Source organism: uncultured Mailhella sp. (genome assembly GCF_944324995.1).
GTDB lineage: Bacteria > Desulfobacterota > Desulfovibrionia > Desulfovibrionales > Desulfovibrionaceae > Mailhella.
The window spans coordinates 401,081-458,567 of record NZ_CALUYL010000001.1; the positions used below are offsets into that span (position 1 = coordinate 401,081).

A 57,487-nucleotide genomic window follows, 5' to 3' on the forward strand; every position below is an offset into this window, starting at 1 on the left:
CTCGCGCTACCCCGAATGCGACTACGCTGCGCCCTTCTCCACCGGCGTGGCATGCCCCAAATGCGGCAAGGGCATGCTGGTGGAAAAGAGCTCCCGCAAGGGCAAGCTGTTCTATTCCTGCGACCAGTACCCCAACTGCGACTACGCCGTGTGGGACTGGCCCGTGGCCGAACCCTGCCCCGAGTGCCATTCTCCCATTCTGGTCATCAAGACCACCCGCGCCCGCGGCCGTCATCTGGCCTGCCCCAATCCCAAGTGCCGGTACACCAGAGAGCTCGACGAGAATCAGAACTGATTCCGCCTTCCCGCAAATCTCCGGGGGAAGCGCCCTTCAAAGGCGCTTCCCCTTTCTTTTTTTTCAGAGAGGCGAAACAGGCCTCCGCCTTTTCCAGAAGCGAGAAGCAAAAACGCCGAGGCGTCTCTCCGACGCACCGTCCCTTTTTTGTTCCGGGAGCTCCGCACGGGCAAAAAACGTTGCGACGCACCATTTTTCCTCCTTTCGGCCGATATTTTTTTGTTCTCAACCGGTATGTTAGGCCGGAACAAACGGCACAAAAAAGAACTCATTCAGAGCATTTTCAGCATCACGACTATTTCAATAGTCCGAAATAATATCGAAAAATATTTCGGCACAAAACTTGCATACGTTCATGCGATACTCTTGGACAATGTTCCGTAATTTTTTACTCTAGGAGCACGCATGAACCTTTTCTTCAAACGGGCGGCAGTGTTCGGAGCCGCGGCGCTCTGCGCCGTGCTCTGCGCCCCCCGCAACGGAGCCGCAGCCATGGAAAGCTCTTCCTACTGTGCCACCATTTCCCAGAGCACCAATCCTCTGGCCACGCGCGGCATGGTGACTTCCCCCAACTATCTGGCCACGCAGGCCGGTCTCGACGTGCTGCGCCGCGGCGGCAACGCCGTGGACGCCGCCGTGGCCACGGCCGTCACGCTGGCGGTGGTCTATCCGCAGATGTGTACCCCCGGAGGCGACAACTTCTGGCTCATCTACAACGCCAAAACCGGCGAACTGCGCGGCCTGAACGCCAGCGGGCGCGCAGGGGCAAAGGCCACCATCGACTTCTACGCTTCAAAAGGACTCAAAAGCATTCCCTCCCGCGGCTACCTCGCGGCCAACACCGTGCCCGGCGCGGTTTCCGGCTGGGACGAGGCCTATCGCTACAGCCAGTCCGCCCTCAAGACGACCATGCCCTGGAAGGAGCTCTTCGCCTCGGCCATCGCCTACGCCAGAGACGGCTTTCCGGTGAGCACCTCCCTTTCCTACTGGAGCGCCGTCAACGCCGATCCCGACGACAAGGTGTTCCGCGATCTCCAGCGCTTCCCCGAATTTGCCCGCGTGTTCATGAAGGACGGCAAGCCCCTCGTCACGGGCGACATGTTCCGTCAGCCCGATCTCGCCGCCACGCTGACCGCCATTGCGGAAAAGGGCGCTTCCGAATTCTACAGGGGCGACATCGCCAAGCGCATCGTGGCCGATCTGGAAAAGAACGGCGGCATGCTCTCGCTCAAGGACTTTGCCGATCACAAGGCGGACTGGGTGGAGCCCATCCGAGTGAACTACCGCGGCCTTGCCGCCTGCAACCTTCCGCCGAACACCCAGGGCATGGCGTCCCTGGAAATTCTGAACATCCTGAACAACTTCGACGTGAAGGCCATGGGCGAAGGCAGCGCCGACTACTACCACGCCATCATCGAAGCCACCAAGGAAGCCTTCGCCGACCGCGACGCCTACCTTTCCGATCCGGCCTTCGTGTCCATTCCGCTGGATCGCCTTCTCTCCGAAGATCACGGCAAAAAGCAGGCCGCGCGCATCGACATGAAGAAGGCCGCCGGTCCCAAGGCGCCCCTCGATCCCAAGGGCGACACCATCTGGCTCGGCGTGGTGGACAAGGACGGCAACGCCGTTTCCCTCATCCAGAGCATCTATCACGACTTCGGCTCCGGCATCGTGGCGGAAGGCACGGGCGTGCTGCTCCAGAACCGCGGCAGCTTCTTCTCCCTTGATCCGAAGCACGTGAACCATCTGGAACCCGGAAAGCGCACCATGCACACGCTGAACCCCGCCATGCTGCTCAAGGACGGCAAGCCCTACCTCGTGTACGGCACCATGGGCGGCGAAGGTCAGCCGCAGACGCAGGCCGCCATCGTGACCCGCGTGGTGGACTTCGGCATGTCGCCGCAGGAAGCCATCACCGCCCCCCGCTGGCTCTACGGCCGCACCTGGGGCGCGGCGTCCAACGACGTGAAGCTTGAAGGACGCATTCCCGCTTCCGTGGTCGAGGAGCTCAAAAAGCGCGGCCATCCCATCAAGGTGGTCGAAGACTTCACCGACACCATGGGACACGCGGGCGCCATTCTCGTGCGGGACAACGGCGTGCTCCAGGGCGCCACCGATCCGCGCGGCGACGGCCTCGCCGCCGGCTTCTGATCCGGCTCTCAGCAAAACAGCGCGGCCGAAGCGCCCCAAACGCCCCGGCCGCGCGCCCTTCCGATATTCCGAACATCTCTTCTTCCGACAGACAGACGACAAAAAGCCGTGAACATGCTCCCTGAGCACGCTCACGGCTTTTTCAAACGAGTCGGGGCCCGGCTACAGATCCACGGTGCCTTCCGGGCGCTCGGGCGCACGCTTCGGCTTCAGCCCTTCCACGGCGTCGCCGAGCTCGCGCATGGCCTTGCCCATCTGACGCCCGAGGCTCTCGCCGAGCGCCGCCGCTCCGTCGCGGGCGTCGTCCCAGGCGCGGGACACGCGATCCCGCGTGCGATCCGCTTCCAGCATCTCAAGCGTGCGGGGGCCTATGCCGCTCAGCTTTCTGCCGAGCTCTTCCAGACGACCTCTGGTCACGCGCCCGTCCACAAAGGCCTCGCGCAGCAGCGGCAGCACCTTTTCCCGATAGTCCGAAGCCGAAAAAAGCTCCCGAAGCTCCACAAGACCGCCGTATTCCGCAGGACTGATTTCCGCTTCCTTCCAGGCCTTGTGGTCCATGTACTGACTGGCGAACAGAAACACGCACGCCGCCGCCAGCACGACGATGATCAGATTTCTTATCATGGCATACCTCCTCGGCAGACCGTTGAACGCCTCTTTGCGCTGAGCGCCGCCCCTTTGACTACGCCCCGCGATACTTCAGCATGCCGCCGTAATACACGCCGTCCTCCCGCACGTGAAACACCGTGGGATACACTTCCACGCCGGCGCGGACGGCTTCGGAGAGCGCCGCGGCATAGTCGGGATCCACGTAGTCGGCCGCGTCGAAACAGCGCCCGTCCGGCCGCTGAATCACGTACAGCATGGCGGCCCTTCCGCCCTCCGCCGCCAGACGCATGAGCGTGTGCAGATGCTTGGTTCCCCGGGCCGTCACCGCGTCGGGAAACGCGGCCACCTCGTCTTCCACCAGCGTCACGTTCTTGCACTCCACCCACAGCGGCGGAAGATCGGGCCCCGTGAGCAGACCGTCGAGCCGGCTCTCTCCGTTCACGGCCTCGCGCCGCAGGTTCGTGTATCCTTCGGCCCACGAAAGCAGCCCGGCGTGAAACATCGCTTCCAGCAGCCTGTTGGGCACGGAGGTGTTCACCCCCGCCCAGAAAAAACCGTCGCCGCAGGGCTGCCCCAGCGCCTCCACGGTCCATTTCAGCCTGCGCGCCGGATTCGTCGCCGGAGACAGCAGCACCGGCATGCCCGGACGCAGCAGACCGAGCATGGTGCCGGTATTGTTGGTGTGCGCCACAACTTCCTGACCGTCGAGCCTTGCAAGAACAAAAAAACGCTTTTCCCTGCGGACGAAACGACCGATGCGGCACCCTTCGGGATATGTCAGAAGACGCGTTTCCATGTCGCTTGTTTCCTTTTTTTCTTGCGCGCGGCCCCTGCCGCAACGCAGCGTCCGCAGTTTTGAAGAGCCCCGCGACGGCAAAGCATCAAAATCTCCGCAACGGACTGCGGCAATGCCTTTCCCGGGCAAACATCAATTTACATGCCCCCGTGAAGTTGATAGACTTTACCGTGACCGTCAGGCCTTTTATCGCTCATATCAAACAGGAAGCGCAACCATGAACTTTGCCGACAGAATGAAAAAGATCAAGCCCTCCGCCACCCTTGCCATCAATGCCAAGGCCCTCGAACTGAAGGCCCGCGGCATCGCCGTCACCAGTCTGGCCGTGGGCGAACCCGATGCTCCCACCCCGCATCACATCTGCGAGGCAGCCAAAAAGGCCATCGACGAAAACTTCACCAAATATACCCCCGTCAACGGCATCATGGAAGTCCGCAACGCGGTCTGCCATTATTTTCAGCGTCAGTACAACGTCTCGGCCAGGCCTGAAAACGTCATTCTCACCACCGGCGGCAAGCAGTCTCTGGCCAACACGCTCCTCGCCATGCTCAACGACGGCGACGACGTGCTCCTGCCCTGCCCCTACTGGACCAGCTACCCCGACCTCATCCGTCTTGCGGGCGGCAATCCCGTGCTCGTGAAGGCCGACTCCTCCCGCGGCTTCCGCATCGATCCTTCCGATCTCGAAAAGGCCCTCACCCCCAGAACCCGCATGATGATCCTGAACTCGCCCTCCAATCCCACGGGCGTGGCCTACACCCAGGAAGAACTCGACGCGCTCGTCAAGTGGTGCTTCGATCACGACGTTTTCGTGCTGGCCGATGAAATGTATGAACAGCTCGTGTACGACGGCAAACCCGTGAGCGCCTCGCACTGGTGGGAAAAGTTCCCTGAAAAGATCGCCATCCTGAACGGCCTGTCCAAGGCGTTTTCCATGCCCGGCTGGCGCGTGGGCTACACGCTCGCCCATGAGGATCTCATCAAGCAGTGCTCCAAGCTGCAGGGCCAGATGACCTCGCACATGTGCTCCATCGCCCAGAAGGCCGCCGTGGCCGCTCTGGACGGCCCCTACGACTGCGTGGAGGAAATGCGGCAATCCTTCCTGCGCCGCCGCGATCTCGCCATGGCCGAAATTTCCACCTGGCCCGGCGTGGTGTGCCACCGCCCCGGAGGCGCGTTCTACCTGTTCCCCGACGTGAGCGCCCTGTTCACGCCCCAGATGCCGAACGGCGAAGCCGTGTGCTCCATGCTGCTGGAAAAGGCCCGCGTGGCCTGCGTTCCCGGCGAAGCCTTCGGCGATCCGCACTGCATCCGCCTTTCCTACGCCGTTTCCGACGATATCCTCATGGATGCGCTGCGTCGCATAAAGGATGCCCTCTACAACTAAACCTCTTTACCGGATGGTGCGTTTATGACTCAGGCGAAACTTGATTGGGCCCATGCATGGCTCGGCGGCGTTGCCGACCGGCCTTCCGACGACTCCCGCTTCATCGAAAAGCTGAAGCAGGAGCTGCCGGTGCTTCCCTTCCTGGCGCTTCCCTTTGCGGAAGATCTCATTCATCAGCTTGAAATTCACGAAGAATTTCTGAAAAGTTTCAAGCACATGCTGCTGCTCGGCATCGGCGGTTCGGCGCTCGGCCCCCGTGCGCTTCAGCGCGCCTTCGCCCCCGGTCAGGACCGTCCCAACTACGACGGCCCCTGCCTGTGGATCGCCGACAACGTGCATCCCGAATGGCTCCAGGAACATCTGGACAAGCTGGTGCCCGAAGACACGCTGGTGGTCGTGGTCAGCAAGTCCGGCGGCACCATCGAGACCATCGCCCAGTACCTCCTCGTGCTGCCCTGGCTGCAGAGCAAGCTTCCCGGCACCTGGCAGGAACACCTGTTCGTGGTGACCGACGCCAATAAGGGCTTCCTGCGTGACGAGGTGGACAAGTACGCCCTGCGCTCCCTGCCCGTGCCGGACAATCTCGGCGGCCGCTATTCCGTGCTCTCCGCCGTGGGCATGGTGCCGGCGGTGTTCCTCGGCATGGACTGGAGGGGCCTCATTCAGGGCGCCATTTCCGTGGGACGTCCGCTGGCGGAAAATCCCGACTCGCTGCTCGACCATCCCTCCTGGAAGCTCGCGCGCTGGGCCTGGCAGATGTCCGAAGCGGGCAAGAGTCAGGTGATCTACTTCTGCTACATTCCCGCCTGGTCCACGTTCGGCCCCTGGTTCTGTCAGCTCTGGGCGGAAAGCCTCGGCAAGGACGGCAAGGGCACCATGCCCATTCCCGCCACCGGCGTCACCGATCAGCATTCCTTGCTTCAGATGTTCCTCGACGGCCCCAAGGACAAGATCTGCCTCTTCGTGAGCACACCCGCCAACAAGAGCCTGCTGCCCATGCCCACCAAGCTGCCCGAACAGTGGCAGTACCTGAAGGGTCACAGCTTCGGCGACATTCTCGACGCCGAAACCCTGGCCACCCGCGCCACCCTGGCGCAGAAGGACGTGCCCGTGGTGCATCTCGACATGCCCGATGAAAGCGCCTTCTCCGCCGGCAAGATGATGATGCTCCTTGAAGCCGCCACCATCTTCACCGGCTGGCTCATGGGCATCAATCCCGTGGATCAGCCCGCCGTGGAAAACGGCAAGAAGCTCGCGCGCGCCCGCCTCGGCATGCCCGGCTCCGAAGAAGACGCGGCCAGACTGGCCCTGTTCACCGCCATTCCCTCGGAAACCATGAACTTCTAATATCGGCAGCCGCGTCTGCAAAAGAGGCGAAATGCGCTTCTTTGCAGGCGCGGCGCATGTTTTTCACGCCCGCCGCCCCTCTCGGCGCGGTGCGGCAAACATCGTCTCCGGCCGAACGCCCGTCGCCGCGCGGCCTCCCCATTTTCCACGCCTCTTGCCCGAAGGAACGCCTATGGATGACGCAAGTCAGAACAGCGCAGAAAACAAGCTGCCGTTCAATCTGGCCAAGTTCTTCTCCTACATCTCGCTGGTGCTGATTCTCATCTCCAGCGTCATCCTCACGCTTTTCATCGGCAGCACCATGAACCGCTCCATGCTGGAAAGTCAGGAGGAATACGCGCTGCTGCTCGCAGACAACATCAACCGCCAGATTTTCCGCAAGTTCACCCTGCCCGTCACCTACGCCTCGGGCCGCGTGGCGCTGTCCAATCCCGCGCAGTACAAGCTGCTCGACGAAGTCATTCAGTCGCAGCTGCACGGCCTGCAGCTCGAAAGCGTGCGCCTGTTCGACGATCACTACACCATCCTTTATTCCACCGATCCCAGAGAAGTGCGCCGCACCGACATGTACACCGCCGGCATACCGCTGGTGTTTGAAGGCAAGCCCCATCACTTCGACGTGCTCTCCTCCATGCCCTACGCGCAGGCGCTCGTCACGCCGAACCTGCCCAAGGGCACCTTTCTGCTGCGCACCGTGTTCCCCCTCACCGTGGACACCGACTTCCAGGGCCTGCGGCTGCACGGTCAGCCCGTGCCCGTGCTCGGCGTGCTGGAAATCGTGCAGGACATGACCCCCCAGTACCGGGGCACCATCCGCTCGCAGTGGCTCATCATCACGGGCTTTCTCATTTCCACGCTGATCCTGTTCTTCCTGCTGCACTTCGTGGCGCGCAAGGCCGAATTCACCCTGAGCCGCCGCATGGCCAGAAACCGTCAGCTCGAAGCCCAGCTGCATCAGGCGGAAAAACTCGCCAGCATGGGCCGCATGGTGGCCTCCATCGCCCATGAAATCCGCAATCCGCTGGGCATCATCCGTTCCAGCTCCGAATTTCTCATCCGCCGCCACAAGACGGAAGACGCCACCACCCAGGCCATGCTTTCCGCCATTTACGACGAATCGTGCCGCCTCGGCACCACGGTGAACGATTTTCTCGACTACGCCAGACCGCGTCAGCCCCGTCAGGACGTGGTGAACATTCAGGACGTCATCAACAAGGCCATGGCCTTTCTCGGCGGCGAATTTCAGCGTCAGGGCATAGAGGTGCATGCCGCTCTTTCGCCCGACGTCACCGTGCTCGGCGACGCCGACCTGCTCTACCGCGCCTTCTACAACATTCTGGCCAACGCGCAGCAGGCCATGCAGGGACCGGGAGAAATATTCATCGAAAGCTCCCTGCCCGCCGACGGCAAAATCACGCTCACGTTCCGCGACACGGGGCCGGGCTTCAGCGAAGACGCCCTGAACAAGGCCATGGATCCGTTCTTCACCACCAAGGACAACGGCACCGGCCTCGGCCTGCCCATCGTGCAGGCCATCATTGACTCCCACGGCGGAACCATGAAACTCTCCAACGCTCAGCAGGGAGGCGCGCTCATCACCATCAGCTTCCCCGCGCGCAATTCGTCTGAAGAAAAAGGAATCAGTCATGAGTGATATATCCCACATTCTCGTCATCGACGATGAAAAGAACTATCTCATCGTCATGGAGGCGCTGCTCAAGGACGCAGGCTACGAAGTGACCGCCCTGAACGATCCTGAAATGGCCCTCCACTTTCTCGACGAATCGGAAGTCGACGTCGTCATCACCGACATGAAGATGCCGAAGCTCTCCGGCAAGGAAGTGCTTCAGCGCATCAAAAAGTCGTGGCCGGATCTGCCGGTGCTCATCATGACGGCCTTCGGCAGCATTGAAAGCGCGGTGGAAGCCATGCGCTACGGCGCGTTCGACTACATCACCAAGCCCTTCGCCAACGACGAGCTGCTGCTTTCCGTCCACAACGCCGTGGAGCTTTCCAAGGCGCACCGGCAGTACAAGCTGCTCCAGGAATCGCTGGAAGAGCGCTACCGCACGCATCACATCATCGGCAAATCCAAGGCCATCCGGAACACGCTCTCCATTGTGGACCGCGTGGCCGTGAGCCGCTCCACGGTGCTCATCACCGGCGAATCGGGCACGGGCAAGGAACTCGTGGCCCGGGCCATTCATTTCAGCTCGCCGCGCAAGGAAGGCCCCTTTGTTTCGGTCAACTGCATGGCCTTCAACTCCGGCGTGCTGGAAAGCGAACTCTTCGGCCACGAAAAAGGCTCCTTCACCGGGGCCGTGGCCACGCGCCGCGGCCGCTTCGAGCAGGCCGATCACGGCACGCTCTTTCTCGACGAAGTGGGCGAGCTCAGCATGGATCTGCAGGTCAAGCTGCTGCGCGTGCTGCAGGAGCGCGTGTTCGAGCGCGTAGGCGGCACGGAGCCCATCAGCGTGGACATCCGCGTGGTGGCCGCCACCAACCGCGATCTGGCCAAAATGGTGGAGGAAGGCACGTTCCGCGAGGATCTGTTCTACCGGCTCAACGTGGTGCAGATTCACATTCCGCCGCTGCGCGAGCGCCGGGAGGACATTCCGCTGCTCATCGCCCACTTCACGGAAAAGATTGCCGAAGACAACGGCATTCCCACCAAGAGCTTCAGTCCCGAAGCGCAGAACTATCTCACCGGCTACGACTGGCCCGGCAACATCCGGCAGCTTCAAAACGTGCTGGAAGGCTGCATGGTCATGGTGCCCGGCCCGGTCATCGGCGTGGACGACCTGCCGCCGGAAATCCGCGGCGAGGAATCGCAGTTCAAGAGCGCCGTGGACCTGCTGCCCGTGGAGCTCAACCTGGCCGACACGCTGGACAAGATTGAGGCGGCGCTCATCAAGCGCGCGCTCGTGCGCGCCGACTTCGTGCAGGCCCATGCCGCCGAACTGCTCGGCATTTCCCGCAGCCTCATGCAGTACAAGCTGAAAAAATACAACATCACGGGGCACTGATTCCGGGGCGAAGCCGCCGTCCGGCACAGGCAGGACGGTACGCCCTTCGCCCGACTTTTCAGGGTGAACGTTCAAGGCGGACATCGCAGGATGTCCGCCTTTTTTCGAGCTGCATCGGGCCGCATCGGGCCGCGCTTGTTCGGGCGCACCCGCAGCCAAAGGCCGCCGTCGGGCGGATGCCGTGAGAATCTGCCGAGCCGCTCCGCCCGTACTTTCTGATTCATACCGCGAACGCCGGGCAGCCCCGAAATTTTGACCGCGAAAGCCTGCCGCAGCGTCCGCATGGCGTCAGTTTCTGACCTGCCTCCCTGAGCCGCGTCCGGGCAGCAGGCGTCTGCATGACTTCGGCCTCCGTTGCGGCAAACATCCCCAGTGTCCGAGCGAGTCCGCAGGCTTCCGGTCTCCAGAGCTGTGGCGCTGCTCCCTCCACTTTCCGGTCGCATCGCCTCCAGGGCACGGAACTTTTCGCGGCAAACAAGAAATAGCGACGAACAAGAAAATAAATGATTTCAACTCTAAAGCGCCTCCCTTTCAGCTCCCCACCCCGCAGGAAGGCCCGCCCTTGCGATGTTTCACGTGAAACATCGCCGCACCTGTGTTTCACGTGAAACACTCCTTGCTTTTCCCCATGCCTGCGTTTATGTAAAAAAGAAATCGGGAAAGGAGCTTGAATTTTGGCCAGAATCATTGCTGTCGCCAACCAGAAAGGCGGCGTGGGCAAAACCACCACGTCTGTCAACCTTTCCGCCTCTCTGGCTATCATGGAAAATCGTGTCCTGCTGGTGGATTGCGATCCGCAGGCGAACTCCACCAGCTCGCTTGGCTTCGACCAGCAGAATCTTCCGCGCAACCTCTACACGGCCCTCTGCGGCACCTCCACGCTGGAAGAAACCCTGCTCCCCACGGCCACGCCCTATCTCTCCCTGCTGCCTTCGTCCACCGACCTCGTCGGCATTGAAATAGAACTCGTCGATAAAATGGCCCGGGAATTCTATCTCGCCGATCTGCTCGGGCAGGTAGCCGACAACTACGACTACATCATCATCGACTGCCCGCCCTCCCTCGGGCTCATCACCATCAACACCCTGTGCGCCGCGCACGAAATTCTCATTCCCCTGCAATGCGAATTCTTCGCGCTGGAAGGCATCGTCAAGCTGCTGCACACCTACGAACAGGTGCGCAAACGCCTCAACAAGGAACTCAAGATCCTCGGCGTGCTGCTCACCATGTACGATTCCCGCAACAAGCTCGCCCGGCAGGTCAAGGCGGAAGCCGAACGCTGCTTCCCCAAGCACATGTTCAAAACCGTCATTCCCCGCAACGTGCGCCTGTCCGAAGCCCCCAGTCACGGCAAGTCCATTCTGCACTACGACATCAAATCCAAGGGCGCGGAAGCCTATCTCGAACTAGCGCGCGAGGTCGTGCATAAAACGGCGCTGCCCTGACGCAGGCGCGCCCTCGCCGCGACCTGCAAGCAACGCGCGGCACGGCGAATCAGCAACGCCTGTCCCTCGCCACTCTGCCCGGAAGTTTTCGCCTTCCGCCGTCACTCTGAACGCAAAACATTTTCCCGCCGCAGCCCTCTTTGCCTCTGAACAGGCTGCGATGAACGGAGACGCCATGAACATACCCGAACGCGGACTCGGTCGCGGACTCAGCTCCCTGCTCAGCTCCGCCATGGAAAACAGCAGCGAAGAGCCCAGAAAGCTGGCGCTCACGCAGCTTGTGCCCGGCAAAAATCAGCCCCGCAAGCACTTCGACAACAACGCCCTCGGCGAACTGGCGGCGTCCATCAGAAATCAGGGCGTCATTCAGCCGCTTCTGGTGCGCCTGCTTCCCGGCATGCCGCAGCGCTACGAAATCGTGGCCGGTGAACGCCGCTGGCGCGCAGCCCGTATGGCCGGTCTCACGGAAGTGCCCGTCATCGTCACGGAGTACACCGACAAGGAAGCCATGACCGTGGCCCTCGTGGAAAACCTGCAGCGGGAAGACCTCAACCCCATGGAAGAAGCCGAAGCCCTGCAGGCGCTGCGCGAAGCGCACGGCCTGAGTCAGGAAGAACTGGCCGAACAGCTCGGCAAAAGCCGCTCGGCCGTGGCCAACGCTCTGCGCCTGCTCCAGCTCTCCCCCGCCATGCAGGACTCCCTCGCCAAGGGAGACATCAGCGCCGGACACGCCCGCGCCCTGCTCTCCGTCGGCGATGCCACACTGCGCGACGCCCTGCACGCCGCCGTGCTCCAGCATCACCTGTCCGTGCGCGAAACGGAATCCGCCGCCGACGTCTGCAAACGCACCGGCGCGCTGCCGGAAAAGCTCGCGCCCGGAAACCAGGCGCAGACGCCCCGCGCCGCCCGCGCCCCGAAACCGCAGATCATCAAAAATCTGCAAAGCCTCCTGCGGCAAAGCAGCGGCACCAAAGCCACCATCAGCGGCAACGAACAGCAGGGACGCATCCAGATTCCCTACGCCAGCCCCGAAGAACTGACCCGCATTCTCAGCCTGCTCGGCCTGAATGAAGAGAAATAAAAAAGGGCAACAGGAAAGAGCGAGACTCCGCCCCGCGCACCGCATGGGATTTTCCCATGCCCTCTTGTTTGAGGGCGCGCCTTTTCGGCGCGCCCTCGATATTTAAAAAGGCCGCGGAACACACCGCGGCCTGAAAAATGACAAGGGGAAAGAACGGCGCGCAAGCGCGTCCGCTCAGCTGACTTTTCGGAGTATGGCCAGGAACAGGGCGTCCTGCCCCGGAAACAGAGGAAGAAAGCTCCGCTGCTCCACAAGGCGGCAGTCCCCGCTGCGAAGTTCCACGAAACGGGCGATCTGCGCTTCGTTTTCCTCGCGGTTCAAGGCGCAGGTCACGTAAAACAGCGCGCCGCCGGGAAGAAGATGTTCCCAGGCATGGCGGAGAATGTCGGCCTGCGTGCGCACGGCTTCGGCAAGGCGCTCCGGGGAAAGACGCAGGCGCAGCTCGGCGTTTCTGGCTATCGTTCCCGTGCCGCTGCATGGAACATCCAATAATATCAACGGGAAAAATTCATTTATCTGCTGTGCGGCCGCGCATTGAAGCTGCGGCCACGGCAGCCCGAGGCGAAGCAGCGCGGCCTTGAGCTCCTCAAGGCGGAACGACGCCGGTTCGCCGGCGAGCGCCACATGCACGCCCTTTTCCAGCAGGGCCGTGGTTTTTCCGCCGCGCCCGCAGCAGGCGTCCCAGAGCGGCGCTTCTGCCAGTTTTTCGTCGGCAAGAATCCAGTCGGCCAGGTATTCGGCCACGAGCTGGGAGGACGCGCCCTGCCGCGTCAGATTGCCCTGCTTTTCAAAGGTCTCCAGAAGAGCCTGCTGCTTGGCCGCGTCCGGCCGGTTTCTGTCCAGCCCCTCGGCGGAAAAGCCGCCCTGCCCCACAGGCGCATAGCCTTTTTCCAGCCAGTGCTGCACCAGCATTTCGCCCCACGCCCGGGACAGGTTCGCCCGCCAGCACGGCGAAGGATGCGCAAGCGTGTTTTCTGCAAGGCGGCACGCTTCCTTCTCTCCGTACTGCGACGCCCACATGTCGACAAGCCACCGCGGCAGCGACGCCGCCGTTGCCGCGCCTTCCGCATCCAGCTCCTCGCGGGAAAGCGCCTCTTCCCTCCCGCGGATCGCCCCTCGAAGCTCCTCCGACGCGCGATCCACGGCGCGCAGCACGCCGTTGACCAGACCGCCCAGCCCCTGCCCGAAACGACGCCGTGCCAGATTGACCAGCTCGTTCACCGTGGCCCGGGCCGGAATGCCGTCCATGAAAAGAATCTCGTACGCGCCGAGCCGAAGCAGCATGCGCACCTGAAACGAAAGCGCGTCCGGCTTTTTCAAAAATCCGGCCAGCGCCGCATCCAGCGCGGCATAACGACGCAGCACGCCATAGACCAGCTCGGAAAGCAGCGCGGCGTCACGCCCGTCGAGCGAGGCGGAGGCTCCGTACCGGGAAAGCATGACGGGCAGCGGCGTTCCGTCCTCGGGATGACGGAAGAGCTGATGCAGAAGTTCCAGCGCGCCCTTCCGGGCTGCGGAAACCGACGGATTTTGAGACGTTTTTTTTGTTTTTTCGATCATGGGCTTGTCGTGCGGCGTTTTCGCGCCGGAAAAAGGCTCCTGGCGCGTTTTTCGATTTTTTGCCGTGATGAAACGCAGAAAAGGCGGCCCGGCTCTCCGTTTTGTCAAAACGCGGTAAGCGGCATCGACGCCGCCCACAAAAGAGTGGGCAAGAGAGCCCCGCTCTTCGGCCGCGTCGGCGTTTTGCCTGAGCGGAGGGACAAGAACGGAGCCTATTCCTTGCCGCCCAGCATGCCGTACGGTTCGGCAAGGCCGCGCAGACGCCCGTTGCGGAAATCTGCGGCGCTCATGGTGGACTTGCCCGCCGGACGCAGGCGCGTGATGCGGTAGGAACCGGAGCCGCAGGCGACGAGAAGCGCGTCGCCGTCCATGCCCATGAGCGTGCCGGGCGCGGCGTTCTGCGAGCTTTCCACTGGTTCGCCCGGCTCGATGCGGAGCATCACCGGCTCGCGGCCTTCCATGCGGAGCACGGTTTTGGCTCCGGGTGCGGGCGTGAGGCCGCGGATGATGTTGTGAATGCTCTTCGCGTCCTTCGACCAGTCGATATATTCCTCAGCCGCGGAAATCTTGGCCGCATGGGTCACGAGTTCCTCATTCTGCGGAACAAAGGCCGCTCTGCCCTCGGCGATCATGCCGAGCGCGCCGACCATGAGCTTTGCCCCGTGTTCGGCCAGCGTGTCGAACAGCGTGCCCGCCGTGTCGTCCGGCTCGATGCTCACCGCCTGCTGCAGAAGCATGGGGCCGGAATCGAGCCCGGCTTCCATTTTCATGATGGTCACGCCGGAAATGGCGTCGCCGTTCATGACGGCGCGCTGAATGGGCGCGGCCCCGCGGTACTGAGGAAGCAGGGAGCCGTGCACGTTGTACGGCCCGAGCATAGGAATATCGAGCACGCGCTGCGGCAAAAGCAGGCCGTAGGCCGCCACCACGAGCACGTCGGGCCTGAGATCGGCAAGGGCCTGCACGTCGGCGTCGTCGCGGAAATTGCGCGGCTGATACACGGGCAGGCCGAGCTGAAGCGCCAGTTCCTTGGCGGCGGAGGCCTTCAGCTTCTTGCCCCGCCCGGCGGGACGATCCGGCTGAGTATAGACGGCCACCACTTCGCCGCCTTCCCACGCGGCCACGGCCTTGAGAATCACCGCCGCAAAATCCGGCGTGCCCATGAATACGATGCGCAGTTTCGACATGTCAGCTCCATGACGGACAACAAAGGGGCTCGCGCGCCTTCGTGCATTTAAAAATGTTGTCGCTGCGCGGGCAGTTCGGCAAGAGCCCGACGTCAGCGTGGTCACACTGTACGGTCTATCAGTTTTTCCGTCCAGCCGGGACGGGCCCGAAAAAGAAAAAGGCCCGGACTTTCGTCCGGGCCCGGATGCTGAACAGACGGCGGGCGCAGGCCCGGCGCGGCTATCTTCTGCCCTTCCGTATTTTCTTGTCGTACAGAGAGCGCTTGAGATAGCTCAGGTAATCGATGAACAGCTTGCCGTCGAGATGATCGGTTTCATGCTGCATGCAGGCGCCGTAATAGCCTTCGCCTTCGATGTGAACGGGCTTGCCGTCCAGATCAAGGGCGTCGAGGGCCACGCGGCGGGGACGCTTCACCTTGGCGCGCAGATCGGGCACGGAAAGGCAGCCTTCGTTTTCCTCGTGACCTTTGGGATCAAGCACCGTGACCACGGGATTGACGAACACCCGGAAATCCTGGGGCAGGTCGGGATCGTTCTTTTCCTGCGACACGTCGATGACCACCACGCGCTTGAGCACGCCGATCTGCGGCGCGGCAATGCCCACGCCGCCCACGGTGGTGAGGGTGTCGAGCAGATCCTGCGCGAGGGCGCGGATGTCGTCGTTGATCTCGGCCACAGGTTCGCTGACCTTGGCGAGCGTGGGATCGGGATACTGAAGAACAGGACGAAGCATGATTTACTCCGCGGAATTGCTGGGAGCGGGAGCCGCCTTTTCACGCAGTCGAATGCCCAGTTCACGCAACTGCTTGTTGTCCACGGGGGACGGAGCTTCGGTAAGCAGGCAGGCGGCCTTCTGATTCTTGGGGAACGCGATGACGTCGCGGATGCTCGAAGCGCCCGTAAGCAGCATGGCCACGCGGTCGAGACCGAAGGCGATGCCGCCGTGGGGCGGAGTGCCGTAGTCCAGAGCCTGAATGAAGTAGCCGAACTGAGCCTTGGCGGATTCTTCGGTGAAGCCGAGGCCCTCGAACATGCGGGTCTGATCGGCGGGGTTGTGAATACGGATGGAGCCGCCGCCGATTTCGTTGCCGTTCAGCACCATGTCGTAGGCGCGGGCCTTGGCGCGGGCGGGATCGGTAAGCATGATGTCGTAGCTTTCGTCCTGCGCGGCGGTGAAGGGATGATGGCAGGCCACCCAGCGATGTTCTTCCTCGCTGTATTCAAAGAGCGGGAAGTCGGTCACCCAGAGCAGGTTCCAGGTGTTTTCGGGAATGAGGCCGAGCTTGTTGCCGAGCTTCACGCGCAGACTGCCGAGGGCGTTGTTCACGAGACCGGGTTCACCGGCCTGGAAGAACACGATGTCGCCCACTTCGAGGCCGCACACTTCCGCAATGCCCGCCCTTTCCTTGTCGGAAAGGAACTTGGCGATGGGCGACTGCCATTCGTTTTCATGAATCTTGATCCAGGCCAGGCCCTGAGCGCCGAAGCCCTTCACGAAATCGGTGAGTTCGTCGATTTCCTTGCGGGTCATGGTGGCGCCGCCGGGCACGCGCAGGGCCTTCACCAGCTTGGCGCCGGCAAAGAGCTTGAAGGCGGAACCGTGAACGATGTCGGTCACGTCCTTGAGCTTGAGATCAAAGCGGGTGTCGGGCTTGTCGGAGCCGTAGTCGCGCATGGCTTCATCGTAGGGCATGCGCTTGAGGGGCAGCTCGATGTCCACGCCGATGGCTTCCTTGAACACGCGGGCGATGAGGCCTTCGGCCATGGCCATGACCTGATCTTCGTTCACGAAGCTCATTTCGATGTCCACCTGAGTGAACTCGGGCTGACGGTCGGCGCGCAGGTCTTCGTCGCGGAAGCAGCGGGCCACCTGATAATAGCGGTCCACGCCGCTCATCATGAGCATCTGCTTGAACTGCTGAGGCGACTGGGGCAGCGCGTAGAATTCGCCCGGAGAAAGACGGCTGGGCACGAGGAAGTCGCGCGCGCCTTCGGGGGTGGACTTGGTGAGGTACGGCGTTTCGACTTCAAGGAAGTCGAGGTCGTTCAGATAGTTGCGGCAGGCCTTCACGATGTTGTGACGCACGCGAAGGTTGTGCGCCATGACGGGACGGCGCAGGTCGAGGTAGCGGTACTGCAGGCGCACGGACTCGGAGCAGTCGGTGCGGTCCTCCACCTGGAAGGGCGGGGTCTTGGCCGTGTTGAGCAGCTTCCATTCCAGCACCACCACTTCGATTTCGCCGGTGTGCAGGTTGGGGTTGGTCATGCCTTCGGGGCGGGGACGCACGCGGCCCTTGATGGCGATGACGTATTCGCTGCGCAGAATGTGGGCGTCGCGATGCGCTTCAGGCGCGACTTCGGGGCTGAACACCACCTGCGTGAGGCCGTCGCGATCGCGCAGGTCCACGAAGATGAGGCCGCCGTGGTCGCGGCGATACTGCACCCAGCCCATGAGGCACACGGTCTTACCGTTGTCGGCAATGGTCAGGTCGTTGCAGTGATGGGTGCGCTGCCAGTCACCCAGCGGTTTGATGTATCGGGCGTGTTCCTTCTGAACATCCACGACGTTTTTTTCGTTGTCTTCAAACTGGCTCATGACCATTCCTCTTTATTGTTCGGCGTTCAGGCTGGCGGCCGCGTCGGCGCAGGAGACCTCGTGCTGCTCGCCAGATTCCATGTTTTTAATGATGACGCTGCCGGAAGCCAGCTCGTTGGTTCCCATGATGAGCGTGAAGCGCGCGCCGGACTTGCCTGCCTGACGCATGGTGGCCTTCATGCTGCGGCTCTCGTAGCCCATGGTGCCGGAAAAGCCTTCGCGGCGCAGGTTCTGGGCCAGGGCGAACGCGGCGTCGCGGCAGGAATCGTCGAGCACGGCCATGTAGAAGTCGGGACGCACTTCGGGCATTTCGCGGCCTTCGAGCAGAAGCGCGAGGCGCTCCATGCCGCAGGCAAAGCCTATGCCGGGCACGGCCGGTCCGCCGAGCTGTTCCACAAGACCGTCGTAGCGGCCGCCGCCGGCCACGGAGCCCTGAGAGCCGATTTCGTTGGAAACCACTTCCCAGGTGGTGCGGGTATAGTAGTCAAGGCCGCGCACCAGACGGTGATTGATCTGATAGGGCACCTTTTCCGCGTCGAGATGGCGCAGCACGGCCTCGAAGTGGGCGCGGCAGTCGGGGCATTCGTTTTCCAGAATCACGGGCGCGTCGGCCGTGAGTTCCTTGCACTCGGGAACCTTGCAGTCCAGCACGCGCAGGGGATTGGTTTCCATGCGGCGGCGGCAGTCTTCGCAGAGCTTCGACTGATCGAGAGAGGCCAGCCAGTCGTGAAGCTTCTGACGATACTTCGGACGGCAGCTCGAGCAGCCCAGAGAGTTGATCTGCAACGTAAGGTTCTTCAGACCGAGTCTGCCGAGAAACTCCATCATCATGCAGATGATTTCCGCATCGGCCTCGGGTTCCTTCGGGCCGAGGCACTCGCAGTTGATCTGATGGAACTGACGCATGCGGCCCTTCTGGGGGCGTTCATGCCGAAACATGGGGCCGATGGTGAAAAATCTGCTCACGGCCTCGCGGGCGTAGATGCCGCTTTCAATGTAGGCGCGCATGACGCCGGCCGTGGCTTCGGGACGCAGGGACATGGAACGGCCCTTGCTGTCGGGAATGCAGTACATCTCCTTCTGCACCACGTCGGTTTCCGTGCCGATGCCGCGGCAGAAAAGGTCGGTGTATTCCATGAGCGGAGTGCGAAGTTCGCCAAAACCGTAGCGGGGAAACACCTCGCGGGCAGTGGCTTCCATCATCTCAAAAAGACGGCTCTGCGCCGGAAACTGGTCGGCAAAGCCCTTGATAGCCTGAATCTGTGCCATGAACGGACTCCAGCAAAGTAGAAATAACGCATGAGGATAGGACCATTTCTCCCCATTGTCAAAGAATTCCCCTCGCTCCGCGCCCGCGCCCCGCAAGGCCCAAAAGAAAAATCACGGAACAGCCGCCGCGCCGCCTCCGCGCTTTCGAGAGCGCGCCCTGACGTTTTGCGCAGCCTCGCCCCACCTCTTTCAGGCCGCAGTCCAAGGACCAATTCGTGGCGACTCCGGGCCGATTTCGGTTCGACTCCGGGCCGCACACTCCGGGCAAGCGTCCGGGCCGCATTCCGAGCCTGCTTTTTCCTCGAAGCGCAGCGCGCATTCCGGGGATCTTTCCGGGCCGTTTTCCGCGCGCTTCCGAACGCCCCCCGCCCCCTCGGATGCGCCTCGAAGCCGCACTCCGAACGAGTCCTCCGAACGAACGTTCCGCCCCCGGCATCCGCCCTCCGTTCCGTTGCATGCGGCCGGAAAACATGACAGAATAACAGGCTTGTGAACACATGGTTCACCTCTCCATATCCCTTTCTGCGAGACTGCCCCATGGAAGACATGATTCTTCGCGAAATCGTCGTTCTTTTTATTCTTTCCATCATCGTCGTTCTTGTCTGTCTGCGCTTCCGCCTGCCGTCCATCGTGGGCTTTCTGCTCACCGGCGTGCTGTGCGGTCCTTCCGCCCTCGGACTCATTCCCAGCCCCGAAGCCGTGGACACCATGGCCGACGTGGGCGTGGCCTTCCTCATGTTCTCCATCGGCATGGAGCTCTCCGGCAAGGAACTCGTGCGGCTCAAGAAGCCGCTCTTTCTGGGCGGCTCCTCCCAGGTGCTGCTCACCATGGCCTTCGTGTTCCTGCTCACCTTCTGGTGGAGCGGGCCGCGGCTCGGCATCGTGTACGGCTGCATGGTCACGCTCTCGTCCACGGCCATCGTGCTGAGCATTCTCCAGCAGAAGGCCCTCACCGAATCCCCGCAGGGGCAGGTCTGCCTCGCCGTGCTCATTTTTCAGGATCTCGCCATCGTGCCCATGGTGCTCATCTTCCCGCTGCTGGCGGGCGGCCTCGAACTCGACACCAACTCCATGATCTTCGCCGTGGGCAAGGGCGTGCTCGTCATCGGCGGCATTCTCCTGTTCGGCAAATACCTGCTCCACCGGCTCATGTTCAGCGTGGTGAGCACCCGCAGCCGCGAGCTCATGCTCATGACCACCCTCGGCCTGTGCCTCGCCGTGGCGCTCATCACCTCGTGGCTCGGCCTCTCGCTCGCCCTCGGCGCGTTCCTCGCCGGTCTCATGATGGCCGAGTCGGAATACAGCCTCAACACGCTGGAAAGCATCATGCCCTTCAAGGAAGTGTTCTCCAGCATCTTCTTCATTTCCGTGGGCATGCTGCTCGACGTCAAGTTCTTCCTCACGCATCTGCCCGTCATCTCGCTGTGCGCCGCGGCCATCATTCTGGCGAAAATCCTCATGGTCGTGCCCGCGGTGCGCGTGCTCAGGTACTCCATGCGCACGGCCCTGCTTACGGCCTTCAGTCTCGCCCAGGTGGGCGAATTCTCCTTCGTGCTCGCCAAGTCCGCCCTCGGCCTCGACCTCATCAGCAACGACGCCTATCAGATCTTTCTCGCCTCCAGCATTCTGACCATGGTGCTCACCCCCCTGCTCATCGGCGCGGCTCCCAGGGTCACCGGCAGAATCCTGAAACGGCCCAACATGCAGACCGCCGAAGCCGCCACCGACGACTCCGACGAACACGATGCCGAAGACAACGCCCACGGCATCATCCGCGACGGCCGGCAGCTCAAGGATCATCTCATCATCATCGGCTTCGGCATCGGCGGGCAGATCATGGCCCACGGCGCAAAAAGCTGCGGCATTCCCTACATCATTTCGGAAATGAATCCCGACACCGTGGAAAAATACCGCGCCACAGAACCCATCCGGCACGGCGACGCCTCCTTCCCGCTGGTGCTGGAACATCTCGGCGCGTCCACGGCCAGGGCGCTCGCCATTCTCACGTCCGATCCGGCGGGCAGCCGCGCCATCATCGCCAACGCCCGCGCCATGAATCCCTCGCTGCACATCATCGTGCGCACGCGCTTCCTCGGCAATCTGGACTCCTACAAGGAAGTGGGCGCCAACGAAGTAATTCCCGAAGAGTTTGAAACCTCGCTGGAAGTGTTCGCCCGCGTGCTCAATCACTACCTCGTGCCGCGCCAGACCATCGATCAGTACGTGTCCGCCATCCGCCGCGAAAACTACGGCATGCAGCGCAGGCTCGGCATGGGCGGCTCCATCATGGACAGCCTGCCCGATCTGCAGCTTGTGGCCTACGCCGTGGAAGAGGGCTCCCCCCTCGCAGGCAAGACCATCGCTCAGGCGGCGCTGCGCAAGGAACACGGCGTGACGGCCGCAGGCGTGCGGCGCGGCGATACGATCAACAACAATCCCAACGCCCAGACGCAGCTTCTCGCCGGCGACATCGTGTACCTGCTCGCCACGCAGGAAGCGCTCGCCAGGGCGGCGGTACTCTTCCACACCGAAGGGAGAGCCGCCTGACATGAACGAATCTCTTCCGCAGCAGACGGGCTTCGCCGCTCTGGACGACGACGGACGCCGCGAATACTGGGCGGCGCTGGCCCTGCGCCACACCGCCGGTCTCGGCGTGCGCGGGGCGTGTCTGCTGCTCAAGCATTTCGGCTCCGCCTACGAGGCCGTCACCAACGTGCCCGCATGGCCGGAAGCGGGCGTGCCCGCCCAGAAGGCCGAAGGCTACCTGAACAACGCCTGGAGAGCCGCGGCCCGTCCGGAATGGGACGCCGCCCACACGCTTCGCGCCTCCATCATTCTGTGGACGGACAAGCGCTATCCGCCGCTGCTGCGAGAACTGCCCGACGCGCCCGCGCTGCTCTACGCCGCAGGCGACGCCTCGCTTCTGCGCGCGCCGTGCGTGGCCGTCGTGGGTTCCCGCGACGCTTCTTCCGCAGCCATCGACTTTACGGCGGCCGTTGCCGAAGAGCTTTCCGCCGCGGGCGTGACCGTGGTTTCCGGCCTGGCCTACGGCGTGGACGGCTACGCCCATCACGCGGCCCTCGGCGGCCCGGGCCGCACCATCGCCGTACTGCCCGGAGGCGTGGATCTGCCCTTCCCCTCCGGCCACCGCGACCTCTACCTCGACGTGGTCGAACACGGCCTTGCGGCAAGCGAAATGCCGCCGGGCTGGGTGCCCGGCCCCGGCGCGTTTCCCGTGCGCAACCGCCTCATCAGCGGCCTCTGCCTCGGCGTGCTGGTGGCGGAGGCCAGCCGCGCGCGCAGCGGCAGTCTCATCACGGCGCGCCTGGCCGCAGAACAGGGCAGAAACGTCTATGCGCCTTCGCCGAACGCCCTGCGCGCCCCCTGCCGCGAAGGCACGAAAAAACTGCTTCTGGATGGCGCGCGGCCCGTATCCGGCGCGGCGGACATTCTGGCCGATCTGCTGCCGCATCTTCAGGATTCGCTGAAGCATTCTCCGGCAGCGCCGACGCGCGGCAGGCCCGCAGAAGAAACGCAGCCTGCCCCGGCAAAGCACGACGCGCTGGAAGAAATTGAAGAAATTGAAGAGGCTTCGCCCGCGCAGCCGGAGAGCCTCCGCGCCCCCGCAACCGACACTTCCGCCCGCCCGAAAGAAGAGCCGCGCCCGCAGGCCGCCGCTTTGCCCGCAGCCTCCCCAGAGAGCGAGCCTCCGACGCCCTCGAACGACGATCGCGCCTCTTCCCGCGCCGAAACGGCCGCTCCCGAGCGAAAAGAACAGCGCCCGGCCCGCAAAGCGCCCGCGAAAAAGCCCGCCCGAGCCGCTGCGCCCCTCACCGAAGAAGAGGAAACCATTCTCGCCCTTCTGCAGGACGGCCCCCTTTCCCAGGATGAGCTTCTCTACGCCGCGCAGGCGCAAAGCGGCTCCTGGAACAGCGCTTCCGTGAGCGCCGTGCTCATGATTCTGGAGGTGAAAAAGCTCGCGAGGCGTCTTTCCGATTCCCGCTACGAGGCCAGAGCATGAGCCGCCTTGCCGAAATCACCGCCGCCCTTCCCGTGCCCGCCGCCACCTTTCTCGCCTGGATGGAGTTTCAGAAAGGCGCGTCCGAAGCCACGGTGGCGGCCTACGCCGTGGACATTCTGGAATTTGAAACCTACCTGCGCGGCATGGGCGCTTCGCTGGAGCGGCCTTCCGAAATCACGCGGCAGATGGTGCAGGGCTTTTCCGCCTCGCTGTTCCGGCAGGGCATGGCGCGCTCGTCCATGGCGCGCAAGCTCTCCGCTCTGCGTTCGCTGTTCCGGCATCTTCTGCGCCTGCACAAGATTGAGGCCGATCCCTGCGCCGGGGTGCGCAATCCCAAGCAGGATCAGCGGCATCCCGCCATGCTCAACGTGGATCAGGTGTTCAGCCTGCTGGACGAAAAGCCCGCCGAAGCCGTGGCCGCCCGCCCGGGCGACATGTCCGCCGACGATGTGTTTCTCCTGCGCGACAAGGCGCTTCTTGAGCTGCTCTACGGCTCGGGCCTTCGCATTTCCGAGGCGCTCGGCCTCAACGTGAACGACATACGCCCCGAAAGCGGGCACGTGCAGGTCATGGGCAAGGGCAGCAAGGAACGCATCGTGCCGCTCAGCGACGCCAGCAAAGACGCGCTTTCCCGCTGGCTTTCCGTGCGCGACCGCGTGCCTCCCGCGCACGGCGAACGGGCCGCCTTTCTGGGGCGGCGCGGCAAAAGGCTGGATCGCCGTCAGGCCGCGCGCATTCTGGAGGGACGGGCCGCGGAAGCGGGCATTCCGCAGCATCTCTCCCCTCACGATCTGCGACACTCCTTTGCCACGCACCTGCTGGAAGGCGGGGCGGACCTGCGCGCCGTGCAGGAACTGCTCGGGCACAGCCGCATTTCCACCACGCAGCGCTACACGCACCTCAACATGGAGGCCCTCACGCGCATCTACGACGCCGCGCATCCGCTCTCCCGAAAGAGCGACAAGAAATCCTGACCCGCTCCCGCCCCGGAAACCGGACCTTTTACCCATTGCGAACGCCGCAAAGAAAGGATAAACTCTCTTGTCTTTTCTTTTTCCGGGTGGTTCACGCATGTCTGAACATCTCCTTCTTGCCGACATAGGCAATACCTGCATCAAGATAGTCTTCGCCCGCCCCGACGCCCTGGAGGCCGCCTACTCGCTGCCCACCAGAGCTTCGCACACGGCGGACAGCCTGGGGCTCTCGCTGGTTCAGCTTCTTTCCCTGCGCCGCCTGAAGCCCGAAGACATCACGGCCTGCCTCGTCTGCTCCGTGGTGCCCGACGTGAGCACCCTGCTTCACGAGGCTTTGCAGAAATACCTCGGCAAAACGCCGCTGTCCTTCCCCGGCGACTTTGAAATAGACCTTGTCAACGGCTACGAACAGCCGCAGGAAGTGGGCGCGGATCGTCTTCTGGCCGCCTTTGCCGCCAGAAAGCTCTTTCCCGACACGCCGTCCATCATTTCCGTGGACTTCGGCACCGCCACCACCTTCGACTGCGTGTCCGGCAACGCCTATCTGGGCGGCCTCATCTGCCCCGGACTTTTTTCCTCGCGCAACGCGCTTGCCGCCAACACGGCCAAGCTGCCGCGCATCTCGCTGGAAATGACGGAAGATTGCGTCCGCATCGGGCGCAACACCATCACCAGCATGAACCACGGCTTTCTGTTCGGCTTCGCCGCCATGACCGAAGGCCTGTGCGAACGTCTCAAAACCCAGCTTCCCGGCCCCACGCTCGTGGTGGGCACGGGCGGCGCGGCCCACGACCTTTCCAGAATCTGCCGGGCCTTTGACATCGTCAGACCCGATCTTATTCTTGAAGGGCTCCGGCTCCTCTGGATCCGGAAGACCGCCACGGCATAGCATTCTGTTCTCTTACCCGGACTGCGTCCGGCATATTCCAAGGAGTTCCCGCCATGAACAACAGCACCATCACTTCCGTATGGGCCCGCGAGATTCTCGACTCCCGCGGCAATCCCACTGTTGAAGTGGAAGTCGGCCTCGAATCCGGCCACGTCGGCCGCGCCGCCGTTCCTTCCGGCGCCTCCACCGGCAGCCGCGAAGCCCTCGAACTGCGCGACGGCGACAAGGGCCGTTACAAGGGCAAGGGCGTGACCCGCGCCGTGGAACACGTGAACGGTGAAATCGCCGAAGCCGTGATCGGCCTCGACGCCCTGCGTCAGGTGCAGGTGGACAACACCCTCATCGACCTCGACGGCACCGAAAACAAGTCCCGCCTCGGCGCCAACGCCATGCTCGGCGTGTCGCTCGCCACGGCCCGCGCCGCCGCCGAATACCTCGGCCTGCCCCTGTATCAGTACCTCGGCGGCGTGAACGCCAAGATCATGCCCTCCCCCATGATGAACGTCATCAACGGCGGCGCGCATGCTCCCAACAATCTGGACATCCAGGAATTCATGATCATGCCCGTGGGCGCCAAGACCTTTGCCGACGCCCTGCGCATCGGCGCCGAAGTGTTCCACACCCTCAAGGGCATTCTCGCCAAGGACGGCCACGTGACCTCCGTGGGCGACGAAGGCGGCTTCGCTCCCAACCTCAAGAGCCACGACGAAGCCTTCAGCTACCTCATCAAGGCCATTGAAGCCGCCGGCTACATCCCCGGCGCGGAAGTCGCCCTCGGCATCGACGCCGCCTCCTCCGAATTCTACAAGGACGGCAAGTACGTCATCGCCGGCGAAGGCCTCGAACTCACCAGCGAACAGATGGTGGACTGGCTCGAAGACTTCACCAAGCGCTATCCGCTCATCTCCATTGAAGACGGCATGGCCGAAGACGACCGCGAAGGCTGGAAGCTGCTCACCGACCGCCTCGGCGACCACATTCAGCTCGTGGGCGACGACCTCTTCGTCACCAACCCCGACATCCTTGCCGAAGGCATCGAAGACGGCCTCGCCAACGCCGTGCTCATCAAGGTGAACCAGATCGGCACCCTCACCGAAACCCTCGACACCATCGAAATCGCCAAGAACGCCGGCTACGCCACCATCGTGTCCCACCGTTCCGGCGAAACCGAAGACACCTTCATCGCCGACCTCGCCGTGGGCACCAACTCCGGCCAGATCAAGACCGGCTCCGCCAGCCGTTCCGACCGCATCGCCAAGTACAACCAGCTCCTCCGCATCGAAGAGGAACTCGGCGACGTCAGCTTCTTCTTCGGCCCCATTCTCGCCGACAACTACGGACTCACCCAGTCCGACGAAGACGCTGAATAAGCATTCCGCGGGGAGGTTTTTCCTCCCCGCACACTGGTTTCCGGCCCGGGCTTCCGGGCCTTTTTCAACCTCCCCTGCGGCGCGCATCGCCGCCCGCCTCCGGGCGTCGGGAGGAATAAGGAAAAAATCATGAGCAGACTGCTGCGAATCCTCTTCTGTGCCTTTCTTGCCCTCGGCCTCTTCGCCCAGAGCGCTTCCGCCGCCGACATCACCGCCGCGGTGAACAAGATGCAGACCGCCTACGCCGGCATGCAGAGCTTCCGCGCCGACTTCACGCAGCAGCTTCTGCAGAGAGAAAGCGGCGTCGTGGAAAAAAGAAACGGCGTCATTCTCTTCCAGAAGCCCCTTCTCGTGCGCTGGGAAACCGCCGCGCCCCACGCAGAACTTCTCATGGTGACGGACAAGGAAATCTGGAACTACCTGCCCGACGAGGAACTCGCCTACCGCTATTCCCGCGCGCTGGCCGAAGATTCCCGTTCCCTCATCCAGGTGATCACCGGCCAGAGCGCCCTTTCCCGCGATTTCGACGTGGAAGCCGCCCAGTCGCCGGAAGACGGCAAGCTCATTCATCTGCTGCTCTACCCCAAGGATCCCACCACGGAACTCACCGAAGCCCAGCTCTGGCTCGACCCCGACACCTCGCTCATCCGCCGCGCCATGGTCATGGACTTCTACGGCAATACCAACACCATCGAGCTGCAGAACCTGAAGCCCAACGCGCCCGTCTCCGCCAAGGACTTCCAGTTCACCCCGCCCAAGGGCACGGAAGTGGAAGACCACGTGGAGGCCAAGCATCCCGTGGCAAGACCGCTGCTCAACTAGATTTCCGGGCAGAGCTTCAAAGTATATTTCAATAATTCCGGTATATTCCGTTTCCGCCCGCGCGGCGGCGCCGGCAAAAGCGAATTTTCCGGGCTCTCCCTGCCCGGGCCCTGCGCCGGGGCTGGACTATCCTGATAATTAAAGGTACATAGACTTCTCGCATGGAACAGCAGCACGGCATACTGGTACTGAACAAGCCCAAGGGGCTCAGCTCCGCGCAGGCCATCGCCCGCGTGAAGCGCCTCGGGCAGAAGAAAATCGGTCATGCGGGCACTCTCGACCCCATGGCCACCGGCGTGCTGCTCGTTCTGCTCGGCAACGCCACAAAGCTTTCCGGCTATCTGCTGGAAGGCGGGGTGAAAACCTACGGCGGTACGCTGCGCCTCGGCGTCGTTACCGACACCTGGGACGCCGAAGGCTCCGTGGTTGCCGAAACGCCCCTGAGCGAAGACGATCTCGCTCCGGGCTCCGCGCTTGAGAAGGCCGCCCGCCGCGAAGTGGAGGCCTGGCTGGATGTGACGGAACAGCCCGTTCCGCCCTATTCCGCCGCAAAGCACCAGGGTCAGCCTCTGTACAAGCTGGCCCGCGCCGGCAAGGAAGTGCCGGTCAAGGTGAAAAGCATACATGTTTCGCACGCCGCTGTTCAATGGGTGAACATGCCGGACGTGCGATTCCGGGTAACGTGCAGTTCCGGCTCCTACATACGGTCCCTGGCCCACAGCTTGGGGATGCGACTCGGGTGCGGAGCCATGCTCACGGAACTGACCCGGGAATACAGCCACCCGTTTGGCCTGGAGGTCGCCCACACGCTGGACGAAATCCTTGCCGAGCCTGAAAGGCTGCCAGAATGGATCATGCCCATCAGCGCCGCCCTGCCCGGCTGGAAAAACATTTCCGTCGGAAAAATGCAGGAAGCGCATCTGAAAAACGGCATGCCCGTTCCCCATCTGCCGGAATTCGGTGATTTCGAACCCGGCACACGCGCCCTCATACTGGCGCAGGATGGCTCGCCTCTGGCTCTGGCAGAAGCCCGCATGGACAGGGATCGCCCTGTCTGGGCAGTGCTTCGGGGGCTTTTTACCCACTAACCTCTGACGAAACGTCAGAGAGGAGGATACCGCTGTGGCTATGGATTCCGCTCAGAAGCAGGCCGTCATCGCTCAGTACGCCAAGCACGAAGGCGACACCGGCTCCGCTGAAGTTCAGATCGCCCTTCTCACCGCCCGCATCAATGGTCTCGCCGACCACTTCAAGGCCAACAAGAAGGACTTCCACTCCCGCACCGGCCTGCTCAAGCTGGTCGGCCAGCGTCGCAAGATGCTGAACTACCTCAAGAAGACCGACATTCAGAGCTATCGCGCCCTGATCGAAAAGCTCGGTCTGCGCAAGTAGTCGGAAAACGATCCGGAAACAAGGGGGAGCGGAAGAAATTCCGCTCCCCCATCCTGCATGGAAAGGGGCCTTTTCCCCTCAACCTCAACGCGAGGAAGGAGCATCCGCGAACAGAGGCGAAATTTTCGTCTTTCTTCACGGAGTCTCCTTCCAGGAGTAACCATATGGGTCTGCTCAACAGCACTCGTGTGTCCGCCACCGTAGGCGGCAAAGAAATCATTCTGGAAACGGGCCGCGTGGCCCGTCAGGCCAACGGCGCCATCTGGATTCAGTGCGGCGGCACCGTGGCCCTCGTCACCGTGTGTGAAGCCCAGCTCGACACCCCCAAGGACTTCTTCCCCCTCACCGTGGAATACGCCGAACGCATGTACGCCGCCGGCCGCATTCCCGGCAACTTCTTCCGCCGCGAAATCGGCCGCCCGAGCGACCATGAAACCCTCGTGGCCCGCCTCATCGACCGCCCCATCCGTCCGCTCTTCCCCAAGGGCTACGGCAATGAGGTGCAGGTGCTCGCCACCGTCATTTCCGCCGACGGCGAAAACGATCCCGACGTGCTCTGCATCACTGCGGCTTCCGCGGCCACCTGCATTTCCAACATTCCCTTCGCGGGCCCCGTGGCCGGCGCGCGCCTCGGCCGCGTGGACGGTCAGTTCGTGCTGAACCCCACCACCGAAGAACTCAAGCGCTCCGACATGGACATCGTGCTCGCCGCCTCCCGCGACGCCGTGGTCATGGTGGAAGGCGAAGCCAAGCTCGTCAAGGAACAGGACCTCATCGACGGCCTGAACTGGGCCCACAAGGCCATTCAGCCCCTCATCGACGCTCAGGAAGAACTCGTGAAGCTGGCCGGCAAGGCCAAGACCGAATTCATTCCCAAGCAGGACGATCCCGAACTGTTCGCCTACGTGGAAGACCTCGCCATCAAGTCCGGCATGGAAGACGCCCTGCGCACTCCCGACAAGCTGCTCAGAAAGGACGCCCGCAAGGCCGTCAAGGACAAGGTGAAGGCCCTCATGGCCACCGACGAACGCTATGCCGACGATCCCGCGGCGCAGGCCGCCATCGGCGAAGTGCTCGAACACCTCGAAAAGAAGCTCGTGCGCCAGAGAGTGCTCAACGAAGGCACCCGCATCGACAACCGCGACACCAAGACCGTGCGTCCCATCGAAATCGAAACGTCGGTGCTGCCCCGCGCCCACGGCTCCGCCATCTTCGCCCGCGGCGAAACCAAGACCATTGCCGTCACCACCCTCGGCAGCACGTCCGACGAGCAGAAGGTCGATACCCTGAACGGCGACGAAACCAAGCGCTTCATGCTGCACTACAACTTCCCGCCCTTCACCGTGGGCGAAGTGAAGTCCGTGCGCGTGTCCCGCCGCGAAATCGGTCACGGCCACCTCGCCGAACGCGCCCTCAAGGCCGTTCTGCCCTCGCCCGAAAGCTTCCCCTACACCATCCGCGTGGTGTCCGACACCGTGGAATCCAACGGTTCGTCCTCCATGGCCGCCGTGTGCGGCGGCTGCCTCTCCCTCATGGACGCTGGCGTGCCGATCAGCGCTCCCGTGGCCGGCGTGGCCATGGGTCTCATCAAGGACGGCGACACCTACACCGTGCTCACCGACATTCTCGGCGACGAAGACGCCCTCGGCGACATGGACTTCAAGATCGCCGGCACGGCCGACGGCATCAGCGCCATCCAGATGGACATCAAGATCAACGGCCTGCCCACCGAAGTCATGGCCCGCGCCATGGAACAGGCCCGCGTGGCCCGTCTGCACATTCTCGACGTCATGGCCAAGGCCATGCCCGCCGTGCGCGAACTCTCGCCCTACGCGCCCCAGCACGAGGAAGTGTTCGTGAATCCTGAAATCATCCGCATGATCATCGGCCCCGGCGGCAAGAACATCAAGGCCATCACCAGCGCCACCGGCGCGGCCATCGACATTGAGGATTCCGGCCGCATCACCATCTTCGCCCCCACGCAGAAGTCCATGCAGGCCGCCAAGGAAATGGTGCTCTACTACGACCAGCACGCGGAACTCGGCAAGAACTACAACGCCAAGGTCAAGCGCATTCTGGAAATCGGCGCCATCGTGGAAATTCTGCCCAACCTCGAAGCCCTGGTCCACATCTCCCAGCTCGACACCAACCGCGTGGAAAAGACCGAAGACGTGGCCCACCTCGGCGAAGACATGCTGGTCAAGGTCATCGAAATCAACGGCGACCGCATCCGCGCGAGCCGCAAGGCCGTGCTGCTCGAACAGCAGGGCATCGAATGGAAGCCCGAAGACACCGCCCGTCCCGCCCGCCGCGAACGCGGAGAACGCGGCGACGGCGAACGTCGCGAACGCCGCGGCGAACGTCGTGAACGCAGCGATCGTCCCCGCCGCGAACACAAGGAAGACTAAGCGGGAGCGGGGAATTCCCCTCGCGCAAAGATGAAAAGAGAGGCCGCCGTCCGCATGGACGGCGGCCTCTTCGTTTGTCATGCCAATTCGCGCTCAGCCCGCCGTACCGGGGCGGGCAACGCCGGGCAGCATCAACGCGGCACCCTGCGGGAAAGCCCGCACGCTCCCGCCGCGCGGCCACAGTCCGAAGGCCCCCGGAGCGTCCGGCGCCCCTAGTCCAGACGCGCCGCAATCCTGCGCTGGAGCTCCTTGTCCTCGCCGGGCTGCATCATGCGCTCAGGGCTCAGCACGTAGTCGATTTCCTCGCTGGTCATGTAGTTGTGCCGCACCACGAGATCGTACACCGACTGCCCGGAGGCCAGCGCCTCCCGCGCGATTTCCGACGAGCGTTCGTAGCCGATGTAGGGGGCGAGCGCCGTCACCACGCCTATGGCGTTGCGCACGAGCGAGGCGCAGTGCTCGCGATTGGCCGTAATGCCGTCCACGCACAAATCGCGCAGAATGTGGCAGGCGTTGCCGAGATGCTTCAGCGAGGCGAACAGCGTGTAGGCAATGACGGGCTCCATGGCGTTGAGTTCCAGCTGTCCGGCTTCCGCGGCCATGGAAATGGTCACGTCCTTGCCGATGACGTCGAAACAGACCTGATTCACCACCTCGGGAATGACCGGATTCACCTTGCCGGGCATGATGGAGGAACCCGGCTGACGGGGCGGCAGATTGATTTCGTTCAGACCGCAGCAGGGCCCGGACGAGAGCAGCCTCAGGTCGTTGCATATTTTGGAGAGCTTGACCACAAAACGCTTGAGCAGGCCGGAAATCTGCACGTAGGCGCAGCAGTCGGACGTGGCTTCCACCAGATTTTCCGCCATGAACAGCGGCAGCGAGGAAATTTCCGCGAGGCGCTTCGTCACCAGCGCGGCATAGCCTTCCGGCGTGTTGATGCCCGTGCCTATGGCCGTCGCGCCCATGCTGATGTCGCAGATCTGCTCGCGGCCTTCTCCGATGCGGCGGATGTCCTCGCCGATGGTGGTCGCCCACGCGGAAAATTCCATGCCCAGCGTCATGGGCACGGCGTCCTGCATCTGGGTCCGGCCCATCTTCATGACGTCGCAAAACTCCTCGGCCTTGGCCGCAAAGCCCTGACGCAGGTATTCCATGTCGCCCATGAAATCCGTCAGCGTGGTGTAGAGCGCCAGACGGATGGCCGTGGGATACACGTCGTTGGTGGACTGCGAGCAGTTCACGTGATTGTTGGGATGGCAGTACTGATATTCGCCCTTCCTGTGCCCCATGAGCTCAAGGGCGACGTTGGCGATAACCTCGTTGGCGTTCATGTTGCACGACGTGCCCGCGCCGCCCTGATACACGTCCACGGGGAACTGATCGTTGTACTCGCCGGCAATGACCTTGTCGCAGGCGAGGCAGATGTAGCGGCCGATGGATTCCGGCAGCACGCCGAGCTCCATGTTGGCCAGCGCCGCCGCCTTCTTCACGTAGCCGAACGCCTGAATGAAGCGCGGCATGGAGGCAATGGTCGTGCCCGAAATGCGGAAGTTCTCCAGAGCCCGGCTGGTCTGGATGCCGTAATAGACATCGGCGGGAATTTCCAGATCGCCAAGAAAATCATGCTCCTTACGCGTTGCGGTCATAGGCGCTCCTTTTTCCGTCTCTGAAACGGCAAAATTTTGACAATCGTTTTCAAGCAGAGAAAAATATACTGCAATATCAAACAACTGCCCGATCATGCGAAAACTTTTTTTTCGCCTTGTCCTCAATTTTGGGCCACCCTAGCACACTCAGAGCCCGGGGAAAAGCGCGCTGTATTGCTTTTTCTCTCCCGCGCCCTTGCACCCCATGACTTCAAAAAATTTTTGCTCGACGCGCGGCGGCGGTCGAAAATGCCGGAGAGAATTTCAAAGTTCGCGCCTTCGTCCTGCTTTCGAGCCGACGCCGCCCGCGCCCAGAGCGCCGAGTCCCAAGCCTGCCTGCCTCGCGCACACAAAAAAAGCCCTTTCCGACCGAAAAGGACGGAAAGGGCAAAACGTGAAGCCGCAAGTGCGGCTCTCCCCGGGCGGAAGATCGGGGGGCGGCCTGCGCTTCTCGTTGCTGCGCAGGCCGGGCGAGCTTTCGGCGTTATGCGCCGAGAAGCTTTTTTCTCCAGGCCCGGGCGGTGTTCACAAGGAGCTGAGAAATGGTCATGGGGCCGATGCCGCCGGGAACCGGCGTGATGGCGGAAGCGAGCGGGGCCACGTGCTCAAAGTCCACGTCGCCGCAGAGCTTGCCGTCCTCGCCGCGGTTGATGCCCACGTCGATGATGACGGCTCCGGGCTTGACCATGTCGGCCGTGACGAAGCGGGGCCTGCCGAGCGCGGCCACGATGATATCGGCCTCGCGGCACACGGCGGCGAGATCGGGCGTGCGGGAATGGCACATGGTCACGGTGGCGTTGTAATCGCGGCTGCCGAGCATGAGGGACACCGGACGGCCCACAAGATTGCTGCGGCCGATGACCACGGCCCGCTTGCCGCTCACGGAAATGTTGTAGTGGTCGAGCAGCGCCAGAATGCCCGCAGGCGTGCAGGGACGAAGCCCGGGCACGTTCATGGCCACGCGGCCCTGATTGACGGCGGTGAGGCCGTCCACGTCCTTGTCCGGGCTGATGGCCTCGATGCAGGGACGCTCGTCCAGCCCTTCGGGCAGGGGGAGCTGAAGCAGAATGCCGTCCACGGCAGGATCGGCGTTGAGGGACGCGATGAGCTCTTCCAGCTCCTGCTGAAGAATGGAGGCGGGTCGGCGGTAGGAACGCGTGTCGATGCCGGCGTCGGCGCAGGCCTTTTCCTTGTTGCGCACGTACACCTGCGAAGCCGGATCCTCGCCCACCAGAATCACCGCCAGGCAGGGAGCGCGTCCGGCTTTCTCCCTGTCTTTCGCTATGTCCTCACGAAGCGCGGCGCGTATGGACGCCGCAGTCGCCTTACCGTCGAGTATCAAGGCAGTTCCTCCTTTTCCGGCCGGGCCGGAGGCATGGGGTGACAGGTTTGCCGCTCCGCATGGCGCAGGAACGGCTCATTCCGCAGTCCCGCCGGACTGCGGCGCGGAAAAGCGCCCACTGCCTTTTCCGCAAATGTGTTGCGCCGGCCGCTTTCCGGGGCGTCCTCCCTGCCTGCACACGCGAGGCGAGCCCCGCTCTTCGGCCAGGGTCTAGCGATGCACCACGCTGCGCGGACGTGTGCCGTCGGCCTGACTGAGCAGACCGTCCTTTTCCATCTGCTCCACGAAGCGGGCCGCGCGGTTGAAGCCGATGCGGAAACGCCGCTGCAGCAGGGAAATGGACACCTTGCCGTTGTCCAGCACGAACTGCACGGCTTCGGCGTAAATGGGATCGTCCACGATTTCGTTGCTCCGGGAGGCGGGCTGACCGAAATCTTCGGCGTCGTCCGCGTCGTCGTTGCCGAATTCCGCAAAATCGACCTTGTAGTTCGGCGGCTGCTGCTTTTTCCAGAATTCCACCACGGCCGACACTTCATCGTCGCTCACGAAAGCGCCGTGCAGGCGCTGAATCATGCCGCCGTTGGGCTTGAACAGCATGTCGCCCATGCCGAGCAGCTTTTCCGCGCCCGCGCCGTCGATGATGGTGCGCGAATCCTGACCGCTCGTCACCTTGAAGGCGATGCGGCAGGGGAAATTCGCCTTGATGATGCCCGTCACCACGTCCACGCTGGGGCGCTGCGTGGCGATGATGAGGTGAATGCCCGCGGCTCGGGCGAGCTGCGCGAGACGCACGATGCTGCCTTCCACTTCCTTGCGCTTCACCATCATGAGGTCGGCGAGTTCATCGACGATGATGACGAGGAACGGCATGTTGGAAAGATCTTCCGGCTCGCCGGTTTCCGCGTCCACGGGCATGGGGCCTCCGGCCTCCACCTCGGCGCGCAGACGGGCCTGACGGTCGTTGTAGCCCGTGATGTTGCGCACCTTGACCTTGGAGAACAGCGAAAGGCGGCGGTTCATCTCCTCAATGGCCCAGAGCAGCGCGTTCTTGGTGAGATCCATGTCCGTCACCACGGGATGCACGAGATGGGGCAGATCCGCGTACATGGAAAGTTCCACGCGCTTGGGGTCCACCAGAATCATCTGCACTTCGTCGGGCCTGGCGCGGTAGAGCAGGCTGAGAATGATGGCGTTCAGGCACACGCTCTTGCCCGCGCCGGTGGCGCCGGCCACAAGAAGATGCGGCATTTTGGCCAGATCCGCGGACACGGGACGCCCGCCGGTATCCTTGCCGAGCGCCACGGTGAGCAGCGATTTGGCCTGACGGAAATTTTCGTTTTCCACAATTTCCCGGAAATGCACGGTGCAGCGCTTTTCGTTGGGCACTTCCACGCCCACGGTGTCGGTGCCGGGCACGGGAGCCTGCATGCGCACGGACACGGCCTTGAGCGACATGGCCAGATCGTTGGCCAGATTGGTGATGCGCGTGGCCTTGACGCCCGGAGCCGGACGCACCTCGAAGAGCGTGACCACGGGGCCGGGCGTGATGCGCGCCAGGGTGGCGTTCACGTTGAAGTTCTTGAGGCAGGTGATGAGCGCGTTGCCCTGTCTGGCCAGGGTAAGCTCATCGGGTCTGCTGGCAAGATCCTCTTCCGGCAGCGGCGAAAGCAGTTCCAGAGGCGGCAGCTGAAGCTCCCTGCGCTTCGGCAGCACGGGCGCAGGCGCAGCGGGAGCGGCGGCTTCGGCTTCAAGCTCTTTCTGTGCAGCAAGAGCTCCGGCCACGGCGCTGTCCACGGAGGCGTAGGCGGCGTCCTTGTGCTGCGCGGCAGGCACTTCCGCCGCGCGGAAAAACTGGGGAGAAGCCTGCCCGGGCACTTCCGTCTGCGGCGCGGGCTGCTTTTCGGGAGAGGGCGCAGCCGTCACCACGGCGGGCAGATCGTCGGTATTCACGGCCGAAGCCGAGGCGGAAAGCGCGGCCAGGGCCGAAGGCGGCAGATCTTCCTCCGGCACGTCGGGTTCGATGAAGGGCGCGGAAGAAACGGGCTGCACGGGCACGACGGCGGGGGCCGGAGCCTGCGCGGGCTCAAAGGAAGGCGCGGCGGGCGCGGACGCCATCGCCGCAGGGGCAGGAGCGGAAAACACGGAAGCAGCCGTCGCGGGAGCGGCAGGCACAACCGACGACGCTTCGGCAACCGGCGGAGCCGACTCGACGCTCGATGCTGCAAGAGCCGCCGGAGACACGACAACAGGTTCAGCCGCCGGGGAAGCAGGCGCAGAACCGACTGCTGCGGAGGGTATCGGAGAAAACGGCGCAGCGCTCACTGCCGCGGAGGGCGTGGGGGAAAACGGCGCAGAAACGGTTGCCGCGGAAGGCGTCGTCGCCGCGGAAGATTCCGGCGTTTCGACGGCATCCTCCAGCTCAAGAATGAATTCGCTCTCTTCCTGCGCCGGAGCCTTTTCCGCCGCAGGCGCCGGAACCGGTTCCGGCACGAACACGGCGGCCACGGCAGGTTCGGAAGCGCTCGTGCCGCGCTTTGCGCTCTCCGGCCGTTCCACAAGGCGCAGAAGTTCGCTCAAATCCTCTTCCCGAATGCCGGAATCCACAGGATCGGGCTCCGCGCCCGGAAGATCGGGGGCCTTCGGCAGATCCGTTTTTATTTCAAGCACGGGCGCGGGAGTTTCCGCAACGTCCTTCTTCCTGCCGAACACGATGTCGAGCACAGGGCGGGGACGCTTTGCCGCGTCCGGAATTCTGCGCCATCCGGCGACAAGCCCGGGCAGGCGCTTCAGCGCTTCGGGCAGATGCGGCACGGGCAGATCGTAGGTCGTGCCGAAGGAGGGAATTTTCCGCATCGCCCAGGAGGCGAACGAAGCAATGAGCGTCAGCCACGAAATGCTGAACGACAGCTCCATGGCAATGAGGAACACGAAGAACCACAGCAGAAACGAGCCGACGGGACTGAAAAAAATAAGGGAAAAGGCGGAAAGCCACTGTCCGGCAAGGCCGCCGCCGTGAATGCCGTGAACGCTGATGTCGAATACGGACGAGGCCACCAGCATGCAGGAAAAAAGCAGGAGATACCCCACCCAGCGGTACCACTTGAGCACCAGCCAGCGGGACACCAGTCCCGCGCCCACGGCCAGAAAGAACACGACCCACAAGAAGGATCCCAGACCGAAGCAGTCCACCAGAAAGCCCGACAGATATGCGCCGAACAGTCCGGCCGCGTTCTGCACGGAAGAAGCGTTCATGCTCACGGCCTGATTGAAGGTGGGATCGCCGACATGATAGCTCCAGAGACTGAGCAGCATAAGCAGACCGCAGAAAAGAAAAAGCAGTCCGAGCAGTTCGCGTACCAGTCTGTGTCCGTACATTGGCATCCCCTTCAAACTTCAAGTGAACCCTTCCGGGACGGGCCCGGAATCCGTTTTTCTCCCGAAAAACGAAAGCGCTGCCGGAAGGGCGCGCAACACGTCCTGCCGACAGCGCAAAAGAAAAGAACGCGAATTAGTCGCGGCCGAGATATTCGCGGGTGCGGGTATCGACCTTGACGCGGTCGCCTTCGTTCACGAAAATCGGCACCTGAATGGTCACGCCGGTTTCCAGGGTGGCGGGCTTGGTCACGTTGGAAACGGTGTCGCCCTTCACGCCGGGTTCGGTCTTGACCACGGTCATCACGAGGCTCACGGGCACTTCAATGTCGATGGGCTGTCCGTTGTAGAGCAGCACGCGGCACTGCTGGGATTCCAGCAGCCAGTCAGCCTTGCCGTCGGTGTCGGACACGGGCAGGGAAATCTGTTCGTAGGTGGTCATGTCCATGAAGATGAGGTCGTCGCCTTCGCGGTACAGGTACTGCATGTCGCGCTGTTCCATGTCGGGCTTGCCCACCTTTTCGCCGGAACGGAAGGTATTGTCCACCACGCGGCCGTTGAGAATGTTGCGCAGCTTGGTGCGCACCATGGCGCCGCCCTTGCCGGGCTTGAAGTGCTGGAATTCAACGATTTCGTAAGGAGTGCCATCGATCTCGATCTTCAGGCCGCGACGAAAGTCAGTAGTGGAATACATGATGCCTCCAGGCAAAAATATGATTTTTTTTCGTAAAAAATCCGAAACGGGCCGACGCGGACCCTTCCGGCCTCCGAAAACGGAGGAAATATTCCCCGCGCTGCGGGGGACGCCCTGCGGAATATTTGCCTTTTCCGCCGGAGCAGGCTAATCTCGGCTTTTTCCGAAAAGCAAGATATATTGTCCGATAGAGGCTCACTTTGTCAACTCGGGAGGAGCGCCATGACCGACCCGTCCGCCGAAAAAAAGACCTGTTCCGAACCCGCGCTGGAACTTCTGGCCACCCTGTACACCCTTGAACAGCTGGAAGACGCCTCGCATCACATGCCGCAGATTGCGCTGGCCGGCCGCTCCAACGTGGGCAAGTCCTCGCTCATCAACGCTCTCGCCCGCAGAAAAAAACTGGCCAAGGTCAGCTCCGAACCGGGCAAGACCCGTTCGGTCAACCTTTTTCTGGTCAAGCCCGACGGCTTCTGCCTCACCGACCTGCCCGGCTACGGCTACGCCCGCCGCGGCCACGAGGAGCGCCGCAACTGGGCGGCCCTCATTCAGAAGTATCTGGAAGAAACCAAAACGCTGCGCGCGCTCGCCCTGCTCATCGACTGCCGCATTCCCACGCAGCAGTCCGACCGGCTGATGGCCGATTTCGCCAAAGCCCGGAAGCTTCCCGTCATCGCCGTGCTCACCAAGGCCGACAAGTGCTCCCTCAAGGAACGCTCCGCCCAGCAGAAGACCTGGGAAGCCATTCTCGGCGGACAGAAACCCGTGGTGGTTTCCGCAGTCACGAGGCTCGGCATCGACGAGCTGTGGGCAAGGCTGCGCGAAGCCGGAGCCCCCGATCCTCTTCCCTCCGCCGATGAAATCGACGGTCCTTCCGCAGACTGATTCACGCCATGCTCGACATCTCCATTCTCAACGAGGCCCAGAAACAGGCCGTCACCGCGCCCGAAGGGCCCATGCTGGTCATTGCCGGCGCAGGCTCCGGCAAAACCCGCACCATCGTGTACCGCCTGGCGTGGCTGGCCGAACACGGCATCGATCCGCATTCCATGCTGCTGCTCACCTTCACGCGCAAGGCCTCGCAGGAAATGCTGCACCGCGCCGCCAATCTGCTCGACCATCAGCTTCTCGGCGTGCAGGGCGGCACGTTCCACAGCTTCGCCTTTTCCGTGCTGCGGCGCTGGAGCCCGGACTGGACGGGCGGCTCCCTCACGGTCATGGACACTTCCGACAGCGTCGCCGCCATTCAGGCCTGCAAGGAAGCGCTGAAAATAGGCAAGGGCGACCGCAGCTTTCCGCGCACGCAGGCCGTGCTCGGTCTGCTCAGCAAGGCGCGCAACAAGGAAATGGAACTCGACGAGGTGCTCCGCCGCGAGGCGCAGCATCTGCTGCCGCACGCCTCGGATCTGGCGGAACTCGGCGAAGCCTACCGCAAATACAAGCGTGAACACGCCCTCCTCGACTACGACGATCTGCTCTTCGAGCTGGAACAGCTCTTCCTCGACAAGCCCGACGTGCTGGAAACGCAGAAGCAGCGCTTCCGTCAGATCATGGTGGACGAATATCAGGACACCAACAAGGTGCAGGCCAGGCTCGTGCGCATGATGGCCGGAGAGAACGGCAACATCATGGCCGTGGGCGACGACGCGCAGTCCATCTACGCCTTCCGCGGCGCCACCGTTCACAACATTCTCGATTTTCCCAAGCTCTTTCACAACACGCGCATCATCCGGCTGGAAGAGAACTACCGCTCCGTGCAGCCCGTGCTCGACATTGCCAACAGCCTGCTCGCCAACACCACCGAAGGCTACCGCAAGCATCTTTTCTCCCGCCGCCCCGTGCCCGCCGAGCCCGCGGTCACGCTGTACCGGCCCCTCAGCGACAAGACGCAGGCCGTGCTCGCGGCAAGGCGCATCGAAGAGCTGCTCGACACGGTGCCCGCCCGGGAAATCGCCGTGCTGTTCCGCTCGGGCTACCAGTCCTACAACATGGAAATCGAGCTCAACAAGCGCGGCATAGGCTTCCGCAAATACGGCGGCCTGCGCTACGCCGAAGCCGCCCACGTGAAGGACGTCATGGCCTTCGCCCGTCTGGTGAGCAATCCTCTCGATCTGCCCTCCTTCGACCGCATCGCCGCGCTCTCCCGCGGCATCGGCCCGAAAACCTCGCGCAAGCTCTTCGCCCTGGCTTCCGGCAGCGACGAGGCCGCGCTCAAGAAAGCCTGCACCCGCTGGCCGGACTTTCTGGAAAACATGGCGCTCATTGCCGACCTGCGCGTGAGAAATCCCCGCCCCGAAGAAGTCATCGACACCATTCTCGAACACTACCGCCCGAAAATGGAGGAACTTTTTCCTGACGACTGGCCCCGCCGCCTGCAGGGCCTCGAGGAAATGTCCGGCATCGCCTCGTCCTACGAAGACCTCCAGCTCTTCATCGCCGATCTTTCCCTGGACAGCCCCGAAGAAGCCCCGGAAGAAGACGACGGAGAGAAGAAAATCACCCTTTCCACCGTGCATTCCGCCAAGGGGCTGGAATGGTCGGCCGTGCTCGTCATCGATCTTGTGGAAGACCGCTTTCCCTCCCGCCACGCGCTGGTGCGCCCCGAAGATTTCGAGGAAGAGCGGCGGCTCATGTACGTGGCCTGCACGCGCGCCAAGGACACGCTCGATCTTTTCGTGCCGCTCAGCCTCTACAACCGCAGCTCCGGCAGTCAGGAACCCGCTTCGCCGAGTCCCTTCATCCGCGAACTGCCCACGGACACGCTGAACGAAATTTATGAAAACTACGGCGGCGCGCTGACGAAACGCCGCATCCGGGAACAGCCCGCGCCGGTCTTTTCCGGCTTCGGCGCGCCGAAGCGCCGCTCCTGGCACTGGGACGAAGACGGCGAGGAAACGGACGATTCCTTCCGCGGGAAACGCCGGAAGGATGATGACGACGACTGGCCGCCCCGCGACAGGGACTTCGCCCCCTCGCCCCGCTCCCGCGAAGACGCGGACGACGCCTATCTGGCCGCCGTGCGCGAAGCCGTGAAGAACGGCCGCACGCTGGAGGAAAGCCCGGACGCCAAACCCGTCAGGAAAAAACTCGGCTTCTGCCGTCACCGCCTGTTCGGTCGCGGCAAGATTGTGGAGGAAATTCCGCCGGACAAGTACCGGGTGAACTTTCCCGGCCTCGGCCTGAAAATCATTCTCGCCGATTACCTCACCCTGGAGTAAGCCATGCGCATGGCCAGCGAAGACGACATTCTCGGTCTCATCGACCGCTTTTTCCCCGAAGATCACCCGGCGCTTCTGCTCGGCCGCGGCGACGACTGCGCCGTTCTCCGCCCGGGCGGCCCGCTTGCCCTGACCACCGACGTGTTCGCCGAAGACGCGCACTTCCGCCGCCGCTACTTCACCCCCTTCGACATCGGCTTCAAGTCCGTGGCCGTCAACGTGAGCGACGTGGGCGCAAGCGGCGCAAGGCCGGTGGGCATTTCCATGGGGCTCACCCTCACGGGACGCGAAGACGAAGCCTGGCTGACCGACTTCTGCCGGGGCGTGAAGACCGTGTGCGACGATTTTTCCCTGGCGCTTTCCGGCGGCGATCTGGCCCGCTCCTCGCTTGTCAACGTGTGCGTCACGGCCTGGGGCGAACTTCCCGAAGCGCTGCCGCAGGGGCTTCGCCGCGGCGCGGCCGAAGAAGGCGACGTGGTGTTTCTCGTGGGCTCCGTGGGGCTGGCAAGGCTCGGACTCTCGCTGCTTGAGCGCGCCTCCTCGCCCGAAGAGGCGGAAGAGGCGAAATGCGACTGGCCCGAAGCCTGCGCAAGGCATCTGCGCCCGAAGCCGCTGGCCCGGGAAGGCGAAGCCGTCGCCAGATTCGCCCTGCGCCACGACGCCGGAAACCGCATCGGACTCATGGACGTTTCCGACGGGCTCGCGCGCGATCTGCCCCGCCTTCTGGCAAGCCGCCGCTCCGGGCTCGGCGCGGACATCGCGCTGGCGGAAGACATTCTGCCGGAAGAGATTCTGCGCTTTGCCTCGGACACGGGCGTCAGCGCTCCGGAATTCGCCTTTGAAGGCGGCGAGGACTACGCCCTTGCAGGCACCTGCCCCGAAGCGCTGTGGCCGGAACTTGCGCGCGAACTGAACGCGCCCGCGCTCGCGCTCGGACGGGTGCGCCGAGGCGGCATCACGCTCAACGGCCGGACTCCGGCCTCTGCGGGATTCGACCATTTTGCCGCATGAAGAAGCGTTGTTTCTTCATACAGGCTTCACACTGACCGCCTACCATGACGCCGTCAGAAACATAACCCATGCCGCCGGACGCACCGGCCTGCAAAAGTGAGGAACACCATGGAAAGAACCATGAGCGCCACCAAGCACATCGCTCTCATCGCCCACGACAACATGAAGGAAAGCCTCATCGAATGGTGCGCGGAACACAGCCAGATTCTGGCCCGTCACTTTCTCTGCGGCACCGGCACCACGGCGCACCTCATCAATGAAAAAACGGGTCTGCCCGTCACGCCCTACCTCAGCGGCCCGCTCGGCGGCGATCAGCAGATAGGCGCCAAGGTGGCCGAAGGCCACATCGACATCATCATCTTCTTCTCCGATCCGCTCACCGCCCAGCCTCACGACCCCGACGTCAAGGCCCTGCTGCGCATCGCCCAGGTGTACGACATTCCCATCGCCAACAACCGCGCCACGGCGAACTTCATCATCACCTCGCCGCTCTTCAGCCAGAGCTACACCTACACACCCCACATCCATTTTCCGCTGAAGAACAAGTAATCCGCAAAATTCTGTGACGGACGCGGCCTGAACGCAGAATCTGCACTTCTGCGCGCTCCTGCCGCAGAAAAGGCCCTGTTTCCGCAAGAAGAAACAGGGCCTTTCAGCACTCAAAAAATCATGGAAGCGCCAAAGCGTCAGCGAAGGTTCCCGCGCTTTTCCAGCTCTTCCAGAAGACGGGCCAGCGCCTTGCCCCGGTGGCTGCGCGCCATCTTTTCCTCGCGGGAAAGTTCCGCGCCCGTGCGGCCGCTTGCCGGATCGAGAAAAAGCGGATCGTAGCCGAAGCCGTTGCTTCCCGAAGGCGCGTCCGCAATGCGCCCTTCCCACGCGCCGCTCACCACAATGTCTTCCGGTCTGTTCTCCCACGAAGAAGGGTACACCAGGGCCATGCAGCAGCGGAAACGCGCGGTGCGCTTTTCCGCGCTCACGCCTTCCAGCTCGGCAAGGAGCTTGCGGTTGTTGCGCTCGTCCGTGCTTTCGCCTTCCCGCTCCGGCCAGTCCAGACTGTACCTTGCGGAATACACCCCGGGCGCGCCGCCGAGCGCGTCCACCTCTATGCCGGAATCGTCGGCCACCGCGGGCACGCCGAGCGCTTCGGCCACGGCCCGGGCCTTGATGAGGGCGTTTTCTTCAAACGTGGTTCCCGTTTCCGGAATTTCGGGAAAATCGTCGGGCAGGCTTTTCACGTCGAATCCGAAACGGGCCAGGGGTTCGCGCAGTTCCCTCACCTTGCCCTGATTGCGGGTGGCGAGAATGAGCGTCTCAAGCAGCGTCATGGGGGTCTCCTTGCCGAAAGGCTGTTTTCATGGCAGAAAGGGATATCTCAGGCCAGTCCTGTTGACAAGTCCAGGCCTGCTCGAAGGTAGAGTAATGCTCCGTATCTATTCCCAAAGTCTTGGCTGCCCCAAAACCCGCGTGGACACCGAACGTCTGCTGGGCTCGCTGGGCCCCGTTCTCACCGTGGACGAGCCTGAACAGGCCGACCTCGTGTTCATCAACACCTGCGCCTTCATCGCGCCGGCTGTGCAGGAATCCGTGCAGACCGTCCTTCAGATGATCGAAGATCTCAGCGAGCTGCCGAAAAACAAAAAGCCGTTCCTGGCCGTGGCGGGCTGCCTGCCCGGGCGCTACGGCATCGCCGATCTCAAGTCCGAGCTGCCGGAAGTCGATCTCTGGCTCCACACCGACGACATCGACACCTGGGCCGATCAGATCATGCGCGCGCTTCATCTGGAACACGCCGCCGCCGGACGCCTGCTCAGCACCGGCCCTTCCTACGCCTGGCTGAAAATCGGCGAGGGCTGCCGTCACAACTGTTCGTTCTGCGCCATTCCGTCCATCCGCGGCAAGTACGCTTCCGAACCGGTCGACAAGCTGGTGACGGAAGCCTCCGCCCTCGTGAACGACGGCGTGAAGGAACTCATCGTCGTGGCGCAGGACGTGACCGCCTACGGCACGGACTTCGGCAAGGATCCGCGCGTTCTTCTGGAAAAGCTCCTTGCACTCGACGGACTGGAACGCCTGCGCCTGCTCTATCTGTATCCGGGCGGACTCACCCGCGACCTGCTGCGCTTTCTCAAGGAGGCGGGCAAGCCGTTCGTGCCGTATTTCGACATGCCTCTGCAGCATGCCCACCCGGACATTCTCAGCCGCATGGGCCGCCCCTTCTCCGGCAATCCGCAGGAGGCGGTGGACCGCATACGCGAATTTTTCCCCGAAGCCGCCCTGCGCACGACCATGATGGTGGGCTTTCCGGGAGAAACCGACGAACATTTCCGCACGCTCATGGATTTTGTGGAAAAGAACCGCTTTCACCATATGGGCGTGTTCGCCTTTCAGCCTGAAGAGGGCACGGCCGCGGCAGCCATGCCCGATCAGATCGACGACTCCGTCAAGGAAGCCAGAAAGGACGAACTCATGGAACTGCAACGCGGCATCAGCGAGGAGATTCTCGCCGGTTACGCCGGACAGCGCATGGAAGTGCTGGTCGATGAAAGTTCCGAAGAATGGCCCGGTCTTCACACCGGCCGCACCTGGTTCCAGGCCCCCGACGTGGACGGCCTGACCTACGTGAGCGGCCCGGGCGTGGAAAACGGCGCCTTGGTGGAAGCCGACATCGTAGAGACCAGGGAGTACGACCTCGTGGCCCTGGCCTGAACTGAGGAACCGCATGCATAAAACACTGCTCTTTTTTTTCTGCTCGCTTCTTCTCATTTCCTGCGTCGCCACTTCGGGCACTCCGGGAGACATCAGCGGCGCATGGGTGGATGACGAAGGGCGGATCTACTTTCTGGACGAAGACGGCGCGCTCGGCCTGCCCGATCAGACCGCCATTTCCGGCGTAAGCTGGAATCTGGAAAACGGCGTGCTCTCGCTCGCCACCATGGACAGCCCCGGCGACAAGGTGCGCACGCAGAAGCTCGTGCTTGCCAAGTCCGGCTCGGGAAGACTGGAATTCACCGACGCCGACGGCTCCGCCGTGGTATGGAAAAAAAGCCGGGCCAAGGTAGGCAGGCTGGAAGGCACGCTGTTTTACCGCGAACGCATGGCCCTGCCGCCGGAAGTCGTGGTCAGCGTGCAGCTCTATCCGCTGCACTCCCCCATGCCCGTGGCCGCGTCCACCATGCCCTCGTCCGGCAGCGGAAGCATTCCCTTCCGCGTGTACTATCTTGAACAGACCATGCCGAACGAGGTGCGTCTTGCCGCCGCCGTCATGCACAGCGGCGAAACGCTCTTCGCCACGCAGACCGACGAAGTCGTTTCCATTCCCGGCAGGCCGAACGTGCTTGTCTATCGCACCATGCCCGGCGAACATCAGCTTCCCGAGCTCAAGACGCCCGCAAGCTATCAGGGTTCGCTGAAAAGCGGCGGGAAAAACATTTCCGTCCATCTCTACCTTGAAGACGACGGCCTGGCCCTGCTCACTCAGGACGGCGACCGCAATCAGTACATGGGCACCTGGATGGAAAAAGACAGAAACCGCACCATCGAAATCACGCGCGGCGCGCTCAAGCCCGTGACCGCCACGCGCGAAGCCGGCGGCAATCTGCTGCTCCACGGCCTTGCCGCGCAGCCCGTGGAACTCAAAAAAGCCGACATTCCCTGGCCCTCCAAGGGCTTTCTCATCGAAGGAGAACTCAGGAAGCAGAACGGCAAGCCCGTGTTTTCCGAATGCAATTCCCAGCGGGACATCCCCATTCAGCCGTCCGGGCGGGGATACGATCAGCTCAGCCACATTCTGCAGTCCAACGGCAACTCCTCCGTGGTGCTGGAAGGCCGCATGCAGGACGGTCATCTGGAAGCGTCCAACGTCTTTCTCGTGCAGAAGGGCGGCGTCTGCTCCACGGAAAACTACGCTTCCGCGCCGCTCGCACAGACCTACTGGCGTCTGCGGGAGCTCAACGGCGCGCCCGTGGAACTCTTTCCCGAGCAGCCGGAACCCCATCTCATTCTGCGCGACAACGGTCAGGCTTCCGGCTCCGACGGCTGCAACAACTTCTTCATGAACTGGAAGCGCAAGAACGAATCCATCAGCTTTTCCGACGGCGGCTCCACCCTGCGCATGTGCCCGCAGGGCGAGGAACAGGCCAGAGAGATGCGCGCCATGTTCGCCAAAGCCGACGAATGGAACATCAACGGCTCCATGCTGGAACTGCGCTCCAAAAAGAGCATCGTTGCGGTGTTTGAAGCCGTGGACATGTAGATTGTAAAAAGACGATCGCCGGCGAAGCGTCACTGCCATGCTTCGCCGGCTTTTTTTGTTAAATCCTCGACTCGCTGCGCCCCGGAACGCTTTCAGAAACTTCCGCCGTCCGTTCCATCTCTTCCTGAAACGCGCTGCGCTCAGACAACGTTAAATCAAAAAGCCCGCTCCGAAAGTCGGAACGGGCCCTGATTCAGCAAGAGAGGAGACGCGTCTCTCTACAGCGAGCAGAGATACGGATCGTCCTGCATGAGGTAGTTGCGCACGTAGTCGTCCACGCCTTCTTCCAGCGAATGGAACTTCACCGGGCAGTGCTCGCGTTCAAGCCAGCCCATGTCCGCTTCGGTGAAATACTGGTACTTGCCCTTGAGGTGTTCGGGCATGTCGAAGTATTCGATGTCCACCGGGCGATCCATGGCGGCAAACACGGCCTTCGCCAGATCGTTCCAGCTGCGGGCGCGGCCCGTGCCCACGTTGAATATGCCGTTGCAGGAAGGCGTTTCCATGAACCAGCGCATGAGGGCCGCGCAGTCCTTGGAATACACGAAGTCGCGCACGGACTCGCCGTCGCCGTACTGCGGATTGTCCGAACGGAACAGACGGATCTTTCCGGTTTCCTTCACCTGCGGCACCGCGCGGCACACCATGCTCATCATGCTGCCCTTGTGGTATTCGTCGGGGCCGTACACGTTGAAGAACTTGAGGTTCACCACTTCGCCGAGCAGCTTGTGCTCCATGCACCACAAATCGAACAGCTTCTTGGAATAGCCGTACATGTTCAGCGGACGCAGCTTCGGCATGATGTCGAGCGAATCGGAAAAGCCGAGTTCTCCGTCGCCGTAGGTGGCGGCGCTGCTTGCGGTAATGAAGCGCGCTCCCGCCTCAAGGGCGGCGAGGCACAGTTCCACCGTGTAGTGGAAGTTGTTCTCCATGAGAAAATCGGCGTTGCGCTCGGTGGTGGAGGAGCACGCGCCCATGTGGATCACGCAGTCCACGCCTTCGAGCTTCTTCCCGGAACGCAGCTGTTCCAGGAATCTGTCGCGATGCATGTAGTTGCTGTAGCGCAGGTGGGAGAGGTTCTTCCACTTTTCCGTGGAAGCAAGGTTGTCCACCACGAGAATGTCGTCCACGCCGTGGCGGTTCAGTTCCCATATCATGTTTGCGCCGATGAGGCCGGCGCCGCCGGTGACGATGATCATTCGTGCCCCTTCAAGGTTGCCTTCGTGGTCTGCACGAGGGTAATGCTGCCGTCGGCATTGCGTCTGGCGTCTATGCCGAACATGATGACGGTGTGCAGAAGCGGACGCCCGAACAGAAAGTCCAGCATTTCCTTCCGCACCTTGCCCTTTTCCATCATGAGATCGCGGAACGCCCTGTCGTATTCCACCACTTCCACGAGCGCGCGACGGGCCGCCTCCTGCTTTTCCAGATGAGAGGCCAGCTCGATGAGCGCCGCATAGTTGCAGCGGGCCTCATGCGCTTCCACGGAATCCATGAGCCACTGCGGCGCATGAAGCAGTTCCAGAATGGACTTGCGGTCCAGCCTGTCCTCGCCCTGCATGGACAAAAGCGCCGTCGGATCTTCGCAGAACAGGGCCCGGCATTCCGCGGGATTCCTGTCGTGAATGAAGCAGCGGTTGTCTTCCATGAGAAAACGGCAGGTCCAGACGTCGGGACGGGAGCCGTAGGGAGCGGCGATCTTGACTATTTCCTCGGGCAGAGGAACCACATGATCGTTGGAATTGTCCCGCACGAGTTCGCCTGCGCGAAACGTGCAGAGATCCTGAAGCTGAAGCACGCCGTCCGTCAGAAGCGGGGCGTCCTCCCTGTGAAGCGCCGGTCCGCCCTTGCGGCAGCAGGTTCCGCACTGGCGGCACTGATGTTGTTCGCTCATGATATCCTCACTGGAGCGTTTCCGTGGTGAATGCGGCAGGGAGCGCCGCGGGAATGTCTTCCCGTTCCGAAAGCAAGACGCCTTTCGGAACGCGCGCTCCCTGCCCGGACTATCTCGCTAGTCCCTTGTACAGCCTGAGCCGGTTGATGCGCACCCGGCGATACTGCATGTGCGTTTCCAGCATGTTTTTCTGCTGGTGAAGTTCGTGTATTTCCTGCGGGAACACAATGCCGTTGGCTATGTCCTCGGCGGCCATGAGTTCCCGGATTTTTCTGTCGCACTCCTTCTGCACCGCGCCGATGACGGCCATCTGCGCCTCAAGCTCAGAAATCGTCTCCGGAAGCGGTTTCCGGAGGAAGCTCTCCATAGACTCCATGGGCGATGACTCTTCTGCGCGCGGGTTTGGCATCTTCAGGCTCCTGCTCGACTTTGCGTTTCAGTTCAGGATGAGGAAGGGTGTTGTACATGTTCCAGAAGGCCGGGAAAAGACCGGTCATCACGCCCGGATTGGACAGGTGCAGATTGGGCTTCAGGAACGCGCCCAGAGCATAGGCCATGGCCCACTGCGCGGAAGGAGCCACCCACGAGCCGGGCACGGTTTCCTCCACCGGAACGAGAACGCCGTCCTTTTCCTCCACGCCGCAGCGGGAAAGGAAGGCCGTCACGAGGTGACGATCGTCTTCGGAAAGCTCGGGCAGGGAGACCTTCGCGCCTTCGTGCGCCGCGGCCGCCATGATGACGACGCAAAGCGGCAGCAGTTCGGGGCAGCGGTCCAAAACGTCGCGCATCACCTCAGGCGCGGGAGCGGAGGTTTCGCGCTCCTTGCCGGAGCACTCCACCCTGTTCGCACCGTACTTCACGTTGAGGCCCGCGCCGCGCAGAATCTTTTCCACGAGCGAAGCGGCCTCGCTTTTGCCCCACACGCCTTCGAGCACGGCGCGACCGCCGTTGAAGCCGGGGAACATGAGCACCACGGAAGCCACGGAAGCGTCCATGGGCACCACAGGCTCGGCGGGAACGGAAAGATCGCCGCGCTCCACAAGAATGTCGCGGCCGTTCTTTTCCACCTTCATGCCGCAGCCGGAAAGCACATCCAGCACCAGCGGCAGCAGACGGGGTTCATGTTCGGGAAGCGTCAGGCGGCAGCTCGTGTCCCAGAACGCGGAGGCCAGCACGAGCGCGGCCACGAAGTCTTCGGGCAGATCGTCGGCCAGACGGATCTGACGGGGAATGAGGCCGGAGCACTCCATGCGCACGGGCAGACCGTCCTGCGAGGGAATGACGTTGGTCAGACGCACGCCGAGCTGCGGCAGGAAGTGACGCAGCGGCGCAAGATCGAGAAAACGCAGGGAGCTGTCGCCGGTGAGCTTGAGACGCGCGGGCATGCCCAGGCAAAGCGCCACGACAAGCCAGAGATTGAAGGCGTCGTCGCCGATGTGGACCACCTTGTCCATGTTGCGGGCAAGACCGTTGCCGCCGCGGCTCTGCACGTCGCCGTTCTCTTCCCACCAGAGCTGACCGCCTATCTGATTGAGAGCCTTCACGCCGCTCACCACGGCGTCGGTCAGCGGCACGCGGGAAACGCGGGTCACCTGTCCGGCGGCGGCGGCCACGGCCAGCCAGCAGCGGGCGGCCACGGTGTCGGAAGGCGCGGGAATCTGAATGTCCACGGCCTCGCCGTTGGGAGCGAGATTGTAGAAGCCCTGTTCCTCTTCCATGCGGGTCAGGGGCTCGATGGTCTGGAGCAGCACGAAAAGATCGCGGGAAAGACGGTTGTCGCGGGCAAGGCGCGCGGCCTTGCTTTCCCACGCGGTGCGCAGGGTCTTTTCCGTCTCGGGAGCGAGGCGTCCGCCGCGGCGCAGGCGGGCGAGCATCTGGGCTCGGCGCATCACAAGATGCAGAATGTCGTTGTCCAGATCCATGAGCGCGCCGAGTTCACGGCCGCGGGACACGCCGCGGTCCGAACGCATGCGGTAGCCGTCCTTCTTGAAGTCTCTGCGCCCTTCGCGGCGCTCGTCGTCGCCGCGTTCAAATCGACGCGGGCGGAAATTTTCCGAATGTTCCTGACGCCGGCCTTCGCCGCGTTCGCCGTCATTTTTTCTGAAGGAACGCCTAGCGAAATCCTTTCTATCCTCGCCCCTATTATCCATGTCAAACCTGCTTTGCTCTGTGCGTGGCGCGTCGGCAGGCGCGCACGTCGTTTCAAAAGGGGCAGAAAGCGAAGCCGACGCCCCGGATGTTCACCCCGTAAACCGACTTTTCCTACGCGAAAAGTCATGGTGAACAGGCATGATACCCCTATTGCCGCGCCCCGGCAAGTCTTTTGGGACGCCCCCCGCGGCGCGCTTCACGCCGGAGCAACAAAGGACTATACTGCGACCGCCCGCCCCGGACGGCCCGCGCAGGCCCGCCGACGTGCCTTCTGACACGCCTGCGGCAAAGCCGCGTCCCTGCCGCTTCGCTGAGCCTGCGGGATTTACGAACATCAACGTCACGTCGCCTTGAGGAACCATCATGGAACAGTTTACCCCCTTCGACAGGATATTCCAGTCCTGCGGCCGACTCTGGCACATCCGCCGCGCCGACATGGACAAGCTCTGGGCCGCCATGGACCAGAAGGAAGGCGAAGAAGCCCACCTGCCCTACTGGAATGAAATATGGCCTTCTTCCCTGGCGCTGGCCGGGTGGCTTGCGGAAATGCAGGACGACATACGCGGCAAAGAGTGCCTCGATATGGGCTGCGGCCTGGGATTCACGGCGCTGCTCGGGCGCTGGCTCGGGGCGAACGTCACCGCCATGGACTACGAGCCGGAGGCGCTGGAATACGCCAGAGTCAACGCCGTGCTCAACAGCGTGGAAGGCGTGCGCTTCGAGGTCATGGACTGGCGGAATCCCACGCTGCCGCCCGCAAGCTTCGACCGCATCTGGGCCGGCGACATCATGTACGAAAAGGACTTCGCCCACCCCATCGCCGCCTTTCTTTCCGCCATGCTGAAAAGCGGCGGCCGCGCGTGGATATCCGAACCCGGCAGGGACATCTTCCATCACCTTCTCGACGCGCTGCCCGAACACAAGCTCCGCCACAAGCGCATCTGCTCCCTTCCCGTTTCGCCGCTCACCGAACAGGAAGTGCCGGTGCCCGTCACCATCTGGGAAATCGCGAAGTAACGAAACCCCACCCGGCTTCAATAACGCAAAAGACTCTCCGCACGCATGCGGAGAGTCTTTTTTTATCGAGCCGGGCAAGCATCGCCCTCGCCGGAATCGCCGGAGAGCGATGATGGAAACGGCGTCAACGAACGAACATGGCGTCGCCGTAGGAGAAGAAGCGGTACTTTTCCTTCACGGCCTCGGCGTAGGCGGAAAGAATGCGCTCTCTGCCGCAGAGCGCGGCCACCAGCATGATGAGCGACGATTCGGGCAGATGGAAGTTGGTGATGAGATGATCCACCACCTGAAAACGGAAGCCCGGATAGATGAAGATATTGGTCCAGCCGTGCCAGCCGCCTTCGGGAATGACGCCGCCGTTCTGCGCGGCGCAGCCTTCCATGGTGCGGCAGGACGTGGTGCCCACGGCCACCACGGGACGCCCGGAAGCCTTTGCCTCACGAATGACTGCCGCGGTTTCCGGCGACACTTCCACGTACTCGCTGTGCATGGGATGCTCGCGGATGTCCTGTTCGCGCACGGGGCTGAACGTGCCGTAGCCCACGTGCAGCGTCACTTCCGCCCAGCCGAAACCGCGCTGACGCAGCTCTTCGCGAAGCGCGTCGGTGAAGTGAAGTCCCGCCGTGGGCGCGGCCACGCTGCCGGACTTTTCCCTGTCGGCGTACACGGTCTGATAGCGGGCCATGTCCTCGCTGCTCTGCTCGCGCTTGATGTACGGCGGCAGCGGCAGCTTGCCTATGCGCCGCATGCATTCCACAAGATCGCCCTTCCAGAACAGCGTCACGTCGTGCTGACCGAATTCCTTTTTCCTGAGCACTTCGGCGGCGATGTCGTCGCCGAACACGAGGCGGTCGCCCACGTGAATGCTGCGGGAGGGGCGCAAGAGCACTTCGGCCTGCGCATGATTCCAGCCGTCGGCCCCGAGCGAGGCGCAGGCCTTGAGCAGCGGAGGCGGCGTGAGCAGCAGAAGTTCCACCTTGCCGCCCGTGGGACGATGTCCGAACAGGCGCGCGGGAACCACGCAGGAATTGTTGGCCACGAGCAGCGCGCCCTCGGGAAGAAAATCGCCCAGATGAGAAAACGTAGAGTGAATGTTTTTTCCGCTCGCCCGATCCAGCACCATGAGGCGCGACGCGCCGCGCTTTTCGGGAGGATACTGGGCTATGCGCTCCTCGGGAAGATCATAGTTGTAGCTCGACAGCTGAAAGTCGGATTCGTTCATTGTTGTTCCATGCCCTTGCGGGCCTTCAAAAATATGGGGACGGAAAGGCTGGCGCGCCCCGCTTTGGGGAGACGGCGCCAGCCTTCGATACAAGCAAAAAAATCGGATTACTTTTCCGCCACGGCGGCGTTGCTGTCAAGCAGGGAGCGGGCGCTCGCCACGGTCTGGAGGAAGCTTTTGCGGCTTGCCCTGGACACCGGTTCGGAACGCGCGCCGGAAAGACTGTCGGGATGCACGAACTTTCCGTTCTTCATGACGCGAAAATCCAGATGGGGGCCGGTGGCCGTGCCCGTGGCGCCCACAAAGGCCACCACTTCGCCCTGATCGACCTTCTGCCCCACCTTGAGCGACGAGGCGAAGCGCGAAAGATGGGCGTACTGCGTTTCGATGCCGCCGCTGTGACGGATGACGAGCGTGTTGCCGTAGCCGCCCTTCCAGCCCTTGAACGTCACCTTGCCCGCGCCGAGCGCCTTCACGGGCGTGCCGCGGGGCGCGGCGTAGTCCACGCCCTGATGCGGGCGGACCTTGCCGAAGATGGGATGACGGCGGTGCATGGTGTAGCCGGAACTTACGCGGGTGAAATTGAGCGGTGCCTTGAGGAATTCGGTTTCCAGGGAGCTGCCGTCCGCGGCGTAGTAGCGGGCGCGGCCTTTTTCGTCCACGAAGCGGAACGCCTCAAAGGTCTCCCCGTCGTTGACGAAGCGGGCCGCCACAATGTCGCCGTAACGGCGGAAATCGTCGCCGAGATACTTCTTTTCCACCACAAGCTCGAAGGTGTCGCCTTCCTGCACCTCGTTCACGAAGTTGATCTGATGGCTGAACACGTCGGCCAGACGCACGGCAAGATTGGCGGATTCCCCGGCGTCGGCCATGGCCTCGAACAGCGAGGAGCGGATGACCCCGCTCACCTTGACGAGCTTCGTGTCGAATTCAAACACGTCCACGCGGGCCGAAAATCCGTTCTCGGCCCTCTCGATCACCAGACGGCTCTCTTCGTCGATGTCGTAGAAAAAGCGGCTGACCTGTCCGCTTTCCTTGTCGCGCTCCACGCTGAACAGATGGCCGGGCATGATCTTCGTGAGCGAATACACCGCCGATGCCGCCTTCACGGCCTGGTCGGTCTCATTGTTGTCCAGCCAGCGGAGAAAGAGAGAACCCGCGTTGTCGCCGCTGCGCACGGCGCTGCGGAACATCTGCGTGCCGCAGCCGGAATCCTCCACCATGTAGCGCGAATCCTCCTCCCACGGCACGGCTTCGGAATAGTTCGGAATGCACATGTCCCCCCTTGAAGAAAGGAAGGCGCTGAGAGAATCGTCGTAACGCGGCGCGGCTTCGGCGTCCTCGCCGGAAGACAGTCCGCCCTCGCTCCAGAAATCCCGCATCCAGGAAAGACCGCTGCCCAGAGTGGCAAGACGCGTCTCGTCCAGCGCCGGAACGTCCGCGCCGAGGGAAAAATCATGCGGCTTCACGGCCTGCGGCAGCAGCTCCGCGCCGTTGACGGACATCAGATAGCCCGGAATTTCGCGCTCCCGGGAAAACAGCCATGCGCCGGCGGCCACGGCCGATCCGATAAGGACACAACAAAGCACGCGCGCAGACAGCGTGCGGAATATTTGATATTTTTTTATCATAACGTCGGACGCTTCGTATTTTTCAGTGCAGAGAAAAGAAAAGGAGCTTAACGCTCCACAGGTATATAAGCAAGAAACTGCTTGTTTATGCAAGCGTTTTCTGGTAAAAATTTTTATGCCCGGCAGTCTGTACGCCTTTGGTCGACCGCGGGCGACATGATATGCAGGCATCTGAAATGTCAGACAGTTGCACATATCAATCATCATCTTTTCTCAAAGCAAAACATCCGTCCGAAACACGCATGAAAGTTCTTTCCAGCTTTCCCCGGGCCGCCGACGGGATTGAAGATTCCGCAGGAGAAGGCTCCCCCGCTCTTTCCGGGGTTTCTCCTGCCGACGGCGCACTGGTGCGAAGCCTGCTTCGCCGTCGTCTGGGCGGCGGCACGCCGGACTGGTTCTCCCCTCTCGGTTTCAGTCTGGAAGACGGCGAGAACAAAGTGCTCACCGTGTCCATGCCCCACGAGCTTTTCTTCCGCTGGTTCGACAAGCGCGGACGCGCGGATCTGGAAAAGGCCGCGCGCAGTCTGCTCGGCAGCCGCACGGCCCTGCGCTACGAATGGCCGCAGGGCGCTCCCGCCGCCTTTTCTCCCCTTTCCGGGCCTGCGTCGCCCGCGCCTCTGCCCTCCGCCGGTTTCGACGACTTTCTCGTCAGCAGCCGCAACCGCGACGCCCTGCGCCTTTTTCGCGCCGCCCTGCGGCAGGCTCCCCGCACCATGCTTCTGCGCGGCGCTTCCGGCACGGGAAAAAGTCACCTGGCCTGCGCCGCCTTCCGATTTCTGAACGAACGATTCCACGGGCGGGCCGTCTTTCTTTCCGGCAGCGAGCTGCTCGCCCGGGCCCGCCGATGCCCGGATTTTCTTCTGCGGCTCGCACACGGTCTCGACGCCGTGGTCATCGACGATCTGCAGTTTCTCGAAGGCTCGTCCTCCGCGCAGAGAGAACTCTCCGCCCTGCTGGACAGCCTGAACGAACGCGTCTTCTTTCTGGGCACTATGTCGCAGGAATGTTCCCTCATGCCGGAGCTGCACGACCGCCTCTGTTCCCATCTCGCCCTGCACCTTTCCGAACCGGATCTCGACGTGCGCATGCGTTTTGCACAAATGTTCATGGAACGCTCCAAGCTCCCCGAACACCGGCCCACGGCCTTCCTGCTGGCGCGGCGCTGCCTGCGGCTGCGCCACATTCAGGGCATTTTGGAACATGTGCGCATGCGTTACGAACAGGACGGCAGAATGCCCTCTTCCGGAGAGCTGGAACGCATTCTCGAACACTTCGCTCCGACCGCGCCTGCAGACGTGGATTCCATACTCGCGGCCGTGGCCTCGAACTACGGCTGCACTTCGGCGCAACTGCGCGAAAACACAAGAAACAAGGAACTTTCCCAGCCTCGGCAGATAGCCATGTACCTCTGCCGCAGACTGCTCGGCGAGTCCTATCCCTCGCTGGGACTCATCTTCGGCGGCAAGGATCACAGCACTATCATGTATGCTGTGAAAAAAATTGAAAAACTCAAAGTTACGAACAAAGATGTGCACATGCTGATCACAAAGCTGACGAAACAGTGCGCAAACAGCGTTTCAGAGGCCCCGCAGAGGCTCTGAATGTGCGTTCTCTTCCTCGCGGTTCCTGTTTTTGTTCCTATAAAATTCAATGAAATCAAAATGTTGATTAAGATAGGAACAAACTGACGACATTAAACCTTCTACTACAAGGAAAAAACATGTATTTAACCGTAAAAAAGGAACAAATCATTGAAGGCCTGCAGAAGGCGGCGTCCATCATTCCCAGCAAGGCGGGAGCCGCGTATCTGCGCTCGATCTGGCTTCAGGCCGTGAAGACTCCCGAAGGCGACCGGCTCACCATCATGTCCACGGATGTGAACATCGAGTTCACCGGCACGTATCCTGCGGAGATCAAGGAAGAGGGAACGGCGGGCGTGAACGGCCGCGCCTTCGTGGAACTTCTGCGTCGTCTGCCCGGAGGCGACATCAGCCTTCGTCTCGACGAGGAATCGCACATTCTTTCCGTGGAGCAGGGACGCCGTTCCTACAAGCTGCCCACCGTGGATCCGGTATGGTTCCAGCCTCTGCCTCCCTTCCCCGAAGAAGGCGCGGTGCTCTGGTCCGGCGACTTCTTCCAGGACATCATCGACAGGGTGTCCTTCTGCATCAGCGACGACGACAGCGCCGAAGGACTGGCCTGCCTGTACCTCAAGGCCGGAGACGCCGGGAAGGTGGACGTATGCGGCCTGAACGGTCATCAGTTCGCCATGGTGCGCTTCATCAACGACGAGCTCGCCAATCTGCTTCCTGAAAACGGCCTGCTCATCCAGAAGAAATACGTCAATGAACTGCGCAAGTGGCTCGGCAGCGACGAAGTCATGCTGAACATCAGCGAACGCCGTTTCCACATCCGCACCGGTTCCGGCAGCGAAACCCTGAGCATTCCCCGCAGCGCCAACTTCAGCTATCCCGATCATCTGAGCTTCCTGGCCAGACTCGACGGCGACAACACCTCTCAGCTCGACGTGGATCGCCGCGAAACGCTGAACGCCCTCGACCGTCTGCTCATCTTCAACAACGACAGCGACCGCTGCACCTATTTCCGCTTCTCTCCGCAGGAAGTGGAACTTTCCGCGCAGGGTCAGGAAACCGGTTCCGCCACCGAACATCTTGAAGGAACCTTCAAGGGCGATCTGGAACTCATCGCCTTCCCCACCCGCAGCCTCATGGACATTCTCGGACACTTCCAGTCCGCAAGCCTGCACTACGTGTTCACCGGAGCCGAAGGCCCCTGCGGCATCACCGGTTCCGAAGACGCGGAATACACCGTCATTCTCATGCCCATGAAGATTGCCGAATCCTCCTATTATACGGAAGAGGAATAGTCGGTTTTCCCAAAGGTAAAATGCGCTCCGGTCGGTCCGCTCCGTTCCCCGCAACGGGAACTTTCGGGCCGACCGTCCGCTTTAGAGCCCTCAGCAGCCTGTCTGCGCCGATTTGGGGCTCGCGCCCATCCCCTGCACAGGGGTTTGAAGTTTTCATCGTTTTCGTATATACTGAAAAACTCTACGACGCCCCGCCTCGAAGGGGCCAACCAATATCATTCAGGAAATCACATGACCCAGGAAAATCTCCGGTCCGGCAAGAACTCTTACGACGCGTCCGCCATCACGGTTCTGGAAGGTCTGGCCGCGGTCCGCAAGCGCCCGGCCATGTATATAGGCAGCACGGACAGCCGTGGTCTTCATCACCTCGTGTACGAAGTGGTGGACAACTCCATCGACGAAGCCATGGCCGGCTACTGCAACAAGATAGAGGTCATCCTGCACGTGGACAACAGCGTCACCGTGCGCGACAACGGCCGCGGCATTCCCGTGGACATTCATCCCAAGCTGCGCATTCCCGCC

General features: G+C 62.5%; 45 protein-coding genes (1 of these 45 only partly in view). 27 read left to right on the forward strand and 18 right to left on the reverse strand.

Annotation, left to right across the window (positions count from 1 at the left end; all coding sequences use genetic code 11):
- Together topA and ggt are read left to right on the forward strand one after the other, a co-directional pair.
- Positions 1-295, forward strand: the 3' end of a protein-coding gene (gene topA / locus Q0K02_RS01710; RefSeq protein WP_294484372.1) for a type I DNA topoisomerase. The gene continues 2,021 nt to the left of window position 1, outside the view; only the last 295 of its 2,316 coding nucleotides appear in the window; the start codon falls outside the window, past its left edge; its stop codon occupies positions 293-295.
- Between the two features lie 405 nt (positions 296-700).
- The gene (gene ggt / locus Q0K02_RS01715; RefSeq protein ID WP_294484374.1) at positions 701-2,446 is read left to right on the forward strand and encodes a gamma-glutamyltransferase; all 1,746 of its coding nucleotides are present in this window, start codon (positions 701-703) and stop codon (positions 2,444-2,446) included.
- 162 nt (positions 2,447-2,608) lie between these two features.
- On the opposite strand, the gene Q0K02_RS01720 is transcribed toward ggt, so the two are convergent.
- A complete protein-coding gene (locus Q0K02_RS01720; RefSeq protein WP_294484376.1) occupies positions 2,609-3,070 on the reverse strand; it encodes a hypothetical protein in 462 nt (153 codons plus the stop codon).
- A gap of 58 nt (positions 3,071-3,128) precedes the next feature.
- The gene (sfsA, locus tag Q0K02_RS01725) at positions 3,129-3,851 is read right to left on the reverse strand and encodes a DNA/RNA nuclease SfsA (protein ID WP_294484378.1); all 723 of its coding nucleotides are present in this window, start codon (positions 3,849-3,851) and stop codon (positions 3,129-3,131) included.
- Positions 3,852-4,068: 217 nt separating this feature from the next.
- Here sfsA and Q0K02_RS01730 point away from each other — a divergent pair, with 217 nt between their 5' ends.
- The 6 genes from Q0K02_RS01730 (at position 4,069) to Q0K02_RS01755 (ending at position 12,137) form a co-directional block, all read left to right on the forward strand.
- Positions 4,069-5,238 (forward strand): pyridoxal phosphate-dependent aminotransferase, encoded by a 1,170-nt coding sequence (locus tag Q0K02_RS01730; protein WP_294484380.1) that lies wholly within the window; start codon positions 4,069-4,071, stop codon positions 5,236-5,238.
- Between the two features lie 24 nt (positions 5,239-5,262).
- A complete protein-coding gene (locus Q0K02_RS01735; RefSeq protein ID WP_294484385.1) occupies positions 5,263-6,585 on the forward strand; it encodes a glucose-6-phosphate isomerase in 1,323 nt (440 codons plus the stop codon).
- A gap of 172 nt (positions 6,586-6,757) precedes the next feature.
- The gene (locus Q0K02_RS01740; protein ID WP_294484389.1) at positions 6,758-8,239 is read left to right on the forward strand and encodes an ATP-binding protein; all 1,482 of its coding nucleotides are present in this window, start codon (positions 6,758-6,760) and stop codon (positions 8,237-8,239) included.
- Complete coding sequence (locus tag Q0K02_RS01745; RefSeq protein WP_294484392.1) at positions 8,232-9,611, forward strand: sigma-54 dependent transcriptional regulator; 1,380 nt, start codon at positions 8,232-8,234, stop codon at positions 9,609-9,611. Before Q0K02_RS01740 ends, Q0K02_RS01745 begins: the two co-directional genes overlap by 8 nt.
- Positions 9,612-10,285: 674 nt before the next feature.
- Positions 10,286-11,056: an AAA family ATPase gene (locus Q0K02_RS01750; RefSeq protein ID WP_294484394.1), complete on the forward strand. Its 771-nt coding sequence runs from the start codon at positions 10,286-10,288 to the stop codon at positions 11,054-11,056.
- A 175-nt stretch (positions 11,057-11,231) separates the two neighbouring features.
- Positions 11,232-12,137 (forward strand): ParB/RepB/Spo0J family partition protein, encoded by a 906-nt coding sequence (locus tag Q0K02_RS01755; protein ID WP_294484397.1) that lies wholly within the window; start codon positions 11,232-11,234, stop codon positions 12,135-12,137.
- Between the two features lie 174 nt (positions 12,138-12,311).
- On the opposite strand, the gene Q0K02_RS01760 is transcribed toward Q0K02_RS01755, so the two are convergent.
- From Q0K02_RS01760 to hisS, 5 genes are all read right to left on the reverse strand, one after another.
- On the reverse strand, positions 12,312-13,697 hold the full coding sequence (locus tag Q0K02_RS01760) for a transcription antitermination factor NusB (RefSeq protein ID WP_294484400.1): 1,386 nt from the start codon (positions 13,695-13,697) through the stop codon (positions 12,312-12,314).
- 212 nt (positions 13,698-13,909) lie between these two features.
- Entirely contained in the window at positions 13,910-14,884 is a 975-nt protein-coding gene (gene fmt / locus Q0K02_RS01765) for a methionyl-tRNA formyltransferase (protein WP_294484403.1), read from the reverse strand.
- 220 nt (positions 14,885-15,104) lie between these two features.
- Entirely contained in the window at positions 15,105-15,617 is a 513-nt protein-coding gene (def, locus tag Q0K02_RS01770; protein WP_294484407.1) for a peptide deformylase, read from the reverse strand.
- Between the two features lie 3 nt (positions 15,618-15,620).
- Positions 15,621-17,480 (reverse strand): aspartate--tRNA ligase, encoded by a 1,860-nt coding sequence (gene aspS, locus Q0K02_RS01775; RefSeq protein ID WP_294484409.1) that lies wholly within the window; start codon positions 17,478-17,480, stop codon positions 15,621-15,623.
- 12 nt (positions 17,481-17,492) lie between these two features.
- Positions 17,493-18,749 carry a histidine--tRNA ligase gene (gene hisS / locus Q0K02_RS01780; protein WP_294484412.1) on the reverse strand — a complete coding sequence of 419 codons (1,257 nt, stop codon included), beginning with the start codon at positions 18,747-18,749 and terminating at the stop codon, positions 17,493-17,495.
- 537 nt (positions 18,750-19,286) lie between these two features.
- On the opposite strand from hisS, the gene Q0K02_RS01785 reads away from it, so the two are divergent.
- The 9 genes from Q0K02_RS01785 (at position 19,287) to pnp (ending at position 30,625) form a co-directional block, all read left to right on the forward strand.
- On the forward strand, positions 19,287-21,296 hold the full coding sequence (locus tag Q0K02_RS01785) for a cation:proton antiporter (RefSeq protein ID WP_294484415.1): 2,010 nt from the start codon (positions 19,287-19,289) through the stop codon (positions 21,294-21,296).
- A gap of 1 nt (position 21,297) precedes the next feature.
- Positions 21,298-22,770 (forward strand): DNA-processing protein DprA, encoded by a 1,473-nt coding sequence (gene dprA / locus Q0K02_RS01790; protein WP_294484421.1) that lies wholly within the window; start codon positions 21,298-21,300, stop codon positions 22,768-22,770.
- A complete protein-coding gene (locus Q0K02_RS01795) occupies positions 22,767-23,744 on the forward strand; it encodes a tyrosine recombinase XerC (RefSeq protein WP_294484424.1) in 978 nt (325 codons plus the stop codon). The genes dprA and Q0K02_RS01795 overlap by 4 nt, the downstream gene beginning before the upstream one ends.
- Before the next feature lie 97 nt (positions 23,745-23,841).
- Positions 23,842-24,633, forward strand: coding sequence for a type III pantothenate kinase (locus tag Q0K02_RS01800; RefSeq protein ID WP_294484426.1), 792 nt, complete (start codon positions 23,842-23,844; stop codon positions 24,631-24,633).
- A 53-nt stretch (positions 24,634-24,686) separates the two neighbouring features.
- Entirely contained in the window at positions 24,687-26,003 is a 1,317-nt protein-coding gene (gene eno / locus Q0K02_RS01805; protein ID WP_294484428.1) for a phosphopyruvate hydratase, read from the forward strand.
- A gap of 129 nt (positions 26,004-26,132) precedes the next feature.
- Positions 26,133-26,825, forward strand: coding sequence for an outer membrane lipoprotein chaperone LolA (gene lolA / locus Q0K02_RS01810; protein WP_294484432.1), 693 nt, complete (start codon positions 26,133-26,135; stop codon positions 26,823-26,825).
- Positions 26,826-26,986: 161 nt separating this feature from the next.
- Positions 26,987-27,913: a tRNA pseudouridine(55) synthase TruB gene (gene truB, locus Q0K02_RS01815; RefSeq protein ID WP_294484436.1), complete on the forward strand. Its 927-nt coding sequence runs from the start codon at positions 26,987-26,989 to the stop codon at positions 27,911-27,913.
- Between the two features lie 40 nt (positions 27,914-27,953).
- The gene (rpsO, locus tag Q0K02_RS01820) at positions 27,954-28,217 is read left to right on the forward strand and encodes a 30S ribosomal protein S15 (protein ID WP_294484515.1); all 264 of its coding nucleotides are present in this window, start codon (positions 27,954-27,956) and stop codon (positions 28,215-28,217) included.
- A 164-nt stretch (positions 28,218-28,381) separates the two neighbouring features.
- Positions 28,382-30,625, forward strand: coding sequence for a polyribonucleotide nucleotidyltransferase (pnp, locus tag Q0K02_RS01825; protein ID WP_294484438.1), 2,244 nt, complete (start codon positions 28,382-28,384; stop codon positions 30,623-30,625).
- A 212-nt stretch (positions 30,626-30,837) separates the two neighbouring features.
- On the opposite strand, the gene aspA is transcribed toward pnp, so the two are convergent.
- The 4 genes from aspA to efp form a co-directional block, all read right to left on the reverse strand.
- On the reverse strand, positions 30,838-32,274 hold the full coding sequence (aspA, locus tag Q0K02_RS01830) for an aspartate ammonia-lyase (RefSeq protein WP_294484441.1): 1,437 nt from the start codon (positions 32,272-32,274) through the stop codon (positions 30,838-30,840).
- A 484-nt stretch (positions 32,275-32,758) separates the two neighbouring features.
- Positions 32,759-33,616 carry a bifunctional methylenetetrahydrofolate dehydrogenase/methenyltetrahydrofolate cyclohydrolase FolD gene (folD, locus tag Q0K02_RS01835; protein WP_294484444.1) on the reverse strand — a complete coding sequence of 286 codons (858 nt, stop codon included), beginning with the start codon at positions 33,614-33,616 and terminating at the stop codon, positions 32,759-32,761.
- 210 nt (positions 33,617-33,826) lie between these two features.
- Positions 33,827-36,991: a DNA translocase FtsK 4TM domain-containing protein gene (locus Q0K02_RS01840; protein WP_294484448.1), complete on the reverse strand. Its 3,165-nt coding sequence runs from the start codon at positions 36,989-36,991 to the stop codon at positions 33,827-33,829.
- A gap of 133 nt (positions 36,992-37,124) precedes the next feature.
- Positions 37,125-37,682: an elongation factor P gene (gene efp, locus Q0K02_RS01845; RefSeq protein WP_294484450.1), complete on the reverse strand. Its 558-nt coding sequence runs from the start codon at positions 37,680-37,682 to the stop codon at positions 37,125-37,127.
- 222 nt (positions 37,683-37,904) lie between these two features.
- Here efp and yihA point away from each other — a divergent pair, with 222 nt between their 5' ends.
- From yihA to Q0K02_RS01865, 4 genes are all read left to right on the forward strand, one after another.
- Entirely contained in the window at positions 37,905-38,567 is a 663-nt protein-coding gene (gene yihA / locus Q0K02_RS01850) for a ribosome biogenesis GTP-binding protein YihA/YsxC (RefSeq protein ID WP_294484451.1), read from the forward strand.
- A gap of 8 nt (positions 38,568-38,575) precedes the next feature.
- Positions 38,576-40,900, forward strand: a complete 2,325-nt coding sequence (locus Q0K02_RS01855) for an ATP-dependent helicase (protein WP_294484453.1) — start codon at positions 38,576-38,578, stop codon at positions 40,898-40,900.
- A gap of 3 nt (positions 40,901-40,903) precedes the next feature.
- Entirely contained in the window at positions 40,904-41,911 is a 1,008-nt protein-coding gene (thiL, locus tag Q0K02_RS01860; RefSeq protein WP_294484455.1) for a thiamine-phosphate kinase, read from the forward strand.
- 108 nt (positions 41,912-42,019) lie between these two features.
- A complete protein-coding gene (locus tag Q0K02_RS01865) occupies positions 42,020-42,460 on the forward strand; it encodes a methylglyoxal synthase (RefSeq protein ID WP_294484457.1) in 441 nt (146 codons plus the stop codon).
- Positions 42,461-42,597: 137 nt separating this feature from the next.
- Here Q0K02_RS01865 and rdgB read toward each other — a convergent pair whose 3' ends face one another.
- Positions 42,598-43,236 (reverse strand): RdgB/HAM1 family non-canonical purine NTP pyrophosphatase, encoded by a 639-nt coding sequence (gene rdgB, locus Q0K02_RS01870; protein WP_294484459.1) that lies wholly within the window; start codon positions 43,234-43,236, stop codon positions 42,598-42,600.
- Positions 43,237-43,330: 94 nt separating this feature from the next.
- Between rdgB and rimO the strand changes: the two genes are divergently transcribed.
- Together rimO and Q0K02_RS01880 are read left to right on the forward strand one after the other, a co-directional pair.
- On the forward strand, positions 43,331-44,617 hold the full coding sequence (rimO, locus tag Q0K02_RS01875) for a 30S ribosomal protein S12 methylthiotransferase RimO (RefSeq protein WP_294484462.1): 1,287 nt from the start codon (positions 43,331-43,333) through the stop codon (positions 44,615-44,617).
- 13 nt (positions 44,618-44,630) lie between these two features.
- Complete coding sequence (locus tag Q0K02_RS01880; protein WP_294484464.1) at positions 44,631-46,163, forward strand: META domain-containing protein; 1,533 nt, start codon at positions 44,631-44,633, stop codon at positions 46,161-46,163.
- 218 nt (positions 46,164-46,381) lie between these two features.
- Here the strand turns inward: Q0K02_RS01880 and rfaD are convergent, their stop codons facing one another.
- The 4 genes from rfaD to Q0K02_RS01900 form a co-directional block, all read right to left on the reverse strand.
- Positions 46,382-47,362, reverse strand: coding sequence for an ADP-glyceromanno-heptose 6-epimerase (gene rfaD, locus Q0K02_RS01885; RefSeq protein ID WP_294484465.1), 981 nt, complete (start codon positions 47,360-47,362; stop codon positions 46,382-46,384).
- Entirely contained in the window at positions 47,359-48,057 is a 699-nt protein-coding gene (locus tag Q0K02_RS01890) for a YkgJ family cysteine cluster protein (protein ID WP_294484467.1), read from the reverse strand. Before Q0K02_RS01890 ends, rfaD begins: the two co-directional genes overlap by 4 nt.
- A gap of 109 nt (positions 48,058-48,166) precedes the next feature.
- On the reverse strand, positions 48,167-48,367 hold the full coding sequence (locus Q0K02_RS01895; protein ID WP_294484469.1) for a hypothetical protein: 201 nt from the start codon (positions 48,365-48,367) through the stop codon (positions 48,167-48,169).
- A 13-nt stretch (positions 48,368-48,380) separates the two neighbouring features.
- Complete coding sequence (locus Q0K02_RS01900) at positions 48,381-50,207, reverse strand: 3-phosphoshikimate 1-carboxyvinyltransferase (RefSeq protein ID WP_294484470.1); 1,827 nt, start codon at positions 50,205-50,207, stop codon at positions 48,381-48,383.
- Positions 50,208-50,571: 364 nt separating this feature from the next.
- On the opposite strand from Q0K02_RS01900, the gene Q0K02_RS01905 reads away from it, so the two are divergent.
- Entirely contained in the window at positions 50,572-51,225 is a 654-nt protein-coding gene (locus Q0K02_RS01905; RefSeq protein ID WP_294484471.1) for a methyltransferase domain-containing protein, read from the forward strand.
- A 124-nt stretch (positions 51,226-51,349) separates the two neighbouring features.
- Here Q0K02_RS01905 and queA read toward each other — a convergent pair whose 3' ends face one another.
- Both queA and Q0K02_RS01915 read right to left on the reverse strand, forming a co-directional pair.
- Complete coding sequence (gene queA, locus Q0K02_RS01910) at positions 51,350-52,447, reverse strand: tRNA preQ1(34) S-adenosylmethionine ribosyltransferase-isomerase QueA (RefSeq protein ID WP_294484474.1); 1,098 nt, start codon at positions 52,445-52,447, stop codon at positions 51,350-51,352.
- Between the two features lie 107 nt (positions 52,448-52,554).
- On the reverse strand, positions 52,555-54,006 hold the full coding sequence (locus Q0K02_RS01915) for a M23 family metallopeptidase (protein ID WP_294484475.1): 1,452 nt from the start codon (positions 54,004-54,006) through the stop codon (positions 52,555-52,557).
- A 314-nt stretch (positions 54,007-54,320) separates the two neighbouring features.
- On the opposite strand from Q0K02_RS01915, the gene Q0K02_RS01920 reads away from it, so the two are divergent.
- From Q0K02_RS01920 to Q0K02_RS01930, 3 genes are all read left to right on the forward strand, one after another.
- The gene (locus Q0K02_RS01920; RefSeq protein WP_294484477.1) at positions 54,321-55,679 is read left to right on the forward strand and encodes a helix-turn-helix domain-containing protein; all 1,359 of its coding nucleotides are present in this window, start codon (positions 54,321-54,323) and stop codon (positions 55,677-55,679) included.
- Between the two features lie 119 nt (positions 55,680-55,798).
- Positions 55,799-56,965, forward strand: a complete 1,167-nt coding sequence (gene dnaN / locus Q0K02_RS01925) for a DNA polymerase III subunit beta (RefSeq protein ID WP_294484480.1) — start codon at positions 55,799-55,801, stop codon at positions 56,963-56,965.
- A 231-nt stretch (positions 56,966-57,196) separates the two neighbouring features.
- Positions 57,197-57,487: ATP-binding protein (locus Q0K02_RS01930; protein ID WP_294484483.1), on the forward strand; the 291-nt coding region annotated here is incomplete at its 3' end.

Excerpts from the sequence above, each read along its gene's own strand:
- ggt (WP_294484374.1), top strand. The coding sequence starts at position 701 with ATGAACCTTTTCTTCAAACGGGCGGCAGTGTTCGGAGCCGCGGCGCTC.
- Q0K02_RS01720 (WP_294484376.1), bottom strand. The coding sequence starts at position 3,070 with ATGATAAGAAATCTGATCATCGTCGTGCTGGCGGCGGCGTGCGTGTTT.
- sfsA (WP_294484378.1), bottom strand. The coding sequence starts at position 3,851 with ATGGAAACGCGTCTTCTGACATATCCCGAAGGGTGCCGCATCGGTCGT.
- Q0K02_RS01730 (WP_294484380.1), top strand. The coding sequence starts at position 4,069 with ATGAACTTTGCCGACAGAATGAAAAAGATCAAGCCCTCCGCCACCCTT.
- Q0K02_RS01735 (WP_294484385.1), top strand. The coding sequence starts at position 5,263 with ATGACTCAGGCGAAACTTGATTGGGCCCATGCATGGCTCGGCGGCGTT.
- Q0K02_RS01740 (WP_294484389.1), top strand. The coding sequence starts at position 6,758 with ATGGATGACGCAAGTCAGAACAGCGCAGAAAACAAGCTGCCGTTCAAT.
- Q0K02_RS01745 (WP_294484392.1), top strand. The coding sequence starts at position 8,232 with ATGAGTGATATATCCCACATTCTCGTCATCGACGATGAAAAGAACTAT.
- Q0K02_RS01755 (WP_294484397.1), top strand. The coding sequence starts at position 11,232 with ATGAACATACCCGAACGCGGACTCGGTCGCGGACTCAGCTCCCTGCTC.
- Q0K02_RS01760 (WP_294484400.1), bottom strand. The coding sequence starts at position 13,697 with ATGATCGAAAAAACAAAAAAAACGTCTCAAAATCCGTCGGTTTCCGCA.
- fmt (WP_294484403.1), bottom strand. The coding sequence starts at position 14,884 with ATGTCGAAACTGCGCATCGTATTCATGGGCACGCCGGATTTTGCGGCG.
- def (WP_294484407.1), bottom strand. The coding sequence starts at position 15,617 with ATGCTTCGTCCTGTTCTTCAGTATCCCGATCCCACGCTCGCCAAGGTC.
- aspS (WP_294484409.1), bottom strand. The coding sequence starts at position 17,480 with ATGAGCCAGTTTGAAGACAACGAAAAAAACGTCGTGGATGTTCAGAAG.
- hisS (WP_294484412.1), bottom strand. The coding sequence starts at position 18,749 with ATGGCACAGATTCAGGCTATCAAGGGCTTTGCCGACCAGTTTCCGGCG.
- Q0K02_RS01785 (WP_294484415.1), top strand. The coding sequence starts at position 19,287 with ATGGAAGACATGATTCTTCGCGAAATCGTCGTTCTTTTTATTCTTTCC.
- dprA (WP_294484421.1), top strand. The coding sequence starts at position 21,298 with ATGAACGAATCTCTTCCGCAGCAGACGGGCTTCGCCGCTCTGGACGAC.
- Q0K02_RS01795 (WP_294484424.1), top strand. The coding sequence starts at position 22,767 with ATGAGCCGCCTTGCCGAAATCACCGCCGCCCTTCCCGTGCCCGCCGCC.
- Q0K02_RS01800 (WP_294484426.1), top strand. The coding sequence starts at position 23,842 with ATGTCTGAACATCTCCTTCTTGCCGACATAGGCAATACCTGCATCAAG.
- eno (WP_294484428.1), top strand. The coding sequence starts at position 24,687 with ATGAACAACAGCACCATCACTTCCGTATGGGCCCGCGAGATTCTCGAC.
- lolA (WP_294484432.1), top strand. The coding sequence starts at position 26,133 with ATGAGCAGACTGCTGCGAATCCTCTTCTGTGCCTTTCTTGCCCTCGGC.
- truB (WP_294484436.1), top strand. The coding sequence starts at position 26,987 with ATGGAACAGCAGCACGGCATACTGGTACTGAACAAGCCCAAGGGGCTC.
- rpsO (WP_294484515.1), top strand. The coding sequence starts at position 27,954 with ATGGATTCCGCTCAGAAGCAGGCCGTCATCGCTCAGTACGCCAAGCAC.
- pnp (WP_294484438.1), top strand. The coding sequence starts at position 28,382 with ATGGGTCTGCTCAACAGCACTCGTGTGTCCGCCACCGTAGGCGGCAAA.
- aspA (WP_294484441.1), bottom strand. The coding sequence starts at position 32,274 with ATGACCGCAACGCGTAAGGAGCATGATTTTCTTGGCGATCTGGAAATT.
- Q0K02_RS01840 (WP_294484448.1), bottom strand. The coding sequence starts at position 36,991 with ATGTACGGACACAGACTGGTACGCGAACTGCTCGGACTGCTTTTTCTT.
- efp (WP_294484450.1), bottom strand. The coding sequence starts at position 37,682 with ATGTATTCCACTACTGACTTTCGTCGCGGCCTGAAGATCGAGATCGAT.
- yihA (WP_294484451.1), top strand. The coding sequence starts at position 37,905 with ATGACCGACCCGTCCGCCGAAAAAAAGACCTGTTCCGAACCCGCGCTG.
- Q0K02_RS01855 (WP_294484453.1), top strand. The coding sequence starts at position 38,576 with ATGCTCGACATCTCCATTCTCAACGAGGCCCAGAAACAGGCCGTCACC.
- thiL (WP_294484455.1), top strand. The coding sequence starts at position 40,904 with ATGCGCATGGCCAGCGAAGACGACATTCTCGGTCTCATCGACCGCTTT.
- Q0K02_RS01865 (WP_294484457.1), top strand. The coding sequence starts at position 42,020 with ATGGAAAGAACCATGAGCGCCACCAAGCACATCGCTCTCATCGCCCAC.
- rdgB (WP_294484459.1), bottom strand. The coding sequence starts at position 43,236 with ATGACGCTGCTTGAGACGCTCATTCTCGCCACCCGCAATCAGGGCAAG.
- rimO (WP_294484462.1), top strand. The coding sequence starts at position 43,331 with ATGCTCCGTATCTATTCCCAAAGTCTTGGCTGCCCCAAAACCCGCGTG.
- Q0K02_RS01880 (WP_294484464.1), top strand. The coding sequence starts at position 44,631 with ATGCATAAAACACTGCTCTTTTTTTTCTGCTCGCTTCTTCTCATTTCC.
- rfaD (WP_294484465.1), bottom strand. The coding sequence starts at position 47,362 with ATGATCATCGTCACCGGCGGCGCCGGCCTCATCGGCGCAAACATGATA.
- Q0K02_RS01890 (WP_294484467.1), bottom strand. The coding sequence starts at position 48,057 with ATGAGCGAACAACATCAGTGCCGCCAGTGCGGAACCTGCTGCCGCAAG.
- Q0K02_RS01895 (WP_294484469.1), bottom strand. The coding sequence starts at position 48,367 with ATGGCCGTCATCGGCGCGGTGCAGAAGGAGTGCGACAGAAAAATCCGG.
- Q0K02_RS01900 (WP_294484470.1), bottom strand. The coding sequence starts at position 50,207 with ATGGATAATAGGGGCGAGGATAGAAAGGATTTCGCTAGGCGTTCCTTC.
- Q0K02_RS01905 (WP_294484471.1), top strand. The coding sequence starts at position 50,572 with ATGGAACAGTTTACCCCCTTCGACAGGATATTCCAGTCCTGCGGCCGA.
- queA (WP_294484474.1), bottom strand. The coding sequence starts at position 52,447 with ATGAACGAATCCGACTTTCAGCTGTCGAGCTACAACTATGATCTTCCC.
- Q0K02_RS01920 (WP_294484477.1), top strand. The coding sequence starts at position 54,321 with ATGAAAGTTCTTTCCAGCTTTCCCCGGGCCGCCGACGGGATTGAAGAT.
- dnaN (WP_294484480.1), top strand. The coding sequence starts at position 55,799 with ATGTATTTAACCGTAAAAAAGGAACAAATCATTGAAGGCCTGCAGAAG.